The sequence below is a fragment of the Microvirga brassicacearum genome (assembly GCF_008757455.1).
Lineage (GTDB): Bacteria > Pseudomonadota > Alphaproteobacteria > Rhizobiales > Beijerinckiaceae > Microvirga > Microvirga brassicacearum.
Genome location: NZ_VCMV01000013.1, coordinates 422,824 through 478,919, shown reverse-complemented (window position 1 = coordinate 478,919; position 56,096 = coordinate 422,824). Strand labels below are relative to the sequence as shown.

General features: G+C 63.5%; 52 protein-coding genes and 1 tRNA gene (2 of these 53 only partly in view). 26 read left to right on the top strand and 27 right to left on the bottom strand.

Annotated features, from left to right (window positions below; all coding sequences use genetic code 11):
* Positions 1-979: the 5' portion of an ABC transporter ATP-binding protein gene (locus FEZ63_RS09800; RefSeq protein ID WP_150943768.1), read on the bottom strand. The gene continues 545 nt to the left of window position 1, outside the view; 979 of the gene's 1,524 nt are visible here — the first part of the coding sequence; it begins with the start codon at positions 977-979; its stop codon lies beyond the left edge, outside the window.
* A gap of 115 nt (positions 980-1,094) precedes the next feature.
* Positions 1,095-2,096 carry a BMP family lipoprotein gene (locus FEZ63_RS09795; RefSeq protein WP_150943766.1) on the bottom strand — a complete coding sequence of 334 codons (1,002 nt, stop codon included), beginning with the start codon at positions 2,094-2,096 and terminating at the stop codon, positions 1,095-1,097.
* A gap of 154 nt (positions 2,097-2,250) precedes the next feature.
* Between FEZ63_RS09795 and FEZ63_RS09790 the strand changes: the two genes are divergently transcribed.
* Positions 2,251-3,075 (top strand): HesA/MoeB/ThiF family protein, encoded by an 825-nt coding sequence (locus FEZ63_RS09790; protein ID WP_150943764.1) that lies wholly within the window; start codon positions 2,251-2,253, stop codon positions 3,073-3,075.
* Here the strand turns inward: FEZ63_RS09790 and pheT are convergent.
* From pheT to FEZ63_RS09760, 6 genes are all read right to left on the bottom strand, one after another.
* Positions 3,072-5,495: a phenylalanine--tRNA ligase subunit beta gene (pheT, locus tag FEZ63_RS09785; protein ID WP_150943762.1), complete on the bottom strand. Its 2,424-nt coding sequence runs from the start codon at positions 5,493-5,495 to the stop codon at positions 3,072-3,074. The two genes, FEZ63_RS09790 and pheT, sit on opposite strands and share 4 nt — an antisense overlap.
* Before the next feature lie 13 nt (positions 5,496-5,508).
* Complete coding sequence (gene pheS / locus FEZ63_RS09780) at positions 5,509-6,591, bottom strand: phenylalanine--tRNA ligase subunit alpha (RefSeq protein ID WP_150943760.1); 1,083 nt, start codon at positions 6,589-6,591, stop codon at positions 5,509-5,511.
* A gap of 175 nt (positions 6,592-6,766) precedes the next feature.
* On the bottom strand, positions 6,767-7,138 hold the full coding sequence (gene rplT / locus FEZ63_RS09775; protein WP_150943758.1) for a 50S ribosomal protein L20: 372 nt from the start codon (positions 7,136-7,138) through the stop codon (positions 6,767-6,769).
* 38 nt (positions 7,139-7,176) lie between these two features.
* The gene (gene rpmI / locus FEZ63_RS09770) at positions 7,177-7,377 is read right to left on the bottom strand and encodes a 50S ribosomal protein L35 (RefSeq protein WP_150943755.1); all 201 of its coding nucleotides are present in this window, start codon (positions 7,375-7,377) and stop codon (positions 7,177-7,179) included.
* Between the two features lie 213 nt (positions 7,378-7,590).
* Entirely contained in the window at positions 7,591-8,112 is a 522-nt protein-coding gene (infC, locus tag FEZ63_RS09765) for a translation initiation factor IF-3 (protein WP_244622726.1), read from the bottom strand.
* A gap of 132 nt (positions 8,113-8,244) precedes the next feature.
* Positions 8,245-9,489: a glycosyltransferase family 4 protein gene (locus tag FEZ63_RS09760; protein ID WP_244622725.1), complete on the bottom strand. Its 1,245-nt coding sequence runs from the start codon at positions 9,487-9,489 to the stop codon at positions 8,245-8,247.
* Positions 9,490-9,559: 70 nt separating this feature from the next.
* Here FEZ63_RS09760 and FEZ63_RS09755 point away from each other — a divergent pair, with 70 nt between their 5' ends.
* Entirely contained in the window at positions 9,560-10,318 is a 759-nt protein-coding gene (locus FEZ63_RS09755; protein WP_150943750.1) for an alpha/beta hydrolase, read from the top strand.
* Positions 10,319-10,394: 76 nt separating this feature from the next.
* On the opposite strand, the gene FEZ63_RS09750 is transcribed toward FEZ63_RS09755, so the two are convergent.
* The 3 genes from FEZ63_RS09750 to argH all read right to left on the bottom strand — a co-directional run bounded on the left by FEZ63_RS09750 (position 10,395) and on the right by argH (position 12,623).
* Positions 10,395-10,661 (bottom strand): BQ00720 family protein, encoded by a 267-nt coding sequence (locus FEZ63_RS09750; RefSeq protein WP_150943748.1) that lies wholly within the window; start codon positions 10,659-10,661, stop codon positions 10,395-10,397.
* A gap of 22 nt (positions 10,662-10,683) precedes the next feature.
* The gene (locus FEZ63_RS09745) at positions 10,684-11,118 is read right to left on the bottom strand and encodes an Hsp20 family protein (RefSeq protein WP_150943746.1); all 435 of its coding nucleotides are present in this window, start codon (positions 11,116-11,118) and stop codon (positions 10,684-10,686) included.
* A gap of 140 nt (positions 11,119-11,258) precedes the next feature.
* Positions 11,259-12,623: an argininosuccinate lyase gene (argH, locus tag FEZ63_RS09740; RefSeq protein WP_150944176.1), complete on the bottom strand. Its 1,365-nt coding sequence runs from the start codon at positions 12,621-12,623 to the stop codon at positions 11,259-11,261.
* A 270-nt stretch (positions 12,624-12,893) separates the two neighbouring features.
* Between argH and FEZ63_RS09735 the strand changes: the two genes are divergently transcribed.
* The 6 genes from FEZ63_RS09735 to FEZ63_RS09710 are packed head-to-tail and all read left to right on the top strand — an operon-like array spanning position 12,894 to position 19,200.
* The gene (locus tag FEZ63_RS09735; RefSeq protein ID WP_150943744.1) at positions 12,894-14,486 is read left to right on the top strand and encodes an ABC transporter substrate-binding protein; all 1,593 of its coding nucleotides are present in this window, start codon (positions 12,894-12,896) and stop codon (positions 14,484-14,486) included.
* Between the two features lie 7 nt (positions 14,487-14,493).
* Positions 14,494-15,555 carry an ABC transporter permease gene (locus FEZ63_RS09730; RefSeq protein ID WP_420846267.1) on the top strand — a complete coding sequence of 354 codons (1,062 nt, stop codon included), beginning with the start codon at positions 14,494-14,496 and terminating at the stop codon, positions 15,553-15,555.
* Complete coding sequence (locus FEZ63_RS09725; protein WP_150943742.1) at positions 15,552-16,484, top strand: ABC transporter permease; 933 nt, start codon at positions 15,552-15,554, stop codon at positions 16,482-16,484. Before FEZ63_RS09730 ends, FEZ63_RS09725 begins: the two co-directional genes overlap by 4 nt.
* Positions 16,481-17,317: an ABC transporter ATP-binding protein gene (locus tag FEZ63_RS09720; protein WP_150943740.1), complete on the top strand. Its 837-nt coding sequence runs from the start codon at positions 16,481-16,483 to the stop codon at positions 17,315-17,317. The genes FEZ63_RS09725 and FEZ63_RS09720 overlap by 4 nt, the downstream gene beginning before the upstream one ends.
* Before the next feature lie 8 nt (positions 17,318-17,325).
* Entirely contained in the window at positions 17,326-18,096 is a 771-nt protein-coding gene (locus FEZ63_RS09715; protein WP_150943738.1) for an ABC transporter ATP-binding protein, read from the top strand.
* 36 nt (positions 18,097-18,132) lie between these two features.
* Positions 18,133-19,200: a dipeptidase gene (locus FEZ63_RS09710; RefSeq protein WP_150943736.1), complete on the top strand. Its 1,068-nt coding sequence runs from the start codon at positions 18,133-18,135 to the stop codon at positions 19,198-19,200.
* 12 nt (positions 19,201-19,212) lie between these two features.
* On the opposite strand, the gene FEZ63_RS09705 is transcribed toward FEZ63_RS09710, so the two are convergent.
* The 4 genes from FEZ63_RS09705 to FEZ63_RS09690 form a co-directional block, all read right to left on the bottom strand.
* Positions 19,213-20,052, bottom strand: a complete 840-nt coding sequence (locus tag FEZ63_RS09705) for an ABC transporter permease (RefSeq protein WP_150943734.1) — start codon at positions 20,050-20,052, stop codon at positions 19,213-19,215.
* Between the two features lie 4 nt (positions 20,053-20,056).
* Positions 20,057-20,920 carry an ABC transporter permease gene (locus FEZ63_RS09700; RefSeq protein WP_150943732.1) on the bottom strand — a complete coding sequence of 288 codons (864 nt, stop codon included), beginning with the start codon at positions 20,918-20,920 and terminating at the stop codon, positions 20,057-20,059.
* A complete protein-coding gene (locus FEZ63_RS09695; RefSeq protein ID WP_150943730.1) occupies positions 20,917-22,002 on the bottom strand; it encodes an ABC transporter ATP-binding protein in 1,086 nt (361 codons plus the stop codon). The genes FEZ63_RS09700 and FEZ63_RS09695 overlap by 4 nt, the downstream gene beginning before the upstream one ends.
* Before the next feature lie 65 nt (positions 22,003-22,067).
* Positions 22,068-23,141 (bottom strand): extracellular solute-binding protein, encoded by a 1,074-nt coding sequence (locus FEZ63_RS09690; RefSeq protein WP_150943728.1) that lies wholly within the window; start codon positions 23,139-23,141, stop codon positions 22,068-22,070.
* Between the two features lie 198 nt (positions 23,142-23,339).
* Between FEZ63_RS09690 and pip the strand changes: the two genes are divergently transcribed.
* Entirely contained in the window at positions 23,340-24,284 is a 945-nt protein-coding gene (gene pip, locus FEZ63_RS09685) for a prolyl aminopeptidase (RefSeq protein ID WP_162419719.1), read from the top strand.
* Position 24,285: 1 nt separating this feature from the next.
* Here pip and FEZ63_RS09680 read toward each other — a convergent pair whose 3' ends face one another.
* The 5 genes from FEZ63_RS09680 to FEZ63_RS09660 all read right to left on the bottom strand — a co-directional run bounded on the left by FEZ63_RS09680 (position 24,286) and on the right by FEZ63_RS09660 (position 29,660).
* The gene (locus FEZ63_RS09680) at positions 24,286-25,071 is read right to left on the bottom strand and encodes a 3-hydroxybutyrate dehydrogenase (RefSeq protein WP_150943725.1); all 786 of its coding nucleotides are present in this window, start codon (positions 25,069-25,071) and stop codon (positions 24,286-24,288) included.
* Positions 25,072-25,148: 77 nt separating this feature from the next.
* Positions 25,149-27,323 carry a malate synthase G gene (locus FEZ63_RS09675; RefSeq protein WP_150943723.1) on the bottom strand — a complete coding sequence of 725 codons (2,175 nt, stop codon included), beginning with the start codon at positions 27,321-27,323 and terminating at the stop codon, positions 25,149-25,151.
* 226 nt (positions 27,324-27,549) lie between these two features.
* Positions 27,550-28,815 (bottom strand): calcium-binding protein, encoded by a 1,266-nt coding sequence (locus FEZ63_RS25930; RefSeq protein WP_150943721.1) that lies wholly within the window; start codon positions 28,813-28,815, stop codon positions 27,550-27,552.
* Positions 28,816-29,118: 303 nt separating this feature from the next.
* Positions 29,119-29,194, bottom strand: a tRNA-Ala gene (locus FEZ63_RS09665).
* An 85-nt stretch (positions 29,195-29,279) separates the two neighbouring features.
* Positions 29,280-29,660, bottom strand: coding sequence for a TIGR02300 family protein (locus FEZ63_RS09660; RefSeq protein WP_150943719.1), 381 nt, complete (start codon positions 29,658-29,660; stop codon positions 29,280-29,282).
* 171 nt (positions 29,661-29,831) lie between these two features.
* Here FEZ63_RS09660 and aroA point away from each other — a divergent pair, with 171 nt between their 5' ends.
* The 4 genes from aroA to FEZ63_RS09640 all read left to right on the top strand — a co-directional run bounded on the left by aroA (position 29,832) and on the right by FEZ63_RS09640 (position 33,094).
* Positions 29,832-31,181, top strand: coding sequence for a 3-phosphoshikimate 1-carboxyvinyltransferase (gene aroA / locus FEZ63_RS09655; protein WP_150943717.1), 1,350 nt, complete (start codon positions 29,832-29,834; stop codon positions 31,179-31,181).
* Between the two features lie 8 nt (positions 31,182-31,189).
* A complete protein-coding gene (cmk, locus tag FEZ63_RS09650; RefSeq protein ID WP_150943715.1) occupies positions 31,190-31,819 on the top strand; it encodes a (d)CMP kinase in 630 nt (209 codons plus the stop codon).
* 65 nt (positions 31,820-31,884) lie between these two features.
* The gene (locus tag FEZ63_RS09645) at positions 31,885-32,682 is read left to right on the top strand and encodes a DUF1194 domain-containing protein (protein WP_150943713.1); all 798 of its coding nucleotides are present in this window, start codon (positions 31,885-31,887) and stop codon (positions 32,680-32,682) included.
* A 19-nt stretch (positions 32,683-32,701) separates the two neighbouring features.
* Positions 32,702-33,094 (top strand): methylglyoxal synthase, encoded by a 393-nt coding sequence (locus FEZ63_RS09640; protein WP_150943711.1) that lies wholly within the window; start codon positions 32,702-32,704, stop codon positions 33,092-33,094.
* On the opposite strand, the gene hrpB is transcribed toward FEZ63_RS09640, so the two are convergent.
* The 3 genes from hrpB to FEZ63_RS09625 are packed head-to-tail and all read right to left on the bottom strand — an operon-like array spanning position 33,091 to position 38,563.
* The gene (gene hrpB / locus FEZ63_RS09635; protein WP_150943709.1) at positions 33,091-35,559 is read right to left on the bottom strand and encodes an ATP-dependent helicase HrpB; all 2,469 of its coding nucleotides are present in this window, start codon (positions 35,557-35,559) and stop codon (positions 33,091-33,093) included. The two genes, FEZ63_RS09640 and hrpB, sit on opposite strands and share 4 nt — an antisense overlap.
* A gap of 41 nt (positions 35,560-35,600) precedes the next feature.
* On the bottom strand, positions 35,601-36,218 hold the full coding sequence (locus tag FEZ63_RS09630) for an HAD family hydrolase (protein ID WP_244622724.1): 618 nt from the start codon (positions 36,216-36,218) through the stop codon (positions 35,601-35,603).
* A gap of 56 nt (positions 36,219-36,274) precedes the next feature.
* Positions 36,275-38,563 carry an NADP-dependent malic enzyme gene (locus FEZ63_RS09625; protein ID WP_150943708.1) on the bottom strand — a complete coding sequence of 763 codons (2,289 nt, stop codon included), beginning with the start codon at positions 38,561-38,563 and terminating at the stop codon, positions 36,275-36,277.
* A gap of 152 nt (positions 38,564-38,715) precedes the next feature.
* Between FEZ63_RS09625 and mutS the strand changes: the two genes are divergently transcribed.
* The 3 genes from mutS to olsB all read left to right on the top strand — a co-directional run bounded on the left by mutS (position 38,716) and on the right by olsB (position 44,185).
* Positions 38,716-41,436, top strand: a complete 2,721-nt coding sequence (mutS, locus tag FEZ63_RS09620; protein WP_150943706.1) for a DNA mismatch repair protein MutS — start codon at positions 38,716-38,718, stop codon at positions 41,434-41,436.
* Between the two features lie 86 nt (positions 41,437-41,522).
* Complete coding sequence (locus tag FEZ63_RS09615) at positions 41,523-43,061, top strand: YifB family Mg chelatase-like AAA ATPase (RefSeq protein ID WP_150943704.1); 1,539 nt, start codon at positions 41,523-41,525, stop codon at positions 43,059-43,061.
* A 257-nt stretch (positions 43,062-43,318) separates the two neighbouring features.
* Positions 43,319-44,185, top strand: a complete 867-nt coding sequence (olsB, locus tag FEZ63_RS09610) for a l-ornithine N(alpha)-acyltransferase (protein ID WP_244622748.1) — start codon at positions 43,319-43,321, stop codon at positions 44,183-44,185.
* Here the strand turns inward: olsB and FEZ63_RS09605 are convergent.
* The 3 genes from FEZ63_RS09605 to FEZ63_RS09595 form a co-directional block, all read right to left on the bottom strand.
* Complete coding sequence (locus FEZ63_RS09605) at positions 44,173-45,045, bottom strand: SDR family oxidoreductase (RefSeq protein ID WP_150943700.1); 873 nt, start codon at positions 45,043-45,045, stop codon at positions 44,173-44,175. The genes olsB and FEZ63_RS09605 overlap by 13 nt on opposite strands.
* A complete protein-coding gene (queG, locus tag FEZ63_RS09600; protein ID WP_420846273.1) occupies positions 45,042-46,103 on the bottom strand; it encodes a tRNA epoxyqueuosine(34) reductase QueG in 1,062 nt (353 codons plus the stop codon). Before queG ends, FEZ63_RS09605 begins: the two co-directional genes overlap by 4 nt.
* An 83-nt stretch (positions 46,104-46,186) precedes the next feature.
* Entirely contained in the window at positions 46,187-46,879 is a 693-nt protein-coding gene (locus tag FEZ63_RS09595; protein WP_150943698.1) for a glutathione S-transferase family protein, read from the bottom strand.
* Between the two features lie 176 nt (positions 46,880-47,055).
* On the opposite strand from FEZ63_RS09595, the gene FEZ63_RS09590 reads away from it, so the two are divergent.
* Entirely contained in the window at positions 47,056-47,853 is a 798-nt protein-coding gene (locus FEZ63_RS09590; protein WP_150943695.1) for an undecaprenyl-diphosphate phosphatase, read from the top strand.
* A 3-nt stretch (positions 47,854-47,856) separates the two neighbouring features.
* On the opposite strand, the gene nth is transcribed toward FEZ63_RS09590, so the two are convergent.
* Positions 47,857-48,621, bottom strand: a complete 765-nt coding sequence (nth, locus tag FEZ63_RS09585; protein WP_150943693.1) for an endonuclease III — start codon at positions 48,619-48,621, stop codon at positions 47,857-47,859.
* A 35-nt stretch (positions 48,622-48,656) separates the two neighbouring features.
* Between nth and FEZ63_RS09580 the strand changes: the two genes are divergently transcribed.
* From FEZ63_RS09580 to FEZ63_RS09540, 9 genes are all read left to right on the top strand, one after another.
* A complete protein-coding gene (locus FEZ63_RS09580; protein ID WP_150943691.1) occupies positions 48,657-49,151 on the top strand; it encodes a DUF2244 domain-containing protein in 495 nt (164 codons plus the stop codon).
* A 253-nt stretch (positions 49,152-49,404) separates the two neighbouring features.
* The gene (gene dnaK, locus FEZ63_RS09575) at positions 49,405-51,318 is read left to right on the top strand and encodes a molecular chaperone DnaK (protein WP_150943689.1); all 1,914 of its coding nucleotides are present in this window, start codon (positions 49,405-49,407) and stop codon (positions 51,316-51,318) included.
* Between the two features lie 127 nt (positions 51,319-51,445).
* Positions 51,446-52,585: a molecular chaperone DnaJ gene (gene dnaJ / locus FEZ63_RS09570; protein ID WP_150943686.1), complete on the top strand. Its 1,140-nt coding sequence runs from the start codon at positions 51,446-51,448 to the stop codon at positions 52,583-52,585.
* 66 nt (positions 52,586-52,651) lie between these two features.
* A complete protein-coding gene (locus tag FEZ63_RS09565) occupies positions 52,652-53,275 on the top strand; it encodes a class I SAM-dependent methyltransferase (protein ID WP_244622722.1) in 624 nt (207 codons plus the stop codon).
* A gap of 8 nt (positions 53,276-53,283) precedes the next feature.
* The gene (pyrF, locus tag FEZ63_RS09560; protein WP_244622721.1) at positions 53,284-54,015 is read left to right on the top strand and encodes an orotidine-5'-phosphate decarboxylase; all 732 of its coding nucleotides are present in this window, start codon (positions 53,284-53,286) and stop codon (positions 54,013-54,015) included.
* 52 nt (positions 54,016-54,067) lie between these two features.
* On the top strand, positions 54,068-54,358 hold the full coding sequence (locus tag FEZ63_RS09555) for a DUF1330 domain-containing protein (RefSeq protein WP_150943683.1): 291 nt from the start codon (positions 54,068-54,070) through the stop codon (positions 54,356-54,358).
* Complete coding sequence (locus FEZ63_RS09550; RefSeq protein ID WP_150943680.1) at positions 54,358-54,651, top strand: DUF1330 domain-containing protein; 294 nt, start codon at positions 54,358-54,360, stop codon at positions 54,649-54,651. The genes FEZ63_RS09555 and FEZ63_RS09550 overlap by 1 nt, the downstream gene beginning before the upstream one ends.
* A 51-nt stretch (positions 54,652-54,702) precedes the next feature.
* Positions 54,703-55,500: a 4-hydroxy-tetrahydrodipicolinate reductase gene (dapB, locus tag FEZ63_RS09545; protein WP_150944164.1), complete on the top strand. Its 798-nt coding sequence runs from the start codon at positions 54,703-54,705 to the stop codon at positions 55,498-55,500.
* Between the two features lie 122 nt (positions 55,501-55,622).
* Positions 55,623-56,096 carry the 5' portion of a 2,3-bisphosphoglycerate-dependent phosphoglycerate mutase gene (locus FEZ63_RS09540; RefSeq protein ID WP_150943678.1) on the top strand. Its footprint extends 147 nt past the window's final position, so only the first 474 of its 621 coding nucleotides appear in the window; its start codon is at positions 55,623-55,625; the stop codon falls past the right edge of the window.

Below are 56,096 nucleotides of genomic sequence, written 5' to 3'. Positions count from 1 at the left end.
TGTGCTCGCCTGCCGGGACATCCTGACCATCGAGGCGCATCGTTCCGAGCACCGGCAGCCGCATTCCCGCGATCGCCTCCAGAAGCTCGCTCTGGCCGTTGCCGGACACGCCGGCAATGCCGACGATCTCCCCCGCGCGAACGGCAAAGCTTGCATTTGCCACCCGCAGCACGCCGCGTGAATCGATGACCGACATATTCTCGACCTCGAGCAGAGGACGGCCGGGCACGCGCTCGGATTTTTCCACCCGCAGCAAAACCCGGCGGCCAACCATGAGCTCGGCGAGTTCCGGCGGCTTTGTTGCGGCGGTCTCGATGGTGGCCACCATCTCGCCCCGCCGCATCACTGAGACGCGGTCGGTCACCGCCATGATCTCGCGCAGCTTGTGAGTGATGAGGATGACGGTCTTGCCCTGCTCCTTCAATGCTCTCAGCAGTTCGAACAAGGCATCGGCTTCAGGCGGGGTCAGAACCGCCGTCGGTTCGTCGAGAATGAGAATATCCGCGCCACGATAGAGCGCCTTCAGAATTTCGACCCGCTGCTGCAGACCAACGGAAAGGTCTTCCACCGTCGCATTCACGTCGATGTCGAGGCCGTAATCGCGTGACAGCCGCGCCAGTTCGGCGCGCACCTTTGCCTCGCCGCGACGCAACAGCACGCCGCCCTCCGCGCCGAGCATGACGTTCTCAACGACCGTGAGGGGTTCGACCAGCATGAAGTGCTGGTGAACCATGCCGATGCCGGCTTCAATCGCATCGGCGGGAGAACGAATAAGGATCGGCTTTCCGCCGACGTGGATCTCACCGGAATCGGCCTCGTAGAAGCCATACAGGATCGACATGAGCGTCGACTTGCCGGCGCCGTTTTCGCCCACGATCCCGTGGATGGTACCGCGGGCAACCGAGAGGTTCACGTCCCGGTTGGCGTGAACAGCGCCGAAGCGCTTGTTGATGGCCGTGAGTTGTATGGCGGGAGACATCAAGCCTCAAACGTTATCAAAAACACCCGCGTCAGGTCTCGACAAGAAGACATCGCACCCCGCGCAGTCCCGGAACGCCGCCATCGAAAACGGCGCTCCGGCCTTGCGTCTCAATTTACATCGGGCACTTCGAATCCGACATATAATCGTGCACCTTGATGGAGCCCGAGGTGATGCCTTCCGCGGCCTTGTCGGCGGCAGCCTTCATCTCCGGCGTAATGAGCGCCTTGTTGTTGTCATCCAGCGCCCACGCAACGCCACCTTCTTTCAGGCCGAGTATCGAGACCCCCGGCTTGAAGGTGTTCTTCTTCGCCTGATCGAACACGGTGTAGGTCGCGACATCGACGCGCTTGACCATGGAGGTCAGCATCTTGCCGGGATGCAGGCCGTTCTGGTTCGAGTCGACCCCGATGCCGAGCTTGCCTGCATCCGCGGTCGCGCGCAAAACGCCGATGCCGGTGCCGCCGGCCGCGTGATAGACGACGTCAGCTCCACGATCGATCTGGCTCTTGGCGAGCTCGCCGCCCTTCACGGGATCGCCCCAGGCTGCACCGGTCGTGCCCGTCATGTTCTGGAACACCTCGGCATCCTTCTTGGCGTATTTCACGCCCTGAACGTAACCGCAGGCGAACTTGCGAATGAGCGGAATATCCATACCGCCGACGAACCCGACCTTGCCGGTTTTTGATGCCTGCGCGGCGAGCAACCCGACGAGGAACGAGCCCTCATGCTCCTTGAACACCGTCGACTGGACGTTCGGCTTTTCGACGACTGCGTCGATGATGGCAAACTTCGTCTTGGGGAATTCGTCCGCGACCTTCTTCAGCGCCGATTCCTGGCTAAAGCCGACGGCCACGATGGGGCTGAACCCGTCACGTGCGAAGCGCCGCAAAGCCTGTTCGCGCTGTGCGTCGTTCTGCGGCTCGAAATCGCGGTAATCGGTGCCGGTGTCCTTCTTGTATTTTTCGGCGCCCATATGAACGCCCTCGTTGAAGGATTTGTCGAACTTGCCACCAAGATCGTAGACGATCGCAGGCTTGAAGGCGTCCTGCGCGAAAACGGCGGTAGCGGAAAAGGCGAGGCCTGCAAGCGCGAGGCCGAGATTGGTGGCTTTCATCGGCAATGTTCCCTGTCTGGCCCGGATTGTAACCCGGTTGCTGCCGACGATGGCATGGGAAGGGCCGTCGCGCCAAGCACCCCTGTCGATCCGCCCACGATATTTCCTCCCGCCGCCTGTTGATAGCCTCACTGATGCGGATAAAGTCTCGCCCATGCCCCTGACCCACGACGAGATCGACCGATACGCCCGCCATCTCGTCCTGCGCGACATCGGCGGGCCCGGACAGCTGAAGCTGAAGGCGGCGCGGGTTCTCGTCGTCGGTGCTGGCGGCCTTGGGTCGCCCGTCATCCAATATCTCGCCGCGGCCGGCCTCGGGACGATCGGTATCGCGGACGACGACATCGTCTCCCTGTCGAATCTCCAGCGGCAAGTGATCCATAGGACTCCGGACATCGGTCGGCTCAAGGTGGACAGCGCCGCCGATGCGGTGCGGCGCCTCAACCCGGCGGTATCCGTCGAAGCCCACGACACCCGTGTCACGGCTGAAAGTGCGCGGGCGCTGGTCGAACGTTACGATCTGGTGCTCGACGGGTCGGACAATTTCGAAACTCGTTACGCGGTGTCGGATGGTTGCTTCCATGCCGGAAAGCCGCTGATCACTGGAGCGCTGGGCCAGTTCGATGCCACGCTCACCACCATTCGCGCACATGAGACAGGTGCCGACGGGAGGCCGAACCCCACCTACCGGTGCCTTTTTTCCGCACCACCGCCGCCCGGCGCCATACCCAGCTGTGCGGAGGCGGGCGTTCTTGGAGCCCTTGCGGGCGTGCTCGGCAGCCTCATGGCAATGGAAGCCATCCGCGAGATCGTCGGCTTCGGCGACAGCCTCATCGGCCGATTGCTGATGATCGATGCCCGCTCGATGCGGTTCGATACGATCCGATACGGCTGGGATGAAAATAACCCGCTGAACGGCAAGAGCAGTCGGTCATCCCGGCCAGCGCTGGGCGCCGGTCAGGATGACCGTGGAGACTAGCTCCGCAGAACCGCTCCGGTCTTCTTTGCCACCTCGGCCACGATCCTGGCCGTAATGGCTTCGATCTCGACATCGGTCAGCGTTTTGTCGGTCGGCTGGATGGTCACGGCGATCGCCACGGACTTCTTGTCCGGGTCGATCCCCGTCCCCTCGTAAACGTCGAAGACGTCGACGCCCACGATCAACTGACGCTCGGCACTCTGGGCCGCCTTGATGATCTCGCCCGCTGCCACATCCCGGCCCACCACGAACGCGAAGTCACGCGTGACGGGCTGGAAATCGGACAAAACGAGCTTCGGCCGCATCTTCGTGGGTTTCGGTTTCGGCGTCGGGAGCCCGTCAAGGGTGAGTTCGAAGGCGACGAGCGGCCCCTTGAGATCAAGCACCCGGAGAATGTTCGGATGAACCTCTCCGAAGGTACCGATCACGTTCTTCGGGCCGAATTGCAGCGTGCCCGAGCGGCCGGGATGGAACCACGACGGGCCTCCAGCCACGACCTGAAGGCCGCCGGCGGGAATGCCCAGCGTCGCGAGCAGCGCCATCGCGTCGGCCTTGGCATCGAAAGCATCGACAGCCGTCGCGCCGCCGTCCCAATGACGCCCGACGCCTTCCGGCCGCGCCGTTCCCCGACGCACCGCTGCCGCCTTGATCGTCTGCCCTTCGGGTTCATCGGAGGCAAAGCATTGGCCGACTTCGAAAAGTGCCACGTCGCCGAAGCCGCGATCGGCATTACGCTGAGCGGCTTTTAAGAGACCCGGCAGCAGGCTCGGTCGCATGTCGGAGAGATCCGACGCAATCGGGTTCGCAAGGGCAAGCCGGGGGTCGCCACCGCCGAACATGTCCGCTTCCGCCTTGCCGATGAACGACCACGTGACCGCTTCCACAAGCCCCCGCACAGCCAGCGCATGTTTGGCAAGCCGGGTGCGCTTCTGGATCAGGGTGAGGATCGGCTTGGCGACGGCCGCTTCAAGACGCGGCAGCGGTCGCGGTTCGATCCGATCGAGGCCGACGATGCGGATGACTTCCTCGACGAGATCGGCCTTTCCTTCCACGTCCGGACGCCACGATGGCGGCGTGACCTTCACGGCATCGCTCGAGCCCTCGATGCCGAAACCCAGCTTCTCGAGGATCTGCTTCGATTCCGCGGGCTGGACCGGCAAGCCGGACAGGCGCGGAACCTCCGACCACGGAAATTCGATGACGCGGTTATCCTGCGGCACTTTGCCGGCAATGACCGGTTCGCTCGCTACGCCACCGCAGATCTCCATCACCATGCCGGCCGCAAGGTCGAGGCCGGGGAGCGTGAAGGCCGGGTCGACACCGCGTTCGAAGCGATAGCGCGCATCAGTGATGATCCCGAGCTTCCGCCCCGATTGAGCGATGTTCAGCGGGTCCCACAGGGCGGATTCGATGAGCACGTCGGTGGTGGTCGCGTCGACGCCCGAATGTTCGCCACCCATGATGCCGGCGATGGATTCGACCCCGTTCTCGTCGGCGATCACCACCGTGCCGCGATCGAGCGTGTAGGTCCGACCGTCGAGAGCCAGCAATTCCTCGCCGTCGCTGGCCCGACGTACCGTGAGATTGCCCATCACCTTCTTCGCGTCGAAGACGTGCAAGGGACGACCGCGATCGAAGGTCATGTAGTTGGTGATGTCCACGAGCGCGTTGATCGGACGCAAACCGATCGACAACAGCCGGCGCTGCATCCATTCGGGCGAGGGACCATTCTTCACGCCGCGCACGAGGCGCAGCGAGAAAATCGGGCACAGCTTCTCGTCACCAGGCGCAAAATCCAACCTCACGGAAACCGGGCACGGACCGACAGTTTTCACGGCGGATATCTCGCCGCCTTTCAACGTCCCCAGGCCCGCCGCCGCGAGATCGCGAGCGATTCCATGGATCGACGTGCAATCGGGCCGGTTCGGCGTGAGGTTGATCTCGATGACCGGATCGTCGAGACCCGCATAGGCAGCATAGGGCTGCCCCACCGGCGCGTCGTCCGGCAAATCGATGATGCCTTCGTGATCATCGGAAAGCTCGAGTTCGGCCGCCGAGCATAGCATGCCGCGGCTCTCCACGCCCCGGATGGTGCCGATGCCGAGGGTGATGTTCTTGCCTGGAATGTAGGTTCCGGGAGGCGCGAACACGCTCTTCATGCCGGTGCGCGCATTCGGTGCTCCGCACACGACCTGAACGGGGGCGCCCTCGCCCGTATCGACCACGCAGACGCGCAAACGATCGGCGTTCGGGTGCTGCTCGGCCGAGACCACATAGGCCACTTTGTAGGGTGCGAAGGTCTTCGCCTTGTCCTCGACATTCTCGACTTCGAGGCCGATGCGGGTCAGCGTCTCGACCACTTCGTCGAGGGATGCCATGGTGTCGAGATGGTCCTTCAACCAGGAGAATGTGAATTTCATCGTTTCTCTCCTGTTACGAGGTCAGGCCGCTGACGAGCGACGGAATATCGAGTGGCCGGAAACCGTAATGGTTGAGCCAGCGAACATCCGCCTCGAAGAAGGGGCGCAGGTCCGGCATGCCGTATTTCAGCATCGCGATGCGATCGATTCCCATGCCCCAGGCGAAACCCTGGACCTTGTCGGGATCGAGGCCGCAATTGCGCAGCACGTTCGGGTGCACCATGCCGCAGCCGAGAATTTCCAGCCAATCCTCGCCCTCGCCGAAGCGGATCTCGCCGCCTTTTCGCGAACACTGGATATCGACTTCGGCCGACGGTTCGGTGAACGGGAAGAAGGACGGCCGGAACCGCATCTTGACCTGATCGACCTCGAAGAACGCCTTGCAGAATTCCTCCAGCACCCATTTCATGTGGGCGATGTTGGCTTGCGTGTCGATCACCAGACCTTCGACCTGATGGAACATCGGCGTGTGGGTCTGGTCCGAGTCGTGGCGGTACGTCCGGCCGGGGATGATGATCCGGATCGGCGGCGCCTTCGACGTCATGGTGCGGATCTGCACCGGCGACGTATGAGTGCGCAGCACCTTGCGCTCGCCCTTTTCATCAGGGGCAAGAAAGAACGTGTCGTGCATTTCGCGGGCCGGATGACCCTCGGGGAAATTGAGCGCCGTGAAGTTGAGATAGTCGGTTTCAATATCGGGCCCGTCTGCGACCGAGAAACCCATATCGGCGAAGATGGCGGTGATTTCCTCCACCACCTGACTGATGGGGTGAATGCGGCCCCGCACTTCGGGAGCCTCCGGAACCGGCAGCGTCACATCGAGGCGTTCGGCCAAAAGGCGCGCCTCGAGGGCCGCGGAGGCCAGAACGTCCTTCCGCGCGGCGATTGCGCCCTGCACCGCATCCCGCAGGCCGTTGATCAGCGGTCCGCGTTCCTTGCGTTCCTCGGGGGTCATCCCCCCGAGTGTCTTGAGCAGGTCGGAAACCGAGCCCTTCTTGCCGAGCGCAGCAACGCGCACGGCCTCCAGCGCTGCTTCATCGCCTGCGGCCTCGACCCGAGCAAGCAGGTCACGTTCAAGTTGGGTGAGATCGGTCATCGGTCCATGCCAGAATTCAAGCGCTTGAGTGGAGCGCGGCGCGGGGACCGTCAGGCCTCCCGACCCGCAAAAACGCATTCGACAGCGCATACGGTGCCGTCGGTGCGGGTGGTCTCGGAGGCGAAAGGTAGGAGGCGGCGCGACTGACTTGCAGTCGCGCCAGAGCCAGGATGTCTTAAGCTGCTGCCTGCTGGGGCAGCGAAGCCTTGGCGCGCTCCACATAGGCGGCGAATGCTGCCGGCTCGTGGATAGCCATTTCGGACAGAACCTTGCGATCGACCTCGACCCCGGCCTTGCCGAGACCATCGATAAATCGCGAATACGTCAGGCCATGCTCGCGGACCGCGGCGTTGAGACGCTGGATCCAGAGGGCGCGGAACGTGCGCTTCTTGTTCTTACGGTCGCGATAAGCATATTGCATGCTCTTCTCGACCGCCTGCTTGGCGATGCGGATGGTATTTTTGCGACGGCCGTAAAAGCCCTTGGCGGCCTTCAAAACCTTCTTGTGCTTGGCGTGACTGGTCACGCCCCGTTTGACACGGGCCATAGGTAAACTCCTTCAAAATCTGGGATGCGAAGACTGTCTCAGCCGTTCGGCAGGAAGTACTTCTTCACGTTGTAACCGTCGGTCTTGAACAGGACGTTGGTCCCGCGCAGATTCCGGATCTGCTTGTTCGTCCGCTTGATCATCCCGTGCTGCTTGCCGGCCTGGCTATAGACGACCTTGCCGGTGCCCGTGATCTTGAAGCGCTTTTTAGCGCCCGATTTGGTCTTCAGCTTGGGCATTTTGCTCTCCTTAGGACAAGGCCAAGGGGGGCGGCGAACCGCATCCGAGGCCTTTTTGATGCTGCTATGAGCACAACAAACCGCCACGGCAGCCCTTGATGAGCCGGGCGGTTCGATGAAGACGGGCTTATGGCAGAGGAAGCCCCGAAATGCAATGGCCGCCGGTTCCCCGACGGCCAAGAATTCTCTGATGGGGATTTCCGCCGGGAAACCCTAGCGCGGCGCCATCACCATGACGACCTGACGGCCCTCGAAATTGGGCTCCATCTCGACCTTGGCGATTTCGCTCACATCGGCCTTCACGCGGTCCAGAACCTTGAGGCCGAGATCCTGGTGCGCCATTTCGCGGCCGCGGAACCGAAGCGTGACCTTGACCTTGTTGCCTTCTTCGAAGAAGCCGCGCATGGCCTTCATCTTCACGTCGTAATCGTGATCGTCGATGCCGGGACGCAGTTTGACTTCCTTGACCTCAACGGTCTTCTGCTTCTTACGCGCTTCCGAGGCCTTCTTCTGCTCGAGGAAGCGGTACTTGCCGTAGTCGAGGATCTTGCAGACGGGCGGGGTTGCGTTCGGCGAGATCTCTACAAGGTCCAGTCCGGCGTCCTCTGCGATGCGCATCGCATCGAAAAAGGGCATGACACCACGATTCTGACCCGTATCATCGATCAACTGCACGTCGCGAACACCGCGAATATCTCTGTTGGCGCGCGGTCCGTCCTTCTGCGGCACCGGCATGGCTCTCATTGGTCTGCGAATGGCTCGTATCTCCTGTTGAGCGGGGGTCGGAGTTCGGAAAGCACAAGTGCTCCCGCCGATTCCTGACCGGTTCCGCGAATGCTTCGACATTTCGCGCAAATGCGCGCGAAGTCAACTTGTTCTGCGTGGGAAGCGGCCTTCCAGCAACGCGGAATAGACCTCCAGCGTGCTCGTGACCATCCGCTCCAGCGAGAAGTGCTGTTCGACGTGGCGCTTCGCCCTGGCGCCGAGCGCAATTCGGGCACTCGCGCCGAGCGCCAGCGCCGCGTCGAGAGCTCCCGCCAGCGCGTCCGCATCGCCTGGGGGAATGCGCCATCCGGTCCGCTCCTGCGGCAAGACGACGGGCGGAGCCAGCACCGTCTCGGGCACCGCGCCGAGATCGGAGACGACAACCGGCGTGCCCATGGCCTGCGCCTCGACCGCCGAGCGGCCGAATGCCTCCGGTTCGGTCGACGGCACGGTCACCACCGAGGCTGCCAGGAACGCTGCCGGCATATCGGTGCAATGTCCGACACGGCGGACGATGCCCTTGAGCTTGCGCGCCGCGATCAGGTTGTCGAGGTCCTTTACGTAGGAATCGCGCCCCTGCGGATCTCCCGCAAGAATGTAGGCGACATCGGAAATGCCGGTGTCGCGCAGCTTGGCTGCCGCCTCGACCAATACTTTCTGGCCCTTCCATCCCGTGAGACGGGCTGCCAGAAGCACAACCCGCTCATGCGGCGCGACGCCCCAGGACTTGCGGAGGTTTTCCACCCGGTCGGGGCTGACGGCCGCGGGGCTGAACACCGAAAAGTCGGTTCCCCGATGGATGACCCGCACCCGTTCCGTCGCTTGAGGATAGAGGGAGCGGATCAAATCGCCGGTATAATGCGAATTGGCGATGACGAGGTCGCCACGGGACATCACCGAGTTGTAGAGGACCTTTACGGAGGAGCGACCGGCATAGCTGCCGTGATAGGTCGTCACGAACGGAATGTTCAGCGATCGCGCGGCGCCGAGCGCCACCCAGGCCGGCGCGCGGGAGCGGGCATGGACCAGCGACACTTTCTCGCGATGGCAGATGCGAGCGAGGCGGCGCACGTTCAGCAGCATCGAAAACGGGTTCTTGGTGGCGGCCGGGAACGGCACCCAGACCCCGCCTTTCGCCTGCAATTCGCCAACGAGCCTGCCGCCTTCGGTCGCGACGAGAGCACGCGCTCCCGCGTGAACCAGGCCCTCGGCGACGTCCACGGCCGTGCGTTCCGCGCCGCCGGCCTCAAGCTCGGGAATGATCTGGAGGATCGTCCGACCCGCCAGCGGATGAAAGCTGGAAGCCGGGAAGGCGGGCCCTCCCCCGGGTCGCGTTGAAAAACTCACCGATGTAAGAGCCTTGTTTGGAGAGACGTTGCAGAACGTTGCGTTAAAAGCAGTTGAGGATGAGTTAACCATGCGGCAAACCCTGACGATCGGCCATGGCGACAAGGCGCGCATGATCGCCGCGCTGACCCAGGAAGGAAGCGGCCCTCCGGTGGTCTGGCTCGGCGGCTATAAATCAGACATGCGCTCGACGAAAGCCGAAACGTTGGCCGCCTGGGCCGAGAGAGCCGGTCGAGCCTTCGTCAGATTCGACTATTCGGGCCACGGCGAATCGGGAGGACGGTTCGAGAACGGCACCATCACGCACTGGCTCGATGACAGCCTCGGCGTCATCAGGGGTCTCGTGGCCGAACGGTCGATCCTCGTCGGTTCGTCCATGGGTGCCTGGATCGCGCTTCTAGTGGCCCGCCACCTTGCCGAAACGGGTGGCCCATCGCCCGCCGGAATGGTCCTGATCGCGCCCGCCATCGATTTCACCGAGCGACTGATGTGGGATCGCTTCACGGTCACGATGAAACGGTCGATCCAGGAAACGGGCGTCCTGTTGCGGGAATCCGAATATTCCGAGGAGCCGTATCCCATCACCATGGGCCTCATCGAGGACGGGCGCAGGCATCTCCTGTTCGACGCCTCGATCCAGACCGGTTGCCCGGTCCATATTTTGCAGGGAATGAAGGATCCGGACGTTCCCTGGACCCACGCGATGCGCCTCGTCGAACATCTGCCCGGCGACAACGTCTCGCTCACGCTGATCAAGGATGGCGACCACCGGCTGTCTCGCCCGGAGGACCTTGAGAGGCTGATCCAGGCCATCGAGGCCATCGGTTGAGCGGCGGGCAGCCTCTGGAGCATGATGGCCGAAAACGGCTCGGCTGGTGTCATGCTCCAGATGATCGGAATTAAACCTAGTGGAGGCTCACCGTTTCAAGATCGTGCGCCCACGCATTGGCGACGGCCGCATCGCGGCTGTCGGTCAGCATGATCGGTTCGCCACTCGCGGACAGCAGCGCGAAAAGCTGCAGACCGGGCTCGATCTTCGGAGCCTGAGGGAAGAACCGCGCCACGTCCTCCGACTGCATCGGGCGAACATACGCCATCTGCCCCTCGCCCAAAGCCGCGAGTTCCGCCGGGTTGAACGGCGTTTCTGCGGGCGTTCTCAGAGTGATATTCATGTCCTTCTCCTTCGCGGCAGCGTCACTTGGCGTCAGGTGAGGCGATGACGATCTTGCGAACGATCCGATCCGGCTCGGGCCGGACAAGGTCGATCGACAAGAGACCATTCGCCAAATCCGCGCCCATGACCTCCATGCCCTCGGCAAGGAGAAATGCACGCTGAAACTGACGGGCGGCGATGCCGCGATGCAGGAAGTGCCTCGATTTGTCATCGATTTGACGACCCCGGACCACGAGCTGGCTTTCCTCTAGGGTCACTTCAAGCTGGTCCCGGGTAAATCCGGCAACCGCGAGGGTGATCCTGAGACGCTCTGGATCGTTTGGAGTGCGCGCCAAGCGCTCGATGTTGTAGGGAGGATAACCGTCCCCACCGGCTTTCGCGACGCGATCGAGCGCCTGCTCAATCTCGTCGAAACCCAGCAAAAACGGATGCCCGAAGGGCGACTGACGCGACATGTTCGAAGCCCGAGGTTAGAGGCACTTCGTTGGTTTGAGCCCGCTCATGCGGCACTCAGACAACCCTTGCGGGTGCTGATACCCATATGGACATCGCAAGTCGGCCGATCAAGAGGCTGACCTTGCACCTTGAGCGAACGTTATACGCGCTCCCGCCACCACGCGATCTGCTCTGCAACATTCGTCGGCGAGGTGCCGCCGAAGCTCGTCCTTGAGCGCACGGAATTCTCCACCCCGAGAACGTCATAGATGCCCTGATGAATGCGCGGCTCGACCGTCTGCATGGCCTCGAGAGGCAATTCCTCCAGGGTACATCCCCGCCTTTCAGCCTCCGAGACGATGCGCCCCGTGACATGGTGGGCGTCGCGGAACGGGATGTTGAGGCTGCGGACGAGCCAGTCGGCGAGGTCGGTTGCCGTCGAGAAACCGGCGCCGGCAACCGCCGCCATGCGCTCCGGCACGGGTTCGAGATCCTGGACCATGCCCGTCATAGCGGCGAGCACGATCTCGATGGTGTCGGCCGCATCGAAAAGCTGTTCCTTGTCTTCCTGCATGTCCTTGGAATAGGTCAGCGGCAAGCCCTTCATGACCGTCAGCAGAGCGACCAGCGACCCGACGACCCTTCCCGTCTTACCGCGGACAAGCTCGGCAGCGTCGGGGTTGCGCTTTTGCGGCATCATGCTCGACCCGGTCGTCCAGCGGTCGGGCAGGCGCACGAAGCCGAAGGGCGCCGACATCCAGAAGATGATCTCTTCCGCGAGACGCGACAGGTGCATGGCCGTGATGGAGGCAGCCGCGAGGAATTCCAGAAGGCTGTCGCGATCCGAGACAGAATCGAGCGAGTTGCGGGTCGGGCCGTCGAAACCGAGCGCCGTCGCGGTCTGATGCCGGTCAATCGGGAACGAGGTCCCGGCCAGGGCGCCTGCGCCCAGCGGGCATTCATTGAGACGCCTGCGGGAATCGCGGATGCGCCCACGGTCGCGCGCAAACATCTCCACATAGGCCATGAGGTGATGACCGAAGGTCACCGGCTGGGCGCTTTGAAGGTGCGTGAAGCCCGGCATGACGGTTGCCGCGTGCGGCTCCGCCTTGGCCAGAAGCGCCCGCATGAGCGCCGTCAATTGCTCGTCGGTGCGGTCATGGGCGTCGCGGACCCAGAGGCGGATATCGACCGCCACCTGATCGTTTCGGCTGCGCGCGGTGTGGAGCCGGGCCGCCGGATCGCCCACGATCTCCCGCAGGCGGCTCTCCACGTTCATATGAATGTCTTCGAGAGCCGTTGAAAAGGTAAACGCCCCGGATTCGATCTCTCCGAGCACGCGCTGCAGGCCCTCATGGATGGCCGCCCGGTCGTCCTCGGTGATGATCCCCTGGCGCGCCAGCATGGCGCTGTGAGCGACAGAACCCTGGATGTCCTGCGCGGCAAGGCGCCTGTCGAAGCCGATGGAGGCGTTGATGGCTTCCATGAGCGCGCTCGGCGTCGACGAGAAGCGTCCACCCCACATGGAATTGGCCGCCGGCTTGCTGGTTTCTTCTGGCACTTTGTCCTCACCCGATGCAGTCGTTGCGCTTTGCCTTTGCCACACTTGACCTGCGCAGGCCAAGCCCGCCGGCCCGGATGCGGCCGCCAAGCGAATGACGCTGCCCGCAAGTTGACCACCCTGCGCTCAAGTTTACCACTTCAAAACCAGTTGAGAGACTCGACAGAACCTGTGCGATTTGTATTCATACGAACGCACAAAAGGCGCCCTGAGCGCCGTGAGGGACTCGGTCACATGAAACACATGCCAAAATTTCTGATGTCGGCAGCCATGGTGGTGACCATGGCGACATCATTCTCCGCCGTTCAGGCCGCGACGCCGCCGGACACCCTGGTCCAAGCCTGGACGATCGATGACATCATCTCGCTCGACCCGGCCGAAATTTTCGAGTTCACAGCGTCCGAAATCGCCGGCAATACCTATGAGCGCTTGATCAACTACGATTACAAGGACGTCTCGAAGATCTACGGTGAAGTCGCCGAGTCCTGGACCGTGTCGCCGGACGGCAAGACCTTCACGTTCAAGATCCGTCCGAACAAGAAGTTCGCGTCGGGCAATCCGTTGACGGCGGAAGACGTGGCTTTCTCGCTGCAGCGCGCCGTGCTCCTCGACAAGTCCCCGGCCTTCATCCTCGGCCAGTTCGGCCTGACCAAGGACAATGTGAAGGACAAGATCAAGGCTTCGGGCAACGACGTCACGGTCGAGCTCGACAAGGCCTACGCGCCCACCTTCGTCCTCTATTGCATGACGTCGACGGTCGCCTCCGTGGTCGACAAGAAGCTCGTGATGCAGAACGAAAAGGACGGCGACCTGGGTTATGGCTGGCTCAAGACGCACTATGCGGGCTCGGGCCCCTTTTCGATCCGCGATTGGAAGGCCAACGAGGTCGTCGTCCTCGAGCGCAACCCGCACTTCGAAAAGAAGACCCCGCTTGCACGGGTCATTTATCGCCACATCAAGGAGACCGCGACGCAGCGCCTGCTTCTCGAAAAGGGCGACGTGGACGTGGCGCGCAATCTCAACCCGGAAGAGCTGAAAGCTCTCTCGACAAACACCGACATCAAGGTCGCGTCTGGACCGAAGGGCGGCGTCTGGTATCTCGGACTGAACCAGAAGAACCCGAACCTCGCCAAGCCTGAAGTGCGGCAGGCGCTGAAGTACCTGGTCGATTATTCGGCAATCGCCGACACGATCATGAAGAACCAGGCGGAGGTGCACCAGGCCTTCCTGCCGAAGGGCTTCCTCGGTGCCATCAATGAGAACCAGTACAAGCTCGACGTCGCCAAGGCGAAGGAACTTCTCGCCAAGGCTGGCCTGAAGGACGGTTTCACGGTGACGATGGACACTCGTTCCACGGCGGACACGACCGGAATGGCGCAGGCTATCCAGCAGACCTTCGCGCAAGCCGGCGTGAAGCTGGAGATCATTCCCGGCGACGGCAAGCAGACGCTGACCAAGTACCGCGCTCGCCAGCACGACATCTATATCGGCCGCTGGGGACCCGACTATCAGGACCCGAACACCAACGCTGACACTTTCGCGGCGAACGACGACAACTCGGACGGTGCCAAGGCCAAGCCTCTCGCATGGCGCAATGCCTGGGATCCGGGTCCGCTGACCACGCAGACGCGCGCGGCGGTTCTTGAAAAGGACGCCGAGAAGCGAGCTGCCATGTACAAGGACCTGCAGCAGGCAGTTCTGGACAATGGCCCGTTTGTCATCATGCTGCAGGAGATCGAGGTTATGGCCTCCCGCAAGAATGTCGACGGCATCGTAATTGGTCCGTCGTTTGATACGAACAGCGTCGCTCAAGCCAAGAAGAACTAATTTTTCAATGGCTTCTGCAACCATGATTCGGGGCGGAGGGCACGCCGGTGCCCTCCGCTTCTTGCTTACAAAAACGGTCAAATTCATTCTGGTGCTGGCGACGACCCTGCTCGGTCTGATTGCCGTCACCTTCTTCATCGGCCGCGTCGTGCCGATCGATCCGGTGCTGGCAATTGTCGGCGACCGCGCGCCACCGCATGTCTATGAGCGCGCAAGGCAGGAGCTCGGCCTCGATCGTCCGCTTGCCGAGCAGTTCGTGATCTACGTGAAGAAAGCCGTCACCGGTGATTTCGGCAATTCGGTGCTCACCACCAATCCGGTGATGACCGACATCATGAACACCTTTCCGGCGACGCTCGAACTGGCGACGCTCGGCACGTTGATCGGCGTATTCGTCGGCGTTCCGCTCGGCGTTCTCGCCGCGGTCAGACGCGGAAGCTGGATCGACCAGCTCGTTCGGCTGCTCGGCCTCGTCGGCTATTCGGTGCCGATCTTCTGGCTCGGGCTCATGGGCCTTTTGCTGTTCTACGCCAAACTCGGCTGGGTCGAAGGACCGGGACGCCTCGACGTCACCTATTCGTATCTCTACACGCCTGTGACCGGCGTCGTTCTCATCGACACGCTGATGCAGGGGCAGATGGATGCGTTCTGGAACGCCGTCTCGCACGTGGCGCTTCCCGCCTGCCTGCTCGGCTATTTCTCGCTTGCCTATATCAGCCGCATGACGCGTTCTTTCATGCTGAATGAGCTGGCGCAAGAATACGTGATCGCCGCGCGGGTGAAGGGCTTGTCGGAGATCCGGGTGATCTGGCGCCACGCCCTGCGCAACGCCGCCGTCCCGCTGGTCACAGTGATCGCGCTCTCCTATGCCAACCTGCTCGAAGGGTCGGTGTTGACCGAAACGGTCTTCGCCTGGCCGGGGCTCGGTCAGTACATCACCAATTCGCTGCAGAATGCCGACATGAATGCGGTGCTCGGCGGAACGCTCATTATCGGAACCGTCTTCGTGCTCCTGAACCTTCTCTCCGACCTGCTCTATCACCTGCTCGATCCGAGGACCCGCCGATGACCGGCGCTCCGCTTGTGCAACAGCCGTCGGGCGCCCGCGCCTGGTTGTTATCTCCTGAACCCGCCTCGCGTTGGCAGGCGCGCCTCGGCCGCTTCTATCTCGGCTGGCGCGCGTTCTCGAAGAACCCGCTCGCGGTCCTTGGCCTCGGCGTCGTGCTGCTGTTGATTCTGGTCGCGATCTTCGCCGACCTGATCGCACCCTACTCGCCGATCATCGGCGGCAATCTGCGCACCGAGCGGCTGCTTCCGCCGAGCGCTGCTCACTGGTTTGGCACCGACGACCTGGCGCGCGACATCTTTTCGCGCGTCGTCTATGGCTCGCGCACGACCCTGTGGGTCGTCATGCTGGTGGCGATCATCGCCACGCCGATCGGCCTCGCCATGGGCACGGTCGCGGGTTATCTCGGCGGCTGGGTCGACACGGTGCTGATGCGCATCACCGATATCTTCCTGGCGTTTCCGCGCCTTATCCTCGCACTGGCTTTCGTCGCCGCTCTAGGTCCGGGAATCGACAACGCCATCATCGCCATCGCCATCACGTCGTGGCCGCCCTACGCCCGCATCGCGCGCGCCGAGACGCTGACGATCCGCAACAGCGATTTCATCGCGGCCGTGAAGCTGCAGGGTGCATCGACGCCGCGGATCATCCTCGGTCACGTGGTGCCGCTCTGCCTCTCGTCGCTGATCGTGCGCGTGACGCTCGACATGGCGGGCATCATCCTGACCGCCGCGGGCCTCGGCTTCCTGGGACTTGGCGCACAGCCACCGATGCCCGAATGGGGCGCGATGGTCGCGACCGGCCGCAACTATCTCATCGATCAATGGTGGGTCGCCGCCATGCCGGGCGCCGCGATCTTCGTGGTCAGCCTCGGCTTTAACCTGCTCGGCGACGGCTTGCGCGACGTGCTCGATCCGAAGGCCGCCAAATGACAAAGCCCCTTCTCGAGGTCGAGGACCTTCGCGTCCGTTTTCATCTTCGCACCGGCATCGTCGAAGCCGTCCGCGGCGTCTCGTTCCAGCTCGGTCACGAGCGGCTCGGTATCGTGGGCGAATCCGGCTCCGGCAAATCGCAGACCGGCCGTGCCATCCTGGGTCTCACGCCTCCGCCTGGCGAGGTCGTTGCGAAGCGCCTGACATTCGACGGGATCGATCTGCTGACCGCCTCGAAGCGCACGTTGCGGACGTTGCGCGGTGGGCGGATTTCCATGGTGATGCAGGACCCGAAATATTCGCTCAATCCGGTCATGACCATCGGCGAGCAGATCATCGAGGCCTATCAGGCGCATCGCAAGGCGAGCCGCGGGGAAGCCCGCGACAAGACACTTGCAATGCTGGAGGCCGTGAAGATGCGGGATCCGTCGCGCGTCTTCAGTCTCTATCCGCACGAGGTTTCGGGCGGAATGGGGCAGCGGGCGATGATCGCCATGATGCTGGTCACCGACCCCGACATGCTGATTGCCGACGAACCCACCTCCGCCCTCGACGTAACCGTGCAGATGGAAGTCCTGCGCATTCTCGATGAGCTGGTGGCGGAACGCGGCATGGGCTTGATCTTCATCTCGCACGACCTCAAGCTCGTCTCGTCCTTCTGTGACCGCGTGCTTGTCATGTATGCAGGCCACGTGGTCGAGGAGCTTGAGGCAAGGCACCTTCGCGAGGCCAAGCATCCCTACACGCAAGGGCTCATGAACTGCCTTCCGAAACTGAAGGACGACATTCGCCCGCTGCCGACCCTCAACCGCGATCCGGCCTGGGCGCTATGACGGAACCGATGCTCGATATCCAGAATCTCTCCGTCGTCTTCGGCACCGGACGCTTGCGCGTCGATGCGGTCAAGGACGTCAGCTTCCACGTCGAACCCGGCGCCTCCTTTGGCCTTGTGGGCGAATCCGGCTCCGGCAAGTCCACGGTCTTGCGCGCCGTCTGCGGGCTTGCGCCGATTTCGGGCGGGCGCGTGATGGTAAACGGCCAGGCGGTGAAATCTCCCCGCGACAAATCCTTCTACCGCACCGCCCAGATGGTGTTTCAGGACCCCTATGCGTCGCTTCACCCCCGGCACACGGTTGACCGCACGCTGTCCGAGCCTCTTGCCATCCATGGCGAAAAAAATGCGGAGGCGCGCATTCTCGAAGCGCTGCGCGAGGTCGGGCTCGGGCCGTCGTTCCGCTTTCGCTATCCGCATCAGCTCTCCGGCGGACAGCGCCAGCGCATCGCGATCGCGCGCGCGCTGATCCTGCGGCCGAAAATTCTGCTCCTCGACGAGCCGACCTCGGCCCTCGATGCATCGGTTCAGGCGGAAGTGCTCAATCTGCTCGACGAATTGCGCGTCAGGCTCGGCCTGACTTATGTGCTGGTCAGCCATGATCTGGCGGTGGTGGCGCATCTGTGCGACCGCCTTCTCGTCATGCGACAGGGCGAGGCCGTTGAAGAAACAACGGCAGCGGCCTTGCGCTCAGGCCAGGCTGCGAACGAATATACGCGCGCGTTGATTCAAGCGAGTCAGGGCTTTGCGCGCGACGGCGTCGAACCCGTCCTCGTCTGAACTCTTCCACATCGTTCCTTCGTATTTGGTGCACACATGTCACGCTCAGATCTGATGCCAGTCTTCGACGGCCACAACGACGTCCTCCTGCGGTTGATCCGCGGAAAGGCGCATCCGGAGCGCGACTTTCTCGAAGGCGACAACCTCGGCCATCTCGATTTGCCGCGCATGAGACAGGGCGGTTTCGTCGGCGGTTTCTTTGCCGTCTACGTGTCGTCGCAAGGAACGGGGCCCGACATCGACGACATGATGGCGAAACCCCAATACGACATCCCGCTCCCGTCCGAGCTTGAACTGGCACCAAGCCAGCAGGTGACGATCCACATGGCTGCCCTGTTGCTGCGCATCGAGCGCGCATCGAAGGGCGAGGTGAAGGTTTGCCGGACAGCAGCGGACATCCGCAATTGCATCAAGACCGGCACACTCGCCACGATCCTGCATATCGAAGGCGCGGAGGGAATCGATCCCGACTTCCATCTGCTCGACGTTCTCTACGGAAGCGGCCTGCGGTCGATCGGGCCGGTCTGGAGCCGCTCGAACATTTTCGGTCACGGCGTCCCTTTCCGCTATCCCTCCGGCCCCGATACGGGACCCGGCCTGACGGATCTCGGCCGCGAACTGATCCGCGCCTGCAACCAGCGCAAGATCATGATCGACCTCTCGCATCTGAACGAGAAGGGCTTCTGGGATGTGGCGAGAATTTCGGATGCGCCGCTTGTCGCGACCCATTCCAACGCGCACGTGATCAGCCCGCATTCGCGCAACCTGCTCGACAAGCAGCTCGCCGCCATCCGCGAGAGCAAGGGCATGGTCGGCGTCAATTTCGCGACCTCCTTCATCCGCTCCGATGGACGACGCAACGAGCACACGCCTCTCGAGGAGATGATCCGCCATATGGATCATCTGATCGAGCATGTGGGCGTCGACGGCGTCGGGCTAGGATCCGATTTCGACGGTGCGACCATTCCGGCCGAGATCGGCGATGTCGCCGGCCTCCCCCGTCTCGTGGATGCAATGCGCCGGCATGGCTATGACGAGGCGACCCTGCGCAAGCTCTGCTATGAGAACTGGGTCAACGTTCTGGAGCGCACCTGGGGTCAGTGAGTCGCAGGCGTCTTACGACTGCGACTTCGACGTCAGCGCGAACAGGCTCGCGATTCCGCCGACGGCCAGCATGACCAGCAGGCTGACGGCGTTGATCGCGGGCGTCGCGCCCTCGCGCATCTGACCGTACATGGTGATCGGCAGGGGCGCGTCGGAGCCGACGAGCATCAGCGTCGTGTTGAAATTCTCAAACGACATGAGGAGCGCCACGAGGCCGGCGCCCACCAGAGCGGGGCGGAGGAAAGGCAGCGTGATCGTGCGCAGGACGCGCGCGCGACTGGCGCCGAGATCGAAGGCGGCCTCCTCGAGCGAGCGATCGAATTTGCGCAGCCGCGCTGCGATGATCAGCGTAGAGATGGACAAGATGAACGACAATTGTCCGAGCACCACCAGCGACAGACCAGGGCGCAACGGGTCGAGATCCATCTGAAGCCAGTCTTCGAGCGTGTTCGCGACGCGGGAGAAGAAGGCCAGGATCGAGATGCCGAGCACGACGCCCGGAATGACGAGCGGCCACAGCATCATCATGGCGAGGAACGTTTTGCCGGGAAACTGCGCGCGCTCCAGCAGCCACGCATTGACGGTGCCGATGACGACGGCAAGCAGGGCTACGGGGAGTGCCACCTTGAGCGAGTTGCCGATGGTGGTGAGCCAGATCGGATCCTGCAGCACACCGGGCTTTCCGAACACGGCGGCGGTTCCGGTGAACCACTCCAGTGTGAAGCCGCGCCATGGCGGCGAAGGAAACGGGCTCGCGTTGAAGGCGAACACGGCCACGGCCACGAGCGGCGCGAACAGAAAGATATAGAACGCCGCAATGTAGAATTTCCAAAGAAGCGGGGGACGGTTCATCGGATCATGCCTGCCGCAATGTGGTGCCCAATCCCTGTCGGGTCAGACGCAAACCGGCCCAGACAATGGCGGATGAGAGCAGAAGGAGGAGCATGCCGAAGGCTGCTCCCTGCGGCCAGTTGAAGCGCGTGATGAACTGCGCGTAGATCTGTTCGGTGAACCACAGGCCGTTCTTGCCGCCAAGCAGCACCGGTGTCGCAAAATTGCCGACGGTCAGCATGAAAACGATGATCGAACCCGCGACAATACCGGGCATCGCATGGGGCACGACGATGCGGCGCAGCACGGTCCAGCGCGAGCCGCCGAGATCGTAGCCTGCCTCGACAACCGAAGGATCAAGGCTCTCGAGCGCGTTCGCGAGCGGGACGATCATGAACAGCAATCCGCCATAGACCAGCCCGAGGATGACCGCGCCGTCATTGTAGAGAAGTTCGACCGGCTGGTCGGCGAGGCCCGTCATGCGCAGCATATACGAGATGATGCCGGTTTCCCGCAGCAGCATCATCCAGCCAAGCGTCCGCACCAGTTCCGAAACCCAGAACGGCAACAGGCAGAGCAACAGCAGCATCGCCTTCACGCGCCCCTGCGCCACCCGCGCAATATAGAGCGCGATGGGAAAGGCAAGCACGAGCGTGATGGCCGTCACCAGGATCGACATGATCGCCGTGCGCGCGAAGGTGCGCCAGTAGAGCGGTTCGGTGAAGAACTCGAGATAATTGCCGAACCCAAACTGATAAACACGCGGCGCCACGCGTTCACTGAACGACAGGATCAGGATTTCCACGTGCGGCAGAACGATCAGCACGCCGAGCCAGAGGATCGCCGGCGCCATCATGAGGAAAAGCGTCAGGCGCTGCGCCGTTGTCATGCGGCGAAAACCTTCATGGCATCCGACGACCAGCCCAGGTGAATCGGCGCACCTACATTGATGCCCGCAAGCGCGCCTGCCTGCGGCAGCACGGCGCGAACCGGCTGGCCGAAGCCGGGGGTGTCGATGAGCAGGCTCGAATTGGCGCCGTCGAACAGCACGGCGGAAACACGGCCTTCAAAGCGGTTGGACAGCGCGCTCAACCCTGCGGCGTCAGATGCGAGCGCAATAGCCTCGGGGCGCGCGAAGCAAAGCGCGTCACCGGCGACCGCCTGACCCTGGCCGTGCAGTGAGACACCGGACGGCAGGCGCACGGTGACCGCACCATTCGAGCCGGCAGAGACAGCACCCTGCCACCGGTTCGTCTCACCGACGAAGCTCGCGACGAACGGCGTTCCGGGGTTATGATAAAGCTCGCGCGGGTTGCCGACCTGCTCGAACCTGCCCTGATTCATCACGGCGATCCGATCCGACATCACCAGCGCTTCCGATTGGTCGTGGGTGATGTAGGCAAAAGTCGTGTTGAAGGTGCCTTGCAGCTGTTTCAGCTCGATTTTCATGTGCTCGCGCAGCTTGAGATCGAGCGCGCCAAGCGGCTCGTCGAGAAGCACGAGAGTCGGCTCGAGGACGAGGCAGCGGGCAATCGCCACGCGTTGGCGCTGGCCGCCGGACAAGGCCGTCACCTGACGGTCGCCGAAACCTTTCAGCCCGACCCGCTCCAGCATCCGCGTCGCGCGCTCGTCGGCCTCGGCGCGTCCGACGCCGCGGCAGGTCATGCCGTACGCGACGTTCTCGCCCACGCTCATCATCGGGAAGAGCGCAAGGCTCTGAAAAACCATATTGACCGGGCGGCGATTGGCCGGAACGCCGATCATCGATTTGTCGCGAATGCGAATGTCGCCGGAGGTTGGATTCTCGAACCCGGCGATCATGCGCATCAGGGTGGTCTTGCCGCATCCCGACGGGCCGAGAATCGAGAAGAATTCCCCCGGGGCGACGCTGAACGTCACGTCGTTGACGGCGAAATGCGCGCCGAACTGCTTGGTGACGCGGACGATATCGAGATCGTTGGATGAAGCCATGGATTGCGTGCACACAAAAAGTCATCCCCCGGCGAACCGGGGGATGATGATCAATCGGGTACCGCTTACGAGCCGGCTTTCAGACGATCGAGAACCTTGCCCTCGATCTCTTCGATGCCGGCAGGCACCGCCGGATACCACTTGATGTTGTCGATGGCGGCCTTCGGGAAGCTCTCGGCGAACTGTTCCTTCAGCTTGCCCTGCATGAGCTTGTCGGCACCGTTCGATGCCGTGAAGTTGCCCGCAGCGGCTGCAACCTTCGCGGCGATTTCAGGCCGCATGTTGAAGTTGATCCACTTGTAGGCCGCGTCGTCGTTGCGGCCCTTCGCGGGGATCGCAAACGTATCGATCCAGCCCAATGCGCCGGATCTCGGCGCGATGAACTTGATCTCCGGGTTTTCGGAGTTCAGTTTCCAGCCGCCCGTATCCCACGCCATGGCCGCAACCACTTCGCCGGTGCGCAGAGCGTTCAGGAGTTGATCCTTGCCGTCCCAGAAGAACTTCACGTTCTTCTTGCACTCGGCGAGCTTGGCGCCGACCTTGTCCATCATCGCCGCGTAGGCCTTGGCGTCGCCATACGAAGCGAACGGATCCATGCCGTTGGCGAACGCGAAGGCAATCAACGTCGGACGCTTGGCACGGAAGCTCGCCTTGCCGGCAACAGCCGGAGCGCAAAGATCGTTGTAATCCGCCACCGCGGGAGCAGCCTTGGTGTTCACCACCAGGCCATCGGTGCCCCAGATGTGCGGGACGCCGTAGACCTTGCCGCCGAGCGTGGTGTTCTTCTTGGTCGCTTCGAGCATCGAGGCGATGAACAGGTCGGATTTCAGCTTTGCTAGATCGAGCGGCTTATAGATGCCGAATTCCTGCTGCGGCCCCGCGATGCGGTCCTGGCTCGGCTGGACGAGGTCGAAGCCGGCGCCCTGCGTCGCGCGGAGCTTGGAGATCATCTCTTCGTTGTTCGAGAGCGTGATCTCGACCTCGATGCCGGTTTCTTTCGTGAATTGCTGAACGATATCGGCAGGAGCGTAATCCGCCCAGGTCAGCAACCGCAGCTTTTCGGCAGCTTGCGCCGATCCGGCAACCATCAGGGCAGCAAAAGCCGTAGCCAGTTTCAGGCTGGCGCGCTTGGTCAACATCTCAATCCTCCAGTGTGGTCCGGGTTCGACCCGTGTTCCCCAGTTGCAAAATTACATGACACTCCGACGACACGCCATCGTTTTTCAAGCGCTTTCGGGAGATTCTTGAGCCGGCTCAGAACGGCGACAGGGCTGACAGCTGCGTGCCCTACCGGTATGTGAGGAGATAAATTTCCGCGATCGTTTGGAGTTGCCCCTATGCGCACGCTGTATCCCGAGATCGAACCCTACGAGCATGGCTTGCTCGACGTGGGTCACGGACACCGGGTCTATTGGGAATTGTGCGGCAATCCTGCGGGCAAGCCGGTCGTCTTTCTCCATGGCGGCCCCGGCGGCGGTTGTTCGCCGTCCCAGCGCCGGCTCTTCGATCCGAAGAAGTATCGCATTCTCCTGTTCGATCAGCGCGGTTGCGGCCGCTCGATCCCCCATGCGAGTCTCGAGGCGAACACGACCTGGCATCTGGTGGCGGATATCGAACGTCTCCGACAGATGCTCGGCGTCGAGAAATGGATGGTGTTCGGCGGGTCGTGGGGGAGCACGCTCGCGCTTGCCTATGCGGAAACACATCCCGAGCGCGTCAGCGAACTGATCTTGCGGGGCATCTTTACGCTGCGGCGCGCCGAGCTCCTCTGGTATTATCAGGAGGGTGCGTCCTGGCTATTCCCGGACAAATGGGAGCGCTTCCTCGCGCCTATTCCCGAGGCCGAACGGGGCGACTTGATGGCGGCCTACCGGCGGCGCCTGACCGGTCCCGACCCTATTGTCCAGCAGGAGGCCGCCGCGGCCTGGAGCCTGTGGGAAGGCGAGACCATCACCCTTCTGCCGAACGAAGATTATTCAAACCAGTTCGCCGAGGCGCACTACGCCCTCGCCTTTGCCCGCATCGAAAACCACTACTTCGTCAACGAAGGGTTCTTCGAGGAGGGGCAGCTCATTCGCGATGCCCATCGCCTGAAAAACATTCCCGGCGTGATCATTCAGGGCCGTTACGATGTGGCGACACCGGCGGCCACCGCCTGGGCCCTGCACAAGGCCTGGCCCGAGGCACGGTTCGTCATGGTGCCGGATGCCGGCCATGCGTTTTCCGAGCCCGGGATCCAGCGTCACCTCATCGAGGCAACGGACGCGTTCGCCGACGCGTGACCTACTTCGCGGTCCAGCCGCCATCCATCGAGAGATTGGCGCCCGTCATCTGGCTCGCAGCATCCGAGCAGAGGAAGAGCGCGAGCGCCGCGACCTGATCGACGGTGACGAATTGTTTCGTCGGCTGCGCTTCGAGCAGCACGTCGTTGATGACCTGCTCCTTGCTCAAACCGCGCGCTTTCATCGTGTCGGGAATCTGCTTCTCGACGAGCGGGGTCCAGACGTAGCCGGGGCTGATGCAATTGACCGTGATGCCGTGCGTCGCGACTTCCAGCGCGGTCGTCTTCGTCAGGCCGGCGATGCCGTGTTTCGCCGCCACGTAGGCGGCCTTGAAGGGCGATGCCACAAGCGAGTGAGCGGACGCCGTGTTGATGATACGGCCCCAACCGCGCGCCTTCATGCCGGGCACCACGGCCCGGATGGCGTGAAACGCGGATGAAAGATTGATGGCGATGATCTGATCCCACTTCTCGACCGGGAAGTCCTCGATCGGCGACACGAATTGAATGCCCGCATTGTTGACCAGGATATCGACCGAGCCGAAGGTTTCCTCGGCAAGCCGGATCATGGCGGCGATCTCGTCGGGCTTCGACATATCGGCGGGCGAATAGATCGCCTTCACGCCGTATTCCCGCTCAATTGCCGCACGCGCGTTCTCGATGTCGTCCGCGGATCCGAAGCCATTGAGGACGACAGAGGCGCCTTCCTTTGCGAGCGCGCGCGCAATGGCAAGGCCGATGCCGCTCGTCGAGCCGGTCACGACAGCTGCTTTTGATTTGAGAGTCATTGAAAGCTCCGGAGGAAGAGGTTGGTCGTTTGGACGCGAGCGGCGACGGCTTGTGCGGCTCGCCCGCGTCGCAAGGTTCAGGCCTGCGCAGCGGGATGACCTTTGGCTTCGCGGCGGCGCTCGTGCAGCACCCACTCGGTGTAGCCGTTCGGTTGAGCGCGGCCCTTGAAGATGAGATCGCTCGCGGCACGGAATGCCGGTCCGTTGAATTTCGGTGCCATCGGCCGATAGAGCGGGTCGCCCGCATTCTGCCGGTCCACGATCTCGGCCATGCGCCGGAGGGTCTGCTCCACCTGATCCCGCGATACGATCCGGTGATGAAGCCAATTGGCGATGTGCTGGCTGGAGATGCGAAGGGTCGCGCGATCCTCCATCAGACCCACATCGTGAATGTCGGGGACTTTGGAACAGCCGACGCCCTGGTCGATCCAGCGCACCACATAGCCGAGAATGCCCTGGCAATTGTTGTCGAGTTCCTGCTGCACCGCATCGGGTGCCCAGTTCGATTGCGAAACCGGAATCGTCAGAATGTCCGCGAGCTTTGCGGGCGCACGCTTCTTCAGTTCATCCTGCCGTTCCTGCACATCTACCTGATGGTAGTGAAGCGCGTGCAAGGTCGCGGCCGTGGGGGACGGAACCCACGCGGTGTTCGCGCCGGCCATCGGGTGGCCGATTTTCTGCGTCATCATATCGGCCATTCTGTCGGGGGCGGCCCACATGCCCTTGCCGATCTGCGCCTTGCCCGGAAGCCCGCAGGCGAGGCCCGCATCGACATTCGCATCCTCGTAGGCCTTAATCCAGGGTGTCGCCTTCATGTCGTTCTTGCGAACCATGGGGCCGGCTTCCATCGAGGTGTGAATTTCGTCGCCCGTGCGGTCGAGGAAACCGGTATTGATGAAAACGATCCGCTCGCTGGCGGCGCGAATGCACGCTTTCAGGTTCACGGTCGTGCGGCGCTCCTCGTCCATGATGCCCATTTTCAGGGTGTTACGCGGCAATGAGAGCATGTCCTCGACGCGCGCGAAAAGATCGTTGGCGAAAGCCACCTCATCGGGCCCATGCATCTTGGGTTTCACGATATAGACCGAACCCGCGCGGCTGTTGCGGATCTCGCCCGTCGATCTGAGATCGTGAATCGCAATGAGCGATGTGATCGCGGCGTCGAGAATGGTTTCGGGGATTGCTTGACCCGCACCGTCGAGCACCGCGTCCGTCTCCATATGGTGACCCACATTGCGCACGAGCATGAGGCTGCGGCCATTGAGACGAAGTTCTTTCCCGTCGGGCGTCGAATAAATCCGGTCGGGATTGAGGCGCCGCTCGATCATGCGACCGCCCTTTTCGAACCGCTCCGACAGGTCGCCCTTCATCAGGCCGAGCCAGGTGCGATAGACCAGCACCTTGTCGTCAGCGTCCACGGCCGCGACGCTATCCTCCAGATCCATGATGGTGGAAATCGCCGACTCGATCTCGATATCGGAAATGCCCGCCGGATCCTCCGCACCGATGCGGCTTTCCCGATCGATCTTGATCTCGATATGAAGCCGATTGTGGTGCAGAAGGATCGCCGATGGGTGCGAGGCCTCGCCACGGTAGCCGGCAAATTGCCCCGGGTTCGCAAGGACAGTCTCGCCGCCGCCTTGCAGCCCGATTTTCAGGGAGCCGCCCTCCACCACATAGGAAACAGCGTCGGCATGTTTGCCCGCGGCAAGCGGCACAGCCTGATCGAGAAACTCCCGCGCCCGCGCGACGACCCGTTGGCCGCGCAGCTTGTTATAGCCGCCCGTGCGGGCAGCGCCGCCTTCTTCCGAAATCGCGTCGGTGCCATAGAGCGCATCGTAAAGGCTGCCCCAGCGGGCATTCGCGGCGTTGAGGGCGTAACGCGCATTGGAGGTCGGCACCACCAATTGCGGGCCTGCGATGCGTGCGATCTCGTCGTCGATAGTGTTCGTCGACACCGCGAACGCGTCCGGCTCCGGCCGAATGTAGCCGATCTCCCGCAGGAACGCCTCGTAGCCTGCCGCATCGACAGGCTGACCGGCACGGGCGGCATGATACGAATCGATCCGGCGCTGAAGATCGTCACGGACCGCCAGCAGGTCGTGATTTCGCGGCACAAAGTCCCGAATCAGGCCCGCTAGACCGGTCCAGAACGTCTCGGACGAGATTCCGGTGCCCGGAAGCACCTCGCGCTCGACGAAATCGTGAAGAATCGGGGCAACCTGGAGGCCATGGGACGGAACGCGCTTCATTGTATCTCTTTCGTGACGTATCGCCGGGACTCTAGCTTAACGTCGCGCGCAGAGAAAAGAACCGGTGAGGCATTTGTTGGCGGCGGAGGCTCGCAATTTTCCGACCGAACGGGGCACTGAGGGGGTGCGCGGGTCAGCTCGACGTCATGCACATCCCATGCGAGGGAAGGCCCGGCGATGCCCGAGCCTCCTGATCCCGCTAAATGCGTCTCGCGCGTCGCAACGCTCAGACGATATAGAAGTCGCTGGCAAGAAGCTGATTTGCCCCTTCGAAAGCAACGGTAGCGAGCAAGACCGGCGCTGAGGCAGCCCCGGTGCCGTCCGCATCGAAGAAGAGCTGCGTTGTGTCTTGGACGAAGACGAACTGAGCCGTGGCGATGTTGGCCGCAGCAGGACCGGTCGCCAAATTGCGGATTTCGTTTGCGGTAACGCCAAGGCCGATGTTGAAAACGTCATTGTCGATCAGGAGCCGGTCGGTGTCCGTCGTGCGAAACACCGTCATCGTGTCGGGCCCATTGCCAAGTTCCAGTTGCAGCAATTCCTGCCCAAATGAACCGCCTGAAAGCGTATCGGCGCCCGCACCGCCTTTCAGGATCGTGGTGGTTCCGGCACCGGCACCGAACAGCGCGTCGTTTCCACCACCGCCCGACGCGGTTCCGCCATCCCGTGCTGTCAAGGTATCGGCGAAATCGGAGCCAATGACGCTCTCGACCGACGCATATGTGTCGCCGGTTGCCGCACCCCCCGACGTGTTGGTCTGAAGGTTCACGGTCACGCCCGCCGTGGCGGTGGAGTAATCGACGGTGTCCAGCCCGTCGCCGCCATTGATGGAATCAGCGTCGCCATCGCCACCCGGGATGAAGACATCGTTCCCGGCGCCGCCCACAAGCGTGTCCGCCCCGATCCCACCTGTCAGGACGTCATTTCCCAGGCCACCATCGAGCGAGTCGTTGCCGGATCCACCATCGAGGGAATCGTTGCCGTCTCCGCCGTCGAGCGTATCGGCCCCCACCTCGCCTGAAAGGACATCATCGCCCGCCCCGCCGGTGAGCGAATCGTTCCCGTCGCCGCCATTCAGGGCATCATTTCCGTTGCCACCATCGAGCGTATCGTCACCTGTGCCGCCATTCAGGGTGTCGTTGCCGTTTCCGCCATCGAGGCGGTCGTTTCCCGTCCCGCCATTGAGCCGGTCATTACCAGCGCCGCCGATCAGCCTGTCGTTTCCGGAGCCGCCATCCAGGCGATCATCGCCCGCGCCGCCATCGAGCCGGTCATTGCCGGCACCGCCGGTCAGCCTGTCGTTTCCGGCACCGCCATCCAGACGATCGTGGCCCGCCCCTCCATCGAGGCGGTCATTGCCCGTGCCGCCGAAGAGCCGGTCGTTCCCGGCGCGCCCGAACAGGACGTCATCGCCACCGAAAGCCGAAATGAAATCACCGCTGGTCGTGCCGAAAAGAACGTTCCGTCTGCTGTCTCCAAAGATGGTCGCCATGATCGTGACCTCATTGCGCAAAGGTTGACGTGGAACACTCAACGAGACGCAAGAAAACCCGACATACGACCATTGTTACGCCTCCGTGCCGGCGGCGCGGTAATACTCTTCCGGGTAGCGTCGCCGGAAGGTGAGACAACAAAAAGCCATGATACGGGGAGCGGCCGAAGCCATACGCGAGCACCCGCTCCGGACCGCGAATCCTCGCGCAAGGCCGGGATGAACATCGCGTCCGTTTCCCGCAAACGAAAAAGCCGCCCAAACGGCGGCCGGTTCTAAATTATTGAATTTGAAAGAGAAATTTGGTGGAGCCAGGCGGAATCGAACCGCCGACCTCTTGAATGCCATTCAAGCGCTCTCCCAACTGAGCTATGGCCCCACTTGAGCCGCGATGTTTTGGGGACACCGCGGAAAGGTTCGCCGCCGAAGCAGCGGCGTCTCTATAGTCGGGTCGGACGAGAGACTCAAGTCTCTTCGTCGTCCTCCAAGTCACTATCGATCAGATCCGACACGTCGTCGTCGCCTTCCTCTTCGTCTTCGAGGAATGTGTCGTCCGCCACATCCTCGTCCACGACATCGATCTCGTCATCGGAAATGGTTTCCTTCTCGGCCTCTTCCGCCTCGACTTCGTCAAGGGAGATCAGCTCCGGTCCATTCGTCTCGAGCTCGGTTTCGTCTTCCTCCTTGGCGGCACGCGCCACGACCGGAGCCGCCACGCGGCTCAAGGCAACCGCCTGGAAGACCGTGCCGCATTTGGGGCAGATCGCCGGATCCTTGTTAAGGTCGTAGAATTTTGCGCCGCAGCTCATGCACTGGCGCTTCGAGCCGAGTTCAGGTTTGGCCACGGGTGATTGCCTTTGGGTGATGAAAGAAATGGAAGCGCTCCGTTAGTCGTGAGGGCATGCCTTGTCAAATGGGAAATTGCAGGGCCGCCGCCTTGTCGAGCCGGCTTCGGGATGACGCCACCTTTACCTCGTGTTAGGAGCCGCCCGACGGTCGACGGATAGGAAACGAGAATGTCGCACGAGCACGCCCCGGCCTCGCCGGTTACAAGCCGGCCCGGAACCCCTCTGAAGGGGCGGATTCGCGTCCCCGGCGACAAATCGATCTCGCATCGTTCCATGATCTTCGGCCTCCTTTCGATCGGCGAAACCCGGGTTCAGGGACTTCTGGAAGGCGAGGACGTGCTCCGCACCGCGGAGGTCTGCCGGGCGCTGGGTGCGGTCATCACGCGCGAAGGGCCCGGCCGCTGGCGAATCGTCGGTGTCGGGATCGGCGGATTGAACGCGCCCGCTGGCACTCTGGATTTCGGCAATGCCGGCACCGGCGCCCGACTGATGATGGGCGTCGCCGGCAGCCACCCGATCACGTCCACGTTCGATGGCGACGCCTCGCTCCGCAAGCGCCCGATGCGCCGCATTCTCGACCCGCTGGTGAAAATGGGTGTGTCCGTTGTCAGCGAAGCGGAGGGCGGACGCGTCCCCCTGACCCTGCGCGGGCCGCGCGAGACCATTCCCATCACCTATGAGACCCCCGCCGCATCGGCCCAGATCAAGTCAGCCGTCCTGCTGGCCGGCCTCAACGCCCCCGGCCGGACCACCGTGATCGAACGCGAGGCCACCCGCGACCACACGGAGCGGATGCTTCGGCTATTCGGCGCAAAGGTGGAGGTGAAGCCCCACGGGAAGGATGGCCGCGCCATCACCCTGCAGGGGCAGCCGGATCTCAGGGGCACCACGGTTGTGGTGCCGACCGATCCGTCGTCGGCAGCCTTCCCGCTCGTGGCGGCCCTCATCACACCGGGCTCGGACGTGGTGATCGAGGCTGTCATGATGAACCCCCTCCGCATCGGCCTGATCACGACCCTGCTGGAAATGGGCGCTTCCATCGAACGGCTGAGCGAGCGTGAAGAAGGTGGCGAGACGGTCGCGGACCTGCGCGTTCGCGCGAGCCGCCTGACCGGCGTGACTGTCCCGGCCGCCCGCGCCCCTGCCATGATCGACGAATATCCCATTCTGGCCGTCGCAGCCGCTTTTGCGACGGGCACGACGCGAATGCAGGGGCTGCACGAGTTGCGGGTCAAGGAATCGGACCGGCTCGCCGCTGTTGCCGCCGGGCTCGCCGCGGCCGGGGCCGAACATGAAATCGACGGGGACGATCTCATCGTCCATGGCCTCAGCGGCAAGGTCCGGGGCGGCGCGACATCCGTCGCGACCCATCTCGATCACCGCATCGCCATGGCGTTCCTCATCATGGGGCTGGCGAGCGAGGCGCCGATGACGGTGGATGACGGCGCCATGATTGCGACGAGCTTCCCGTCCTTCATTCCGCTGATGCGCGAACTCGGCGCGGCGATCGGGGGCTGAGGCAGCGCATGATCATCGCCATTGACGGGCCGGCGGCATCCGGCAAGGGAACGCTCGGTACCCGCCTCGCCGAGCATCTCGGCCTTGCCCACCTCGATACCGGTCTCCTCTACCGCGCCGTTGCCTGCACGCTCATCGACCAGAAGGCCGCGCTCACCGATATCGCCGCTGCAACGCTTGCGGCACAGAGCCTTACGCTCGACCGGCTGGCGGACCCGCGGCTGCGTGGGGCTTCCATGGGCGAATTCGCGTCGGTGATTTCCGGTTACCAGCCGGTGCGGGACGCCCTTTTGACCTTCCAGCATCAATTCGCTGCTCAAGAGGGCGGCGCCGTTCTCGACGGCCGCGATATCGGAACCGTGGTGTGCCCCCATGCCGACGTGAAGCTTTTCATCACGGCGGCGCCTGAAGAGCGTGCGCGCCGCCGTCACCTGGAGCTTCAGCGGCGCGGCGAACCCTCCGAATACGAGAGAATCCTGAACGACATCCGTCGCCGCGACCAGCGCGACATGAACCGCAGCACGGCCCCCCTCAAGGCCGCGGCGGATGCGGTCACGCTTGATACGACCAATCTCGATGCCGATGCGGCCTTCGAGGCCGCGCTCGCCATCATCAAGGCCCGCCCTGCTCAAAAGTGACCTTGCGTCAGGGCGAGAAGCTGCCACACTTCCCGAACCAATCCGGCTCCGAAGAGGAGACAACGATGGTTCGGCAAGGCCTCGCCCGTCTGGCTGCAGGATTAGGCGTCATCCTGGCTCTCTGGACCCCGGAAGCGCGCGCCGAGACGGAGGTCGATCTCGCCCTCGTCGTGGCTGTGGATATTTCATTCTCGATGGACACGGACGAACAGGCCCTGCAGCGGGAAGGCTTCGCCGAAGCGTTCCGCTCCAGCCTCGTTCACGACGCCATCCGCGGAGGCGTCCTCGGCAAGATCGCCGTCGCCTATATGGAATGGGCCGGCGCCGCCGATCAGAAAATCATCGTGCCCTGGACGGTCCTCGACAGTCGCGAGGGTCTGATGGCGTTTGCGGACAAGATCGCCTCGACGCCCTTGAGCCGCGCCCAGCGTACCTCGATTTCCGGCGCGCTCGATTTCAGCGTCAAGCTTCTCGACGAAAGCGGCGTCCTCGCAACGCGCCGCGTCATCGACGTGTCGGGGGATGGTCCCAACAACCAGGGTCGCGGCGTGGAGGAAGCGCGCGGCGACGCCATCGCCAAGGGCATTACGGTGAACGGGTTGCCGATCATGCTGCGCAAGCCCGGCTATCTCGACATCCCGGAACTCGATGTCTACTACAAGGAATGCGTCATCGGCGGCCAGGGGGCCTTCATGGTGCCGGTCCGCGAGCGCGACCAGTTTGTCAGCGCCATCAAGACCAAGATTCTGCTGGAGATCGCCGATCTCATGCCGCCCCCGCCGAGGATCGAGCGCATCCAGAATATCCCGCGGGCCAATTGCTTTACGGGTGAAATGCAATGGCGCGAGCGCTGGAATAATTGAGACCCGACTTGGACCAATCATGAAAAAGCTCGCATTGGCGATTGTCGCGCACGACGCCAAGAAGGACGACATGGCCGATTTCATCGCCATGCACGAACACACCATCGGCCAGTTCTCGCTCTTCGCCACCGGGACGACGGGGGCTCGCGTGATGGAGCGCTGCCCCAATTTGTCGGTGACCCGGCTCAAGAGCGGTCCATTGGGCGGCGACCAGCAGATCGGTGCGATGATCGCCGAAGGAAGGATCGACGTGCTGTTCTTCTTCGCCGATCCGCTCTCCCCGCATCCGCATGATGTGGACGTGAAGGCCCTGATGCGCGTGAGCCTCGTCTATAACATCCCCATGGCGCTCAACCGCGCGACCGCCGACCGGCTCATCGCCAGTTTCGTCACCCAGATCAGCATGCCCTAGCTTCCTCGCGGCTTCGCGCGGCGGGTTGGCGGCGCCGCGATCGGGTCCTCGGGCCATGGGTGCTTGGGATATTGTCCGCGCATGTCCGCCCGCACCGCCGCCCAGGACCCGCGCCAGAACCCCGGCAGATCGCGCGTGATCTGAATCGGCCTCTGGGCGGGCGAGAGCAGGTGCAGGATCAACGGCACGCGCCCTCCTGCAAGACTGGGATGTTGGTCGAGCCCGAACAATTCCTGGACCCTGACCGCTAGAACAGGGCCCTCCGTGCTGCCGTAATCCACCGGAATTTGGGAGCCGGTCGGCACCTCCACGTGGGTTGGCGCCTCGGCATCGAGCCGCCGTTGCAGGTTCCAGGGCAGCAGGCCGCGCAGAGATTCGCTCAGGAGGTCCGGCGCGATATCATTGAGTCCGCTCCTGCCGACCAGATGCGGTGCGAGCCAATCTTCCACACTTGTCGCCAGCGCCTCGTCGGACAGGTCTGGCCATTCGGCGCCCTCCGCATTGCGCAGGAAGACCACGCGCTCGCGCCATTGCGACAGGGCCCTGGACCAAGGCAACTGATCGAGGCCGATCGAGGCGATTCCATTGGCAAGCGCCCGAGCCGCCTCTTCGGTTGCGGGAACGGGCAGCGGGCGTTCGTTCAGCGACAGCGCGCCATAGCGCCGTACCGCGCGTGCCCGCAACGCCTTTGCCTGACGATCGAAGGTGATCTCGTCCCGCCGGACGATGTCTTCGCCCAGCGCGGCTTCGATCGCCTCCGCCGTTATCGGCGCCGCCGCCAAGATCCGCGCCGATGCCGCGCCTCCGGCAATCTCGGCCACCGCCAGATACGGCTCCTTGGCCAACCGATCATGCGGCTCGACCGAACCGCCCCGGCCGTTCGCCATCAGGAACTCGCCGGGCTTGCCGCGCGCCTTCGCGATGCGGTCAGGATAAGCCAGCGTCAGCAGCGCCCCGACCGACATCGAGCCCAGGGTCGGCTGGGCGATCCGGCTCGACCGGGCCCAGCCGTCGGCCATGCGACGCATATCCTCGGCCCGTTTCGAACGCTCGCGACGGAAGCGATCGACGCGCTCCGTCAGATCGACCGACTCGCCCCCTAGCCCGCGCTCGACGAGGATTGCCGCAAGGTCGGCGGCCTCTCGCTCCTGCCCGATTTCGCCGGCACTCAGCACCATCCGGGCCAGGCGCGGCGGCAAGGGAAGTTCTCGCAGGCGGCGGCCGGTCTCGGTGATGCGGCCATCCGGATGGAGACTGTGCAACTGCCGCAACAAAGCCCGCGCTTCCTTCACGGCGGGAGCCGGAGGGGAATCGAGAAAGGCAAGCGTCGTCGGGTCGGTGACGCCCCATGCGGCGCAGTCGAGCAGGAGCGGCGCCAGATCGGCGGACAGGATTTCGGGACGCGCAAACGGCTCGAGCGCGCCGGTTCCAGCCTCCTCCCACAGGCGGTAGCAGATTCCGGGCTCGGTGCGCCCCGCGCGGCCCCGTCGCTGATCGGCGGCGGCGCGCGAGACGCGCACGGTCTCAAGCCGCGTCAGGCCGATATCGGGCTCATAGACGGGGATGCGCGCGAGCCCGGAATCGATGACGACGCGCACGCCTTCGATCGTCAGCGACGTTTCGGCGATGGAGGTGGCGAGCACCACCTTCCGGCGGCCGGCCGCAAGCGGGCCGACGGCGAGATCCTGCTCGGCGCGGTCGAGCGCGCCATAGAGCGGCGCCAGATCAATCAGCGGGTCCTTCACGCGATCGCGCAGGAGCAGATCCACCCTCCGGATCTCGCCCTGCCCCGGCAGGAAGACAAGGATGGAGCCTGAATCTGCCCGCAGGGCTCGGGTGACCGCATCTGCCACCTGCTCGTCGATGCGGCGGTTGGGATCACGGCCCAGATAGCGCGTCTCGACCGGAAAGGCGCGGCCTTCGGATTCGATCACCGCAGCGTCTCCCAGAAGCCGCGAGACGCGGGCGCCGTCGAGGGTCGCGGACATCACGAGGAGCCGCAGGTCGTCGCGCAGGCCGCCCTGCGCATCGATGGCAAGCGCGAGGCCGAGATCCGCATCGAGAGAACGCTCGTGGAATTCGTCGAAGAGCACGGCGGCGATGCCGTCGAGCCCCGGATCGTCGAGGATCATGCGGGCGAAGACGCCCTCGGTCACTACTTCGATGCGGGTCTTGCGGCTGATCTTCGAGCCAAGGCGGACGCGCAGGCCGATGGTCTCGCCGACCTCTTCGCCAAGTGTCCGGGCCATGCGGTCGGCCGCCGCGCGGGCCGCGAGACGCCGGGGTTCGAGCAGGATGAGCTTGCGGCCGGCCACCCACGGCTCGTCGAGCAGCGCCAGCGGCACCCGCGTCGTCTTGCCTGCACCCGGCGGCGCAACGAGCACGGCATTGGAACGCGCGCGAAGGCTCGTCGTCAGTTCGGCCAGAACCTCATCGATCGGCAGTGAAGTCTCAAAAGCGCGCATGATGCCTGATCGCCCATGCGGTCGCCGAGAGCAAGCCGGCCTCAGGCCTTGATGCCGTAGCCGCGCAGTTCGGCTGCCAGGTCCATCGGCTCGACGAAGTGGATCGCATGCATGCCGACGGCCCGGGCGCCCTCTACATTGGCCTTCGAATCGTCGACGAAGACGCAATCACCGGCCTCCAGGCCGTAGCGGCTGAGGAGCAGGTTGTAGATTTCAGGCTCGGGCTTCAGAAGCTGCTCGTCGCCGGATACGATGATGCCGTCGAAGCCCGCGAGGAACGGGTAGCGCGCTTGCGAAATCTGGAATTTGGGGCCGGAGAAGTTCGTGATGCAATAATTCGGAATGCCGGCCCCGCGCAGCCGGCCGAGCAGCTCGACATTCACCTCGATGGTGCCCGACACGGTTTCTTCCCAGCGCTGATGGAAAGCCCGGATGGGACTCTCGTAAGCCGGAAAGTCCTTTGTCAGAAGCGCCACCGCCTCGTCCCAATCGCGCCCGCGATCCTGCTCGATGTTCCAGTGCGGCGTGCACACATCCGACAGGAACCACTCCATCTCGGCCTCGTCGGCAAAGATCTGGCGATACAGGTTGCGCGGGTCCCAGCGCAGCAGGACATTGCCGACGTCGAACACGACCGTAGTGGGATTTTGAGCAACCACGAACGTCCCCTGAATTATGTTACCGATCGTCGGATAACACCGATCAGCAGCCGGCACTATCCCCCGATATTGTAAGCTGCCAGCGCCGCCATATTGACGATGTCGGCATCGGTGGCACCCAGCGAAACGATCTGCACAGGCCGGTCGAGGCCCACCACCATAGGGCCAAGGACCATGGCGCCCCCAAGCTCCTGCAGCATCTTGGTCGAGATCGACGCGGAGTGAAATGCCGGCATCACCAGCACGTTGGCTGGTCCCGTGAGGCGGCTGAACGGATACTGCGCCATCAGCTCCCGGTTCAACGCCACATCGGCCGACATTTCGCCGTCATACTCGAAATCGAGCCGCATCCCGTCGAGAATCCGGACGGCTTCCTGGATTTTCTCCGCCCGCTCGGCCTTCGGTTGTCCGAAATTCGAAAAGGACAGGAGCGCGACGCGGGGCTCGTAGCCCAGGCGGCGCGCGACGCCTGCCGCTTCGATGGCGATCTCGGCCAATTCCTGAGCGGTCGGCAACTCGTGAATCGCCGTATCCGCCACAAGGACGGTCCGGCCGCGTGCAAGGCACAGGGAAAGGCCGATGACGCGATGACCCGGCTTCTCGTCGATCACATGCCGGACATCGTCGAGAACGGTCGAATAATTGCGGGTCGCGCCCGTCACCATGGCGTCGGCGTCTCCCAACGCCACCATGGACGCCGCAAAGTGGTTGCGGTCCTGATTGATCAGGCGCTGGCAATCGCGAAAGAGGAATCCCTTGCGTTGCAGGCGCTCGTACAAGAATTGCGCGTAGGTGCTGTTGCGATGCGACAGCCGGGCATTGTGAAGCTCGACGCCCTCGCGGCCTTCGAGCTCGATTCCGGCAGCCGTCGCCGTTTCCAGGATACGGTCCTCGCGCCCCACCAGAATGGCCCTGCCGAGGCCCTGGTTGACGAACGAGATCGCGGCGCGGATGACCTTTTCCTCTTCGCCTTCGGCGAACACGACCCGTTTCGGAAAGCGCCGCACGCGCTCGAAAATGCCGTTCAGCGTGCCTGCGACCGGGTCACGCCGCGCGGAGAGCTGGGCCTTGTAGGAGCGCATGTCCACGATCGGCCTGCGGGCAACGCCGCTATCCATCGCCGCCCGCGCGACCGCCGTCGGAATGGTGTGGATCAAGCGCGGATCGAACGGCACCGGGATGATGTATTCCCGGCCGAACCGGGGCCGGGAACCCTGATAGGCCGCCGCGACCTCGTCGGGCACGTCTTCGCGCGCCAGCGCCGCCAGCGCCTCGGCGGCCGCGATCTTCATCTCCATGTTGATGGTCGTCGCCTGCACGTCCAATGCGCCACGGAAGATGTAGGGAAAGCCCAGGACGTTGTTGACCTGGTTGGGGTAGTCGGACCGGCCCGTCGCGATGATGACGTCGTCGCGAACATGCGCGACTTCCTCGGGGGTGATTTCCGGATCAGGGTTCGCCATCGCGAAGATGATCGGGTTCGGCGCCATGGAGCGGATCATCTCGTCGGTGAACGCGCCCTTGGCGGACAGGCCGAACACCGCGTCGGCGCCGGCCATCGCCTCGGCAAGCGTGCGCGCGTTCGTCTCGGCGGCGTGGGCCGATTTCCACTGGTTCATGCCCTCTGTGCGGCCGCGATAGATCACGCCCTTGGTGTCGCACAGAACGACGTTGTTGGGCGCAAAGCCCATTGCTTTCAAAAGCTCCGTGCACGCAATGCCGGCAGAACCGGCCCCGTTCACGACCAGCTTCGTCTTGGCCATGTCGCGGTTGGTAAGATGCAGCGCATTGATGAGGCCCGCCGCCGCGATGATCGCGGTGCCGTGCTGATCGTCATGGAAGACGGGAATGTCCATGAGTTCGCGCAAGCGCTCTTCGATGATGAAGCATTCGGGAGCCTTGATGTCTTCGAGATTGATGCCGCCGAACGAAGGCCCAAGGTAACGCACCGAATTGATGAAGGCGTCCGGGTCTTCGGTGTCGATCTCGAGATCGATCGAATCCACATCTGCGAAACGCTTGAACAGGACGGCCTTGCCCTCCATCACCGGCTTTGCCGCAAGGGCACCGAGATTGCCGAGGCCGAGGATCGCCGTTCCGTTGGTAATGACCGCCACCATGTTGGAGCGGGTGGTGTAGTCGAAGGCAAGCGACGGATCGGCCGCGATTGCCAGCACGGGCACCGCTACGCCCGGCGAATAGGCGAGCGAGAGGTCGCGCTGCGTTGCCATCGGCTTCGTCGGCACGACTTCGAGCTTCCCCGGACGCCCCTGCGAATGGAACTGCAGCGCCTCCTGGTCGGTGAAGGTAGGGCGGTTGCGGCGAATCGGAGGGGTGTCGGTCATTGGCGATGCGACTTTATGGTTGGACGTTTCCGAAAGAGGGGCTGCGACATTAGGGCATTGACGAGCCAAACCTCAAGACTTGTCCACATCCCCGGCCCCCAAGGGCCAATCCCCGGATGAAAGACCCGGCCGGGTTTGCTAGGAAGGGCTTGATGTCATCGCAAGCCCTCTACCAACCCCCAGAGATCCCCGAATCCGATCCGGTCGCAATCAAAGCAGCGGCCATGGACACCCGCGTGACGCCGATGATGGCGCAATACGTGGAGATCAAGGCGGCCAATCCGGATTGCCTCCTGTTCTACCGGATGGGCGACTTCTACGAGCTTTTCTTCGACGACGCCGAGATCGCCAGCCGTGCCCTGGGGATCGTGCTGACGAAACGGGGCAAGCACCAGGGCCATGACATTCCCATGTGCGGCGTGCCGATCGATCGCGCCGACGATTACCTGCAACGCCTGATCGGCCTCGGCCATCGGGTCGCCGTCTGCGAGCAGATGGAGGATCCGGCGGAGGCGAAGAAGCGGGGTGCCAAATCCGTGGTTCGCCGCGACGTGGTCCGTCTCGTCACCCCCGGCACGATCACGGAGGAGCGCCTGCTCGATCCGGGCCGCCCCAACTTCTTCCTCGCCGTGGCGCGGCGCCGCGTCTCCGAGACCGAATGGCGCTACGGTTTGGCGGCCGTCGATATCTCGACCGGCCACTTCGCCCTGAGCGAAACCGATGGGCCCGGTCTCCCGGCTGAAATCGCCCGGTTCGAGCCGCGTGAAATCCTCCTGCCGGACAGCATTCAGGACGATGCCGAACTCGCCGCCTTCTGGCGCGAGACCCGCGCGTCGATCACACCGTTGTCGCGGGATGGTCTCGATCCGGCCTCCGCCGAACGCCGTCTCAAGGATTATTTCGGGGTTGCGACCCTCGATTCCTTCGGCTCGTTCGACCGCGCCGCGATCTCGGCCGCAGGCTCGGCTTTGTTCTACATCGAAAAGACGCAGATCGGCAGCCGCCCGGTTCTCAACCCGCCGACGCGCGGCCAATCCGGTTCGGCGCTTGCCATCGACGCGGCGACCCGCGCCAATCTGGAACTGACCCGAACCCTCTCGGGCGAGCGGGCCGGCAGCCTGCTGGCCGCCATCGACTGCACCGTAACACCGGGCGGCGCACGTCTGCTGGCCGAACGGCTGGCCGGGCCTCTCACCGGGGCCGACGCCATTCGCGACCGGCACGACGCGGTGAGCTTTCTGGTCGAAAACAATGTCCTTCGCGAGGGCGTCCGGCGGATTCTGAAGCGATCCCCGGATCTTGCACGTGCGCTCTCGCGCCTCGGTCTTGGACGCGGCGGTCCGCGCGATCTCGCCTGCGTACGCGACGGCCTGTTCGCGGCGCGCGACCTCGGCGCGCTTCTCGCGCAAACCGAACTTCCGCGGGAGTTCGCGGATGCCGCCGAAGTTCTGGGGGCCTTGCCTACGGCGATCGCCGACAGGTTGGCGGCAGCACTCGCCGATGAACTGCCGCTGCTCCGGCGCGATGGCGGATTCGTTCGGCCGAGTTACGACCCGAACCTCGACGAATTGCGCGAGCTGCAACAGGATTCCCGCCGTTTCATTGCCGCCCTGCAATCGCGCTACGCAACGGAAACCGGCTGCCGCACCTTGCGCGTGAAGCACAACCACATGATCGGCTATTACGTGGAAGTGCCGCAGAATGTCGGCGAGGATCTGCTGAAGGAGCCGTGGAAGGCGACGTTCGTTCATCGCCAGACGATGGCGGGCGCGATGCGGTTCTCCACCGTCGAACTGGGCGAGCTGGAATCGAAGATCGCCTCCGCGTCCGACCGCGCCTTACGCATCGAACTCGGATTGTTCGACACGATGGCAGGCGAACTCGTCGGGCTCTCGGCGGAGATCGCGTCCGGTGCCGAGGCGATGGCCGTGGTGGACGTCACAGCGGGCCTCGCCGAACTCGCCGTGCAGCTCGATTGGGTTCGCCCGATCATCGACGACGGCCTCGCCTTCGATATCAAGGGCGGGCGTCACCCCGTGGTCGAAGCGGCCCTCAAACGCGATGGCCAGTCGTTCATCGCGAACGATTCGAACCTGTCCGGCATCGATGGCGGGCACATCCTGCTCATCACCGGTCCCAACATGGGCGGCAAGTCGACTTATCTGCGCCAGAACGCGCTGATCGTGGTGCTGGCGCAAATGGGCGCGTTCGTACCAGCCAAACAGGCCCATATCGGCATCGTCGACCGGCTCTTCTCGCGCGTTGGCGCCGCCGACGATCTGGCACGCGGACGCTCGACCTTCATGGTCGAGATGGTCGAGACGGCTGCCATCCTCAATCAGGCAACGGCGCGCTCGCTGGTGATCCTCGACGAGATCGGTCGTGGCACCGCGACGTTTGACGGATTGTCGATCGCGTGGGCGGCCATCGAGCACTTACACGAGGCCAATCGCTGCCGGGCCCTGTTCGCGACCCACTTCCACGAATTGACCGCGCTGGCCGACCGGCTCGAGCGCATCGAGAACGCGACGCTCAAGGTGACCGAATGGAACAACGAGGTGGTGTTTCTCCACGAGGTCGTACCCGGCGCCGCCGATCGGTCGTATGGCCTTCAGGTGGCACGTCTTGCGGGATTGCCGCCAGCGGTCGTTGAGCGCGCGCGAACGATCCTGACCGAACTGGAGCGGACGGATCGGGAAAGTCCCAAGCAGGCGCTGCTCGATGACCTGCCGTTATTCGCAGTTCCGGTGCGCCCGCCATCGACCGCCGTAGAGCGGGATGCTTTGCGCGAGGCGCTGGGGGACATCGACCCGGATCAGATGACGCCGCGGGAGGCACTCGAAGCGCTCTACCGGCTGAAAAGCGAAGCCTGAGCCACCCTCGCATCCGGCAAAATGAAACACTATCGCATTTCACCCGCATTCGCTAAACACAGCGGAACTGACGGGAGAATGACGAGATGGTCATGCGGGTTTCAACTGTCGCCTTCGAGGGCATCGAAGCGCGGGCGGTCGACGTGCAGGTCCAGATCGCGCCCGGCAACGTCGCTTTCATGATTGTCGGCCTCGCCGACAAGGCGGTGGCCGAGTCCCGCGAGCGTGTCCGTTCGGCGCTGATCGCCTCCGGGCTCTCGCTGCCGGCAAAGCGCATCACCGTCAACCTCGCCCCCGCTGATCTGCCGAAGGAAGGCAGCCATTACGATCTTCCCATCGCACTCGGCGTCATGGCCGCCATGGGGGCAATTCCCGCCGATGCCCTCAGCGGCTTCACGGTTCTCGGAGAGCTTGCGCTCGATGGTTCGATCACGTCGGTCGCCGGGGTGCTGCCTGCCGCGATGGCGGCCAACGGGCGCGAACATGGACTCATCTGTCCCCATGCCTGCGGCTCGGAAGCCGCCTGGGCCTCAAGCGACCTCGAAATTCTGGCGCCCCGGACGCTGATCCAGCTCGCCAACCATTTCAAAGGCACGCAGGTGATGTCCCGCCCCGAGCCGGCGATCATGCAATCACCCGGCATGCTGCCCGACCTGCGCGATATCAAGGGCCAGGAAAGCGCCAAACGCACCCTGGAGATCGCCGCGGCAGGCGCCCACAACCTCCTGATGAGCGGGCCGCCAGGAGCCGGAAAATCGATGCTGGCGCAACGGCTTCCCTCGATTCTTCCGCCGTTGACGCCGCGCGAGCTCCTGGAGATATCCATGATTCAGTCGGTCGCGGGCCTGCTCGCCAACGGCGCCCTTTCAAGCCGCCGGCCCTTTCGGGCGCCGCACCATTCGGCCTCGATGGCGGCTTTGGTCGGCGGCGGCCTCAATGCCCGACCGGGAGAGGCGTCGCTGGCGCATAACGGCGTTCTGTTTCTCGACGAGATGCCGGAATTCCAGCCGCAGGTGCTCGATTCCCTGAGGCAGCCATTGGAAGCCGGGGAAATCCTTATCGCCCGCGCCAATCACCGGATCACTTACCCTGCGCGATTCCAGCTCGTGGCGGCGATGAATCCCTGCCGTTGCGGGCAGGCGACGGAACCGGGCTACGTGTGCCGCCGACAGCCGAACGAGCGCTGCATGGCGCAGTATCAGGCGCGGATGTCGGGGCCGTTGCTGGATCGGATCGATCTGTCCATCGAAGTGCCGGCCGTGACCGCGTCGGACCTCATCCTGCCGCCTCCAACGGAAGGCTCCGCGGAGGTCAAGGCGCGGGTTACCGCTGCCCGCGAGCGGCAGGCCCGGCGCTTCACCGCCCTCGGCCTTGCGGGTGTTTCCACGAACGCCGCCTGCCCGGCACCGGTGATCGAACAGATCGCGCAACCCGATTCCGACGGCACCGCGTTAATCCATGATGCCGCCAACGCAATGCGGCTTTCGGCGCGCGGCTTTCATCGCGTGCTCAAGGTGGCGCGGACGCTGGCCGATCTCGACGGAGACGACAAAGTGCGGCGCATCCATCTGGCGGAGGCTCTCTCCTACCGGGCGCAGGCGGATCGGCGACCAAACGCTGCGTGAAGCCGTGAAATGTGACAGAATTTGATCGAGAACCGGCAAGCCCCTCTTTGTCCACGGATTTCGTTGTCACAATACCGTTTAAGATGAGCCCTATGTCACGAAGCAAGGCGCAACATTCGCCCCGAAAAGGGGATCGTCCCCGAAAAGCGGATGCTCCCCGAAACGGCCCCCGGCCGAGCGAGGTTTTGATGATTCCCTCTCCGATTGCGCCTGCCAGCGGGCCGGAATACCAGCCCGCGATCACACGGCCCCGGAGCATGGGCGATCTGTTGCCAAGTCGAAACCGGACGGTGCGGGATCATGGCACGCTCAATCCGGTCCTCGGCCGCCTCGGTTCGCTCGAAGTGCGCCTCGCCACGACGACGCGCGACATCCGCCGCGCCCAGAGGCTCCGCTACAAGGTATTCTATGACGAGATGTCGGCCGCCCCGAACGGCGCCTCGATCCTGTCACGGCGTGACATCGACGATTTCGACCTGCTTTGCGATCACCTGCTGGTTCTCGATCATGACGTGAAAGCCAAACCTTTCCGGGCGGCAAAGCCGAAAGTGGTCGGGACCTACAGGCTGCTGCGGCAGGAAGTGGCCGACCGCAATTGGGGTTTCTACACGGCGGGCGAATACGATCTGGCGCCGATGATCCGCGCCCATCCAAATTTGCGTTTTCTGGAACTCGGCCGCTCCTGCGTCCTCAAGCCTTTCCGCAACAAGCGCACGGTCGAATTGCTCTGGCACGGCATCTGGGCCTACGTCCTGCACCATCGCATCGACGTCATGATCGGCTGCGCCAGCCTTGAGGGCACCGATCCGGGCAAGCTCTCCCTGCCGTTGAGCTTCCTCCACCATTTCGCCAGCGCCACCGGCGAGTGGGAAGCCTCGGCCTTGCCCGAATGCGGAACGGCGATGGATCTGCTTCCCAAGGAAATGGTCGACCAGAAGGCTGCGCTCCGCGCCTTGCCGCCGTTGATCAAGGGCTACCTGCGGCTTGGAGCGACATTCGGAAAGGGCGCTGTCGTCGACAGGCGTTTCGGCACCACCGACGTGCTCGTCATCCTGCCTGTCGCCAACATCAACCCGCGCTACATCGACCATTTCGGTCCGGGCGCGGACCGTCACGTCGCCTGATCGTATTCGCCGCTGGCGTAGAGCGCCTCAAGCCCTTCGCGGTAGGTCGGATAGCGAAGGCGGACGCCGAGTTCCTCGCGGATCAGACGGTTCGAGATGCGCTTGTTTTCCGCATAGAAGCTTTGCGACATCGGGCTGAGTTCGGCCCGCTCGAACGGAATGTCCGGCGGCACGGGAATGCCGGCGAGTTTTGCCGCGTAGGCAATGATGTCCTGTGGCGGCGCGGGCTCGTTATCCGACACGTTGTAGATCTCGGCCGAGCGCGGGCGCGCGATGGATGCGGCGAGTACGGCCGCAATATCATCCACGTGAATGCGGTTGGAAACCTGGCCGGGCTTGACGATACGCTGCGCCGTGCCGCGTGCGAGCGACACGAAGGCATTCCGACCCGGCCCGTAGATGCCGGCAAGGCGGAAGATCGCAACAGTCAGGCGCGACCGCGCGCCCAATTCGAGCCAGGAGCGTTCCGCCTCGACGCGTCGCGAGGATCGCCCGTTTCGAGGGTCGGGCGGCACCGTCTCGTCGACCCAGCCTCCGGCCTGATCGCCATAGACCCCCGTGGTCGAGAGATAGCCGAGCCATGCTTCGCGGCCCGCTTTTTCGATGAGGCCGGCGTATCGCGCATAGGTTGGATCAGCGCCGTCGGCCGGCGGGGTCGAGACGAGGATGGCGTCGGCGCGCCGGATTTCCTCGGTCACCATCGCCACGTCCTCGAACGTGCAGGCGGCGATGCCTTCCGCCCGCAGGCGCTCGGCCTTGGCGGCGTCCCGGACAGTCCCGGCGACGCGAGACCATTGCTGCGCCGGAGACCGGACAAGGGCTTGCGCCGTGTACCCGAAGCCGAAGACGAACAGGTTCATGAGGCAGTCTCGATAACGCGGTGAGAGGAAAGCGCCCGAGCCCATTCGGCCCGTACGTCGGCATCCTGTTCGTCGGCGAGGCGTCCATCGGCGTATGCGTCGACTTGCGCGGGACGCAATCGCGAGATCGCCCACACCGCCATGGCGCGGATCAGCGGCGAGGCATCGTCGAGCAGCCGTACGGCCTCGTCCGCCAGCTCGGCGCTCCCGGAATTGCCGATGGCGATCAGCACGTTGCGGACGAACCGGTCACGCCCCGTGCGCTTGATTGGCGTTCCGGCAAAGCGGGCCCGAAAAGCAGGATCATCGAGGCGGGCGAGGTCTGCCAGCGGCAAGGCCGCGAGATCGTCCCGCTGCATCAGGCGCACTTCGCGCCCCGCTTGGGCAAACTTGTTCCACGGGCAGACCGCAAGGCAATCGTCGCAGCCGAAAATCCGATTGCCGATGCCGGTGCGAAGCTCTGCCGGAATGTGGCCCTTGTGCTCGATGGTCAGGTAGGAAATGCAGCGCCGCGCATCCAGTTGATAGGGCGCCGGGAAGGCGTTGGTCGGGCAGATGTCGAGGCAGCGGCGGCAGGAGCCGCAATGGTCCGTCTCCGGCTCGTCGACCGGCAATTCGGCGGTGGTGAAGACCGCGCCGAGAAACAGCCAATTGCCGAACTCGCGCGACACGATGACCGTGTGCTTACCCTGCCAGCCGAGGCCCGCCGCTTCCGCAAGCGGCTTTTCCATCACCGGCGCGGTGTCGACGAAGACCTTGACGTCCGATCCGCCTTTGGCGGCCAGCATGCCGGCGGCCTCCTTCAGCTTGCCCTTGATGACGTCGTGATAATCCCGATTGCGGGCATAGACCGAGATCGAGGCGCGGTCCTTGTGGGCGAGGGTGGCGAGCGGGTCGGTGGCGGGCGCGTAGTTCAGGCCGAGCAGGATCACGCTGCGCACCTCGGGCCAGAGCGCCTGCGGATCGACCCGACGCTCGACCGTCTCCGCCATCCAGTCCATCGAGCCGTGATAGCCCTGCTCCAGCCATGCCTGAAGCCGCTCGGGCGCGAGCGGCATGGCGTCGGGACGGGTCACGCGCACGATGTCGAAGCCGAGAGCTTTCGCGCGCGCCACGAAAGCGCGCTTGAGGGCTTCGCCGGTCAGAAGTCGAGGTTCTCGTATTGCTCGGAGGGCGCCATCCCGGGGACCCGATCGGCCAGGAGCGTGCGGAAGGACGGCCTGGACTTGATCCGGGCGTACCAAAGCTTCGCTGTCTCGTTTTCTTCCCATGGCACGTCGCCGAGATAATCCACCACCGACAGGTGGGCCGCCGCCGCAAGGTCGGCATAGGTCAATTGGTCGCCTGCGAGCCAGTTTCGCGTCGCGATGAGGTATCCGATGTAATTGAGGTGATATCGCACATTGGCCCGCGCGGCGCGAATCGCCGACATGTCGGGCGCGCCGCCGCCGAGTTCCAGTGGCATGAAGCGCTTGTAGATCTTCTCGGTGGCGAGATAATCCGACACCTCCTCGTGGAACTTCACGAGAAACCAGTCGAGCAATCGCCGGACTTCGACCCGTTCGACCACTCCCTGGGGCAGGAAGCGTCGATCGGCCAGCACCGGGCCCCTCGTATCGTCCAGAAATTCGGCGATCACGCCCGCACCCGGCACCACGAGACCGCTGTCATCCACGAGCACCGGCAGGTTGCCGGCCGGATTGATTTCGAGAAACGGCACACGCCGCTCCCACGGCTTCTCCTCGACGAGCTCGGACTCGATACCGAACTCGCCCAGGAGAAGGCGTGCGAACCGCGATTGCGGACAAAAAGGATGCGAATGCAGGATGGCCATGAACGTCTCAGACGCGAAACAGGCGGCGAGAATAAGGCCGTGTTTCCTTAAGAGTTCGTAAGGACTTTTGGTGAATCACATGTCCCTGACGCAGGCGTGGAGCGCGTGGCGCGCAGTCGCCCTTGACAGCACGGTGGGCCCGCCCGCAAGTGGCGCCCGTCTGAGGATTTTCAACAATGTCGCAAATGTTCGAGGCGCTGTTTCTCGGCCTCGTGGAAGGCTTGACCGAATTCCTGCCGGTCTCGTCCACCGGCCACCTCCTGCTGATCGGTCACTTTCTCGGTTTCGAATCCAACGGTAAGACGTTCGAGGTGCTGATTCAGCTCGGCGCGATTCTTGCGATCCTGTCCGTGTATTTCGGTCGCTTGTGGAAGATCGCCAGGGCCCTTCCCTACGACCCAGACGCTCGCCGCTTCGTCATCGGCGTATTCGTGGCTTTCCTTCCGGCGGCGCTGATCGGCGCAGCGTTTCATAGTTTCATCAAGGAGGTGCTGTTCAATCCCTGGATCGTCTGCATGACCTTGATCGCCGGCGGCTTCGTCCTGATGATGGTGGACGCGATGCCTCTCAAGGCGACTCACACGGACGCCACGAAATTCCCGCTCGCGATGTATGTGAAGATCGGCTTCCTGCAATGCCTCGCCATGGTGCCGGGCGTCTCGCGCTCCGGGGCGACGATCGTCGGCGGCATGCTGCTCGGCGCCGACAAGCGCGCCGCCGCCGAATTCTCGTTCTTTCTTGCCATGCCGACCATGGCGGGCGCCTTCGCGTATGACCTGCTCAAGAACTACAGCATCCTCACGGCCGATGACGTGCAGATCATCGTCCTCGGCTTCATCGCGGCCTTCGTATCCGCGCTTTTCGTCGTCAGGACCCTGCTGGACTACGTATCCCGGCACGGCTTCACCCCGTTCGCCTGGTGGCGGATCATCGTCGGTGCGGCGGGCCTTGCCGGCCTCATCGTCTTCGGTTGAAGTCTAGCCGAGCGTCTTGTCCGGGTAGCGGCAGAGATCGCTGATCGGGCAGCGCCAGCATTCGGGCTTGCGCGCCTTGCAGATGTAACGGCCGTGCAGGATCAGCCAATGATGGGCGTGGAGCCGGAATTCCGACGGCACGCGGGCCTCCAGCGCCACCTGCGTTTCCAGCGGCGTCTTGGTGATGGCAAAGGGGATACGGTTCGTGACCCGGAAAATGTGGGTATCCACCGCGATCCGCGGGTTTCCGAACGCCACATTGACCACGACGCTGGCGGTCTTGCGCCCGACCCCCGGCAACGTCTCGAGAATTTCGACGCTATCGGGCACCTCGCCGCCGTATTCCTCGACCAGCCTTTTGGCGAGGGCGATCACGTTCTTGGCCTTGGTGTTGAAGAAATTCAGCGTCCTGATGTGCTGGCGCAGCCCCTCCTCGCCCAAAGCGAGCATCTTTTGCGGCGTGTCGGCGATGGCGAACAGGGGGCGGGTGGCCTTGTTGACGCCGACGTCCGTCGCCTGCGCGGAGAGCGCCACGGCGACCAGGAGCGTGTAGGGGTTGGTGTATTCCAACTCGCCCTTCGGTTCTGGGTCGGCATCGTGAAACCGCCGGAAAATTTCCACGAGGGTGTCGTGGTCCACCGGCTTCGGTGCGCGGATCGCCGCCGTCTTCGCGGCGCTTTTCGCGATCGCGCGGCTCGCGGCAAGGGGCGCGCTGGGCTCTGCAGACTTGCTGGGAACGCGGCGGGGTGACCGTTTGGGTTCAGGCATGAACGCGTTATAATCACCGCACGGGGACCCGCAAGATGATCCTGAACCCGTCGCATCCGTTGGACAGGCCGGTTTTCGCGGCCGAGATCCGGCCCCATCGGTCATTGGGACCGCAGGGTTTTCGTGTTCTCATGATGCTGCTCGGCATCGCCTCGATCATCGTCGGTCTTCCCTTCGTGGTCCTCGGATTCTGGCCGGTTCTCGGCTTCCTTTGCCTCGATCTTCTCGGCGTCTACGTGGCCTTCCGGGCGAGCTACCGGCAGGGACTGGCGTTTGAAATCCTCGAATTGACGCCGGTCAGGCTGCTGCTGCGCAAGGTCGATCCGCGCGGGGTCGGCCGGGAATGGTGCTTCAACCCGCTCTGGACGCGTCTTGATCGCCAGATCGACGAGGATTTCGGCCTGCAGCGCCTCGCCCTCAACTCCCGCGGCGAGGAGGTGGTGATTGCTCGGGATCTCTCACCGGAAGAGCGCGAAAGCTTCGCCGATGCCCTCGGGACGGCATTGGCGGAGGTCAAGCGCGGCCTGTAACGCCCGAAAAACTCTGAGATTTTCCAACAAAATTCGCCCACAAAGGTCGGCGGCATCCGGCAACACGCGGCCTTGCGGCGTAAATCGGGGCAAATGAGGCTTCAACATCGACTTGCGGCCTTCTCAAGCCCTTCTTATATCAGCGATTGCACTGGGGGCGCTCGTTCGGGCGTCTCCGACTATCATCAACGTTCAGCCATGGGCCGGGCCGCTTCGGGGCCCGGCGGTCTGCTTGAAAGTGAGGGATCCCGCCATGGGTAAAGTCATTGGTATCGACCTCGGCACCACCAATTCCTGCGTCGCCGTTATGGAAGGCTCGCAGCCCAAAGTGATTGAAAATGCGGAAGGCGCGCGGACGACCCCGTCCATCGTTGCTTTCACGGATGACGGCGAGCGTCTCGTCGGTCAGGCCGCCAAACGGCAGGCCGTGACCAACCCGGAACGCACGTTCTTCGCCATCAAGCGCCTCATCGGGCGCACCTTCGACGACCCCATGACCAAGAAGGACATGGATCTCGTTCCCTATAAGATCGTCAAAGGCCCGAACGGTGACGCGTGGGTCGAGGTCGACGGCAAGCAATATTCGCCCTCGCAGATTTCTGCCTTCACGGTGCAGAAGATGAAGGAGACGGCGGAGGCCTATCTCGGCCAGCCGGTCACCCAGGCGGTCATCACGGTTCCGGCCTATTTCAACGATGCCCAGCGGCAGGCGACCAAGGATGCCGGCAAGATTGCCGGTCTGGAGGTCCTGCGCATCATCAACGAGCCGACCGCGGCGGCCCTCGCCTACGGCCTCGATAAGAAGCAGCATGGCACCATCGCGGTCTACGACCTCGGCGGCGGCACCTTCGACGTGTCGATCCTCGAGATCGGCGACGGCGTCTTCGAGGTGAAGTCCACCAACGGCGACACCTTCCTGGGCGGCGAAGACTTCGACATGCGCCTCGTCGAATACCTCGCGGCCGAGTTCAAGAAGGAGCAGGGCATCGACCTGACCAAGGACAAGCTTGCCCTTCAGCGCCTCAAGGAAGCAGCCGAGAAGGCGAAGATCGAGCTGTCCTCGACCCAGCAGACCGAGATCAACCTGCCCTACATCACGGCGGATGCGACCGGTCCCAAGCACCTCGCGCTCAAGCTCTCGCGCGCCAAGTTCGAGTCCCTGGTGGACGATCTCGTCCAGAAGACCATCGAGCCGTGCAGGAAGGCGCTCAAGGATGCGGGCCTCTCGGCTGGCCAGATAGACGAGGTCGTTCTCGTCGGCGGCATGACCCGCATGCCCAAGATCCAGGAAGTCGTGAAGTCGTTCTTCGGCAAGGAGCCCCACAAGGGCGTCAACCCGGACGAAGTCGTGGCCATCGGCGCGGCAGTCCAGGCCGGCGTGCTTCAGGGCGATGTCAAGGACGTGCTGCTTCTCGACGTCACCCCGCTCTCGCTGGGCATCGAGACCCTGGGCGGTGTGTTCACGCGTCTGATCGAGCGCAACACGACGATCCCGACCAAGAAGAGCCAGGTGTTCTCGACCGCCGAAGACAACCAGAACGCGGTCACCATCCGGGTCTTCCAGGGTGAGCGCGAGATGGCGGCGGACAACAAGCTGCTCGGCCAGTTCGACCTCATGGGCATTCCGCCGGCCCCGCGCGGCATGCCGCAGGTCGAGGTGACCTTCGACATCGACGCGAACGGCATCGTCAACGTGACGGCGAAGGACAAGGCCACCAACAAGGAGCAGCAGATCCGCATCCAGGCCTCCGGCGGTCTCTCCGAAGCCGACATCGACAAGATGGTGAAGGACGCGGAAGCGAACGCCGCCGAGGACAAGAAGCGTCGCGAACTGGTGGAAGCCAAGAACCAGGGCGAGAGCCTTGTCCATGCGACCGAGAAGTCGCTCGCCGAATACGGCAGCAAGGTCTCGGAAGCCGACAAGCAAGGCATCGAGACCGCGATCGACGCTCTCAAGCAGGCGCTTGCCGGCGAGGATACAGAGGTCGTCAAGGCGCGCACGACCGATCTGATGCAGGCCTCCATGAAGTTGGGCGAGGCAATGTATCAGGCGACGCAGGGCGCCGAGGGGGGCGAAGAGGCTCCCGAGGCCGAGGCCAAGAAAGATGACGTCATCGATGCCGACTTCCAGGAAGTCGATGAAGATGACAAGAAGAAGCGCGCTTAATCCGGAAAACAACACAATCCCCGGGGCTTGCCCTGGGGATTGCTCATGAAAAGGGGCACCCTTATCTGATCATCGAGGCCGTCCTTTTCAGGCAGCCGCGGCGAGGTCGGCCAAGGGGCAAAATATAATGTCCAAACGCGATTTTTACGAAGTTCTCGGCGTTTCGAAGACCGTGACCGAGGGGGAACTGAAATCCACCTTCCGCAAGCTCGCGATGCAATTTCACCCCGACCGCAACCCGGGGAACCACGAAGCCGAGCTCAAGTTCAAGGAAATCAACGAGGCCTACCAGACGCTGTCCGATGGCCAGAAGCGTGCCGCCTATGATCGGTATGGACATGCCGCCTTCGCCAATGGCGGTGGCGCCGGCGGGCCGGGCTTCGGCAATGATTTCTCCGACTTCATGTCGGACATTTTTGAAAATTTCTTCGGCGAGACCCGGACGCGCGGCGGACGGAGCACCGGCGGCCGCGAACGTGGCGCCGATATGCGCTACAACCTTGAGATCACGCTCGAAGAGGCGTTTCTGGGCAAGACCGCCGAACTTAAGATCCCGACCTCGATCACCTGCGAATCCTGCTCCGGCAGCGGCGCAAAGGCCGGCTCGAAACCGAAGCAATGCCCGACCTGCGGCGGCGCGGGTCGCGTGCGGGCGACGCAAGGGTTCTTCTCGATCGAACGGACCTGCCCGAATTGTCATGGTCGTGGCGAGGTCATCGATGATCCGTGCGCCAATTGCGGAGGCGCGGGCCGCGTCACCCGCGAGCGCACCCTGTCGGTGAACATTCCGGCCGGTGTCGAGGAAGGCACCCGCATCCGCCTGGCTGGTGAAGGCGAGGCTGGCGCCCGCGGCGGTCCTGCCGGCGACCTTTATATTTTCCTGTCGATCAAGGCCCATCAGTTCTTCCAGCGCGATGGCGCGGACCTGTTCTGCAGGGTCCCGATCTCGATCGTGACGGCGGCGCTGGGCGGCGACTTGAGTGTGCCGACCATCGGCGGCGGCGATACGAGTCTGAAAATTCCCGAGGGAACCCAATCCGGCAAGCAATTCCGCCTCAAAGGCAAGGGCATGCCGGTGCTCCGCTCGCGCGACGTGGGCGACCTCTACATTCAGGTTGCGGTGGAAACGCCACAGAAGTTGTCGAAGCGACAGCGGGAGCTTTTGGCGGAGTTCGAACAGGAATCCTCGAAGGACAATCATCCCGAGAGCTCGGGCTTCTTTGCCAAGGTGCGCGAGTTCCTCGATGGCTTTAGTGGGCCAACTTAGCTTGACGGTCGTTTTCTTTGAGTTCTAAAGAACCTTCGTGATCCGCCGCTCAAGGGGTCTGTTCCAGTGCTTCAGTCGTTTCAACGGCCCAGCCATCGAAAATTGGCCCTCGGCAAGGATCGCTTTCAGGACGAGGCTCGCTTCCTGCGTCTGTGGCTCGAGCGTCCGCTTGCCATCGGCGCCGTCATGCCGTCCAGCAAGGCCCTGGCGCGCACGATGGCGTCCTACGTCGACCCGCGGATTCCCGGTCCCGTGGTCGAGTTGGGACCCGGCACCGGCCCGGTTACCGACGCGCTGATCAGGCGCGGAGTTGCCCAGGATCGCTTGATCCTCGTCGAATTCAACCCGGAATTCTGCCAGCTGCTGAAGCGCCGTTTCCCCAAGGCGACGATCATCCAGGGCGACGCCTACGACCTCGCCGAAACCCTGTCCGGCATCCTGCAGGAACCCGCCGCCGCGACCGTGTCGAGCCTGCCGCTTTTTACCAAGCCGATGGATCACCGCCTCGAGCTGCTGGAAGCGGCCCAGGCCGTGATGCATCCCGAGGCCCCCTTCATTCAATTCACCTACGCGGTCGTGCCGCCGATCCCGGCGCGCTCCGGATCCCATCGGGCACGCGGCTCGAACCGCGTCTGGCGCAATCTGCCGCCTGCCCGCGTCTGGGTTTACAACAAAGTCAAAAACGCATGAGGTCTGCAATGTCCCTTTCCGTTGATCACCCTCCGGCAAAGGACATTCGCCACAAGCTCATCATCGGGCTCGATATCCCCTCGGTCGAAGAAGCACGGTCGGTTATCCGGCGGATCGGCGATGCCGGCGCGTTCTACAAGATCGGTTATCAGCTCGCCTACGCGGGCGGCTTCGATCTCGTCCGCGAGTTGGTCGACGACGGCAAGAAGGTGTTTCTCGACCTGAAGCTTCACGACATCGGCAACACGGTCGAAGAAGGCGTTCGCTCGATCTCGCGCCTCGGCGCCACTTTCCTGACGGTCCATGCCTACCCTCAGACGATGCGGGCGGCGGTTGCGGGCAAAGCCGGATCGTCGCTCAAGATCCTCGCCGTCACGGTGCTCACCTCCTACGACGATCAGGACCTGATCGAGGCCGGCTACGCCGCCGGATCCACCGCCGACCTCGTCGCAAAGCGGGCGGGCCAAGCGCGCGAGATCGGCATCGACGGCATCGTGTGCGCGGCTCCGGAGGCGCGCCGGATGCGCGGTATCCTGGGGCGCGAGCAATTGATCGTGACGCCCGGCATCCGCCCGTCAGGCTCTCCCGCCGGCGACCAGAAGCGCATCCTCACGCCGGCTGATGCCATTCATGCCGGGGCAGATCACCTTGTGGTCGGACGCCCGATCATCGGGGCGACAGATCCGAGAGCGGCGGCGCAGGCCATCATGGACGAAATTTCTGCCGCCTCCGAGGCTTGACGAGCGGTTCTCGCTGGCGTTCGGTGCCTCACCCCGTTTCAAGGAGCCGACCATGCCGAAAGCCTATGTGATCGCCCGCGTCACTGTCACCGATCCGGAGGCTTATGCGGAATATGCAAAAGGCGCCACGGCGGCGATCCGGCAATATCACGGGCGACCGCTGGTGCGCGGTGGCGCCTTCGAGGCGCTGGAAGGCGATGCGCGGCCCCGCAATGTCGTGATCGAGTTCGACTCGATGGAACAGGCCCGCCGCTACTATCATTCGCCCGAATATCAGGCCGCCAAGGCCAAGCGCGACGGCGCCTGCATGGCGGAATTCGTCCTTGTCGAGGGAGCCGAGTGATGAAGAAGGGCTACTGGATCGGTCGCGTCGATGTGGCTAACCCCGAGGCCTATCAGGATTATGTGAATTCGAATGGCCCCGCCTTCGCCAAGTTCGGCGGGCGCTTCATCGTTCGCGGCGGTCAGTTCCGGGCCGTAGAAGGCGAGAGCCGCAGCCGCAACATCGTGCTGGAATTCCCATCCTATGAGGCAGCCCTCGCCTGCTGGGATTCGCCCGAATATCAGGCCGTCAAAAAGAAACGCGACGGCCATGCCACCGCCGAAATCATCGTCATCGAAGGCCACGAGGGCTGATGCCGGCCTTTCCCTCCGATCGTCATTGAGGAGATCAGGATCATGAGCGAGATGCGTCTCGTCGTCGTCGGCGCCGCAGGGCGCATGGGGCGTATTCTGATCAGGACCATCGCCGAGACCGAGGGCTGTCGCCTTGTCGGTGCGATCGAGCGAAGCGGGTCGGAAGCGCTGGAGCACGATGCCGGATTGCTCGCCGGCATCGGTTTGCTCGAGGTCAACGTGACCGACGATCCTCTGCCGGTCTTTGCCGATGCGGATGGCGTGCTCGATTTCACCGCACCTGCGGCTACGGTCGCGTTCGCGGCGCTCGCCGCACAGGCGCGCATCGTCCACGTGGTCGGCACCACGGGCTTGCAGGCGGATGATTTTACCCGGCTCGAAGCGGCCGCGCGCCATGCCCGCATCGTCCAATCGGGCAACATGTCGGTCGGCGTCAATCTGCTCGCGGGCCTTGTCCGCAAGGCGGCCGCGACCCTGGGCGAGGAATTCGACATCGAGATCGCCGAGATGCACCACCGCATGAAGGTGGACGCGCCATCGGGCACCGCGCTTCTTCTAGGCGAGGCCGCCGCCGCCGGTCGCCAGATCTCATTGGCAGACCGCTCGGTGCGATCCCGCGACGGACACACGGGAGCGCGCCAGAGCGGCGATATCGGGTTCGCATCCTTGCGTGGCGGCACGGTGGTGGGCGAACACACCGTGATGTTTGCCGGGCCGGGCGAGCGGATCGAATTGACCCACCGGGCCGAAGACCGAACCCTTTTTGCGCGCGGCGCTGTGAAAGCAGCGCTTTGGGCGTTCGACAAGAAGCCTGGTTATTACACGATGGCTGATGTGTTGGGGTTTTAGGCGAATGGCGAGTGGCGAATGGTGAGTGGTAAGAACATTCGGCCACCCGCTTTCCCTCTTCCATTCGCCACTCGCCATTCGCTACTCACCATTCATCCCCCCTTTTCCGGAGCCCTCCCATTATGAACCGCCTGCTCGTCCTCGTCCGTCACGGCCAGAGTGATTGGAACCTCAAGAACCTGTTCACGGGCTGGAAGGACCCCGACCTGACCGAGCTCGGCGTCGAGGAGGCTGTCGAGGCCGGCCGGCGCTTGAAGGCTCTCGGCCTACAATTCGATGTCGCGTTCACGTCGAACCTCGTGCGGGCGCAACGCACCTGCACATTGCTGCTGCGGGAAATCGGCCAGCCCGGCATCGAGACCTTTGAGGATGAAGCCCTGAACGAGCGCGATTACGGCGAACTGGCCGGACTGAACAAGGATGACGCCCGCGCCCGCTGGGGCGAGGATCAGGTCCATATCTGGCGCCGTTCCTATGACGTCCAGCCCCCGGGCGGCGAAAGCCTGAAAGACACCGTGGCGCGCGTGCTGCCCTATTACATGCGCGAGATCCTGCCGCGGGTGATGCGCGGCGAGCGCGTGTTGGTGGCAGCGCAC

What these genes read in the sequence shown, in the direction of transcription:
- FEZ63_RS09690 (WP_150943728.1), bottom strand. Translation starts at nt 23,141, where the DNA reads ATGTTGACCAAGCGCGCCAGCCTGAAACTGGCTACGGCTTTTGCTGCC.
- pheS (WP_150943760.1), bottom strand. Translation starts at nt 6,591, where the DNA reads ATGACCGATCTCACCCAACTTGAACGTGACCTGCTTGCTCGGGTCGAG.
- olsB (WP_244622748.1), top strand. Translation starts at nt 43,319, where the DNA reads ATGGGCGATCTGTTGCCAAGTCGAAACCGGACGGTGCGGGATCATGGC.
- FEZ63_RS09750 (WP_150943748.1), bottom strand. Translation starts at nt 10,661, where the DNA reads ATGAATATCACTCTGAGAACGCCCGCAGAAACGCCGTTCAACCCGGCG.
- FEZ63_RS09595 (WP_150943698.1), bottom strand. Translation starts at nt 46,879, where the DNA reads ATGGCCATCCTGCATTCGCATCCTTTTTGTCCGCAATCGCGGTTCGCA.
- FEZ63_RS09795 (WP_150943766.1), bottom strand. Translation starts at nt 2,096, where the DNA reads ATGAAAGCCACCAATCTCGGCCTCGCGCTTGCAGGCCTCGCCTTTTCC.
- FEZ63_RS09730 (WP_420846267.1), top strand. Translation starts at nt 14,494, where the DNA reads ATGGCTTCTGCAACCATGATTCGGGGCGGAGGGCACGCCGGTGCCCTC.
- FEZ63_RS09615 (WP_150943704.1), top strand. Translation starts at nt 41,523, where the DNA reads ATGGTCATGCGGGTTTCAACTGTCGCCTTCGAGGGCATCGAAGCGCGG.
- rplT (WP_150943758.1), bottom strand. Translation starts at nt 7,138, where the DNA reads ATGGCCCGTGTCAAACGGGGCGTGACCAGTCACGCCAAGCACAAGAAG.
- queG (WP_420846273.1), bottom strand. Translation starts at nt 46,103, where the DNA reads ATGCCGCTCGCGCCCGAGCGGCTTCAGGCATGGCTGGAGCAGGGCTAT.
- pyrF (WP_244622721.1), top strand. Translation starts at nt 53,284, where the DNA reads ATGTCCCTTTCCGTTGATCACCCTCCGGCAAAGGACATTCGCCACAAG.
- FEZ63_RS09695 (WP_150943730.1), bottom strand. Translation starts at nt 22,002, where the DNA reads ATGGCTTCATCCAACGATCTCGATATCGTCCGCGTCACCAAGCAGTTC.
- FEZ63_RS09680 (WP_150943725.1), bottom strand. Translation starts at nt 25,071, where the DNA reads ATGACTCTCAAATCAAAAGCAGCTGTCGTGACCGGCTCGACGAGCGGC.
- FEZ63_RS09735 (WP_150943744.1), top strand. Translation starts at nt 12,894, where the DNA reads ATGAAACACATGCCAAAATTTCTGATGTCGGCAGCCATGGTGGTGACC.
- FEZ63_RS09645 (WP_150943713.1), top strand. Translation starts at nt 31,885, where the DNA reads ATGGTTCGGCAAGGCCTCGCCCGTCTGGCTGCAGGATTAGGCGTCATC.
- FEZ63_RS09640 (WP_150943711.1), top strand. Translation starts at nt 32,702, where the DNA reads ATGAAAAAGCTCGCATTGGCGATTGTCGCGCACGACGCCAAGAAGGAC.
- FEZ63_RS09550 (WP_150943680.1), top strand. Translation starts at nt 54,358, where the DNA reads ATGAAGAAGGGCTACTGGATCGGTCGCGTCGATGTGGCTAACCCCGAG.
- FEZ63_RS09725 (WP_150943742.1), top strand. Translation starts at nt 15,552, where the DNA reads ATGACCGGCGCTCCGCTTGTGCAACAGCCGTCGGGCGCCCGCGCCTGG.
- FEZ63_RS09705 (WP_150943734.1), bottom strand. Translation starts at nt 20,052, where the DNA reads ATGAACCGTCCCCCGCTTCTTTGGAAATTCTACATTGCGGCGTTCTAT.
- mutS (WP_150943706.1), top strand. Translation starts at nt 38,716, where the DNA reads ATGTCATCGCAAGCCCTCTACCAACCCCCAGAGATCCCCGAATCCGAT.
- FEZ63_RS09755 (WP_150943750.1), top strand. Translation starts at nt 9,560, where the DNA reads ATGCGGCAAACCCTGACGATCGGCCATGGCGACAAGGCGCGCATGATC.
- FEZ63_RS09700 (WP_150943732.1), bottom strand. Translation starts at nt 20,920, where the DNA reads ATGACAACGGCGCAGCGCCTGACGCTTTTCCTCATGATGGCGCCGGCG.
- FEZ63_RS09710 (WP_150943736.1), top strand. Translation starts at nt 18,133, where the DNA reads ATGTCACGCTCAGATCTGATGCCAGTCTTCGACGGCCACAACGACGTC.
- FEZ63_RS09720 (WP_150943740.1), top strand. Translation starts at nt 16,481, where the DNA reads ATGACAAAGCCCCTTCTCGAGGTCGAGGACCTTCGCGTCCGTTTTCAT.
- FEZ63_RS09675 (WP_150943723.1), bottom strand. Translation starts at nt 27,323, where the DNA reads ATGAAGCGCGTTCCGTCCCATGGCCTCCAGGTTGCCCCGATTCTTCAC.
- FEZ63_RS09605 (WP_150943700.1), bottom strand. Translation starts at nt 45,045, where the DNA reads ATGAACCTGTTCGTCTTCGGCTTCGGGTACACGGCGCAAGCCCTTGTC.
- FEZ63_RS09625 (WP_150943708.1), bottom strand. Translation starts at nt 38,563, where the DNA reads ATGACCGACACCCCTCCGATTCGCCGCAACCGCCCTACCTTCACCGAC.
- FEZ63_RS09580 (WP_150943691.1), top strand. Translation starts at nt 48,657, where the DNA reads ATGATCCTGAACCCGTCGCATCCGTTGGACAGGCCGGTTTTCGCGGCC.
- dnaK (WP_150943689.1), top strand. Translation starts at nt 49,405, where the DNA reads ATGGGTAAAGTCATTGGTATCGACCTCGGCACCACCAATTCCTGCGTC.
- FEZ63_RS09715 (WP_150943738.1), top strand. Translation starts at nt 17,326, where the DNA reads ATGCTCGATATCCAGAATCTCTCCGTCGTCTTCGGCACCGGACGCTTG.
- FEZ63_RS09790 (WP_150943764.1), top strand. Translation starts at nt 2,251, where the DNA reads ATGCCCCTGACCCACGACGAGATCGACCGATACGCCCGCCATCTCGTC.
- FEZ63_RS25930 (WP_150943721.1), bottom strand. Translation starts at nt 28,815, where the DNA reads ATGGCGACCATCTTTGGAGACAGCAGACGGAACGTTCTTTTCGGCACG.
- argH (WP_150944176.1), bottom strand. Translation starts at nt 12,623, where the DNA reads ATGTGGGGTGGACGCTTCTCGTCGACGCCGAGCGCGCTCATGGAAGCC.
- FEZ63_RS09590 (WP_150943695.1), top strand. Translation starts at nt 47,056, where the DNA reads ATGTCGCAAATGTTCGAGGCGCTGTTTCTCGGCCTCGTGGAAGGCTTG.
- FEZ63_RS09555 (WP_150943683.1), top strand. Translation starts at nt 54,068, where the DNA reads ATGCCGAAAGCCTATGTGATCGCCCGCGTCACTGTCACCGATCCGGAG.
- dnaJ (WP_150943686.1), top strand. Translation starts at nt 51,446, where the DNA reads ATGTCCAAACGCGATTTTTACGAAGTTCTCGGCGTTTCGAAGACCGTG.
- infC (WP_244622726.1), bottom strand. Translation starts at nt 8,112, where the DNA reads ATGCCGGTGCCGCAGAAGGACGGACCGCGCGCCAACAGAGATATTCGC.
- pheT (WP_150943762.1), bottom strand. Translation starts at nt 5,495, where the DNA reads ATGAAATTCACATTCTCCTGGTTGAAGGACCATCTCGACACCATGGCA.
- hrpB (WP_150943709.1), bottom strand. Translation starts at nt 35,559, where the DNA reads ATGCGCGCTTTTGAGACTTCACTGCCGATCGATGAGGTTCTGGCCGAA.
- cmk (WP_150943715.1), top strand. Translation starts at nt 31,190, where the DNA reads ATGATCATCGCCATTGACGGGCCGGCGGCATCCGGCAAGGGAACGCTC.
- rpmI (WP_150943755.1), bottom strand. Translation starts at nt 7,377, where the DNA reads ATGCCCAAGCTGAAGACCAAATCGGGCGCTAAAAAGCGCTTCAAGATC.
- pip (WP_162419719.1), top strand. Translation starts at nt 23,340, where the DNA reads ATGCGCACGCTGTATCCCGAGATCGAACCCTACGAGCATGGCTTGCTC.
- dapB (WP_150944164.1), top strand. Translation starts at nt 54,703, where the DNA reads ATGCGTCTCGTCGTCGTCGGCGCCGCAGGGCGCATGGGGCGTATTCTG.
- nth (WP_150943693.1), bottom strand. Translation starts at nt 48,621, where the DNA reads ATGCCTGAACCCAAACGGTCACCCCGCCGCGTTCCCAGCAAGTCTGCA.
- FEZ63_RS09745 (WP_150943746.1), bottom strand. Translation starts at nt 11,118, where the DNA reads ATGTCGCGTCAGTCGCCCTTCGGGCATCCGTTTTTGCTGGGTTTCGAC.
- aroA (WP_150943717.1), top strand. Translation starts at nt 29,832, where the DNA reads ATGTCGCACGAGCACGCCCCGGCCTCGCCGGTTACAAGCCGGCCCGGA.